46 protein-coding genes and 9 pseudogenes (1 of these 55 running past the window's edge) are annotated in these 40,534 nt (G+C 34.6%); 31 read left to right on the top strand and 24 right to left on the bottom strand.

All coding sequences use genetic code 11. The features are described 5' to 3' along the window. A partial coding sequence (locus BLV40_RS00580) for a collagen-like repeat preface domain-containing protein (RefSeq protein ID WP_139265483.1) occupies positions 1-554 on the bottom strand: 554 nt, incomplete at its 3' end. Positions 555-668: 114 nt separating this feature from the next. Continuing rightward, positions 669-1,631 carry a tyrosine-type recombinase/integrase gene (locus BLV40_RS00575; protein ID WP_026592633.1) on the bottom strand — a complete coding sequence of 321 codons (963 nt, stop codon included), beginning with the start codon at positions 1,629-1,631 and terminating at the stop codon, positions 669-671. Between the two features lie 116 nt (positions 1,632-1,747). Between BLV40_RS00575 and spoVK the strand changes: the two genes are divergently transcribed. After that, positions 1,748-2,704, top strand: coding sequence for a stage V sporulation protein K (spoVK, locus tag BLV40_RS00570; RefSeq protein ID WP_090687002.1), 957 nt, complete (start codon positions 1,748-1,750; stop codon positions 2,702-2,704). Between the two features lie 43 nt (positions 2,705-2,747). Here spoVK and BLV40_RS29565 read toward each other — a convergent pair whose 3' ends face one another. The 3 genes from BLV40_RS29565 to BLV40_RS00565 all read right to left on the bottom strand — a co-directional run bounded on the left by BLV40_RS29565 (position 2,748) and on the right by BLV40_RS00565 (position 3,754). Then, positions 2,748-2,882 carry a hypothetical protein gene (locus BLV40_RS29565; protein ID WP_001051869.1) on the bottom strand — a complete coding sequence of 45 codons (135 nt, stop codon included), beginning with the start codon at positions 2,880-2,882 and terminating at the stop codon, positions 2,748-2,750. A gap of 12 nt (positions 2,883-2,894) precedes the next feature. Beyond that, the gene (locus tag BLV40_RS28310; RefSeq protein ID WP_170833591.1) at positions 2,895-3,032 is read right to left on the bottom strand and encodes a hypothetical protein; all 138 of its coding nucleotides are present in this window, start codon (positions 3,030-3,032) and stop codon (positions 2,895-2,897) included. A 98-nt stretch (positions 3,033-3,130) separates the two neighbouring features. Then, complete coding sequence (locus BLV40_RS00565) at positions 3,131-3,754, bottom strand: trimeric intracellular cation channel family protein (protein ID WP_026592635.1); 624 nt, start codon at positions 3,752-3,754, stop codon at positions 3,131-3,133. 92 nt (positions 3,755-3,846) lie between these two features. Here BLV40_RS00565 and hflX point away from each other — a divergent pair, with 92 nt between their 5' ends. The 4 genes from hflX (at position 3,847) to glnA (ending at position 8,322) form a co-directional block, all read left to right on the top strand. Next, the gene (hflX, locus tag BLV40_RS00560; RefSeq protein ID WP_139265481.1) at positions 3,847-5,124 is read left to right on the top strand and encodes a GTPase HflX; all 1,278 of its coding nucleotides are present in this window, start codon (positions 3,847-3,849) and stop codon (positions 5,122-5,124) included. Beyond that, on the top strand, positions 5,117-6,388 hold the full coding sequence (locus tag BLV40_RS00555) for a methionine gamma-lyase family protein (RefSeq protein ID WP_026592637.1): 1,272 nt from the start codon (positions 5,117-5,119) through the stop codon (positions 6,386-6,388). Before hflX ends, BLV40_RS00555 begins: the two co-directional genes overlap by 8 nt. A 161-nt stretch (positions 6,389-6,549) precedes the next feature. Further along, positions 6,550-6,939, top strand: coding sequence for a transcriptional repressor GlnR (gene glnR, locus BLV40_RS00550; protein WP_000656778.1), 390 nt, complete (start codon positions 6,550-6,552; stop codon positions 6,937-6,939). Positions 6,940-6,987: 48 nt separating this feature from the next. Beyond that, positions 6,988-8,322 (top strand): type I glutamate--ammonia ligase, encoded by a 1,335-nt coding sequence (gene glnA, locus BLV40_RS00545; RefSeq protein ID WP_026592638.1) that lies wholly within the window; start codon positions 6,988-6,990, stop codon positions 8,320-8,322. A 113-nt stretch (positions 8,323-8,435) separates the two neighbouring features. Here glnA and BLV40_RS00540 read toward each other — a convergent pair whose 3' ends face one another. From BLV40_RS00540 to BLV40_RS00525, 4 genes are read right to left on the bottom strand one after another with little or no spacing between them, the layout of a single operon-like run. Then, complete coding sequence (locus BLV40_RS00540; protein WP_090686997.1) at positions 8,436-9,581, bottom strand: tyrosine-type recombinase/integrase; 1,146 nt, start codon at positions 9,579-9,581, stop codon at positions 8,436-8,438. A gap of 41 nt (positions 9,582-9,622) precedes the next feature. Next, the gene (locus BLV40_RS28305; protein WP_090686996.1) at positions 9,623-9,790 is read right to left on the bottom strand and encodes a hypothetical protein; all 168 of its coding nucleotides are present in this window, start codon (positions 9,788-9,790) and stop codon (positions 9,623-9,625) included. 16 nt (positions 9,791-9,806) lie between these two features. Then, on the bottom strand, positions 9,807-10,235 hold the full coding sequence (locus tag BLV40_RS00530; RefSeq protein ID WP_090686994.1) for an ImmA/IrrE family metallo-endopeptidase: 429 nt from the start codon (positions 10,233-10,235) through the stop codon (positions 9,807-9,809). A gap of 22 nt (positions 10,236-10,257) precedes the next feature. Next, complete coding sequence (locus BLV40_RS00525; protein ID WP_090686992.1) at positions 10,258-10,671, bottom strand: helix-turn-helix domain-containing protein; 414 nt, start codon at positions 10,669-10,671, stop codon at positions 10,258-10,260. Positions 10,672-10,940: 269 nt separating this feature from the next. Between BLV40_RS00525 and BLV40_RS00520 the strand changes: the two genes are divergently transcribed. From BLV40_RS00520 to BLV40_RS00470, 11 genes and pseudogenes are all read left to right on the top strand, one after another. Beyond that, positions 10,941-11,153: a helix-turn-helix domain-containing protein gene (locus BLV40_RS00520; RefSeq protein WP_090686990.1), complete on the top strand. Its 213-nt coding sequence runs from the start codon at positions 10,941-10,943 to the stop codon at positions 11,151-11,153. Further along, entirely contained in the window at positions 11,138-11,866 is a 729-nt protein-coding gene (locus BLV40_RS00515; protein WP_139265433.1) for a Rha family transcriptional regulator, read from the top strand. The genes BLV40_RS00520 and BLV40_RS00515 overlap by 16 nt, the downstream gene beginning before the upstream one ends. A gap of 19 nt (positions 11,867-11,885) precedes the next feature. Further along, a complete protein-coding gene (locus BLV40_RS00510; RefSeq protein ID WP_090686988.1) occupies positions 11,886-12,152 on the top strand; it encodes a group-specific protein in 267 nt (88 codons plus the stop codon). A 152-nt stretch (positions 12,153-12,304) separates the two neighbouring features. After that, positions 12,305-12,622, top strand: coding sequence for a hypothetical protein (locus BLV40_RS00500; protein ID WP_090686987.1), 318 nt, complete (start codon positions 12,305-12,307; stop codon positions 12,620-12,622). A gap of 93 nt (positions 12,623-12,715) precedes the next feature. Continuing rightward, positions 12,716-13,612 (top strand): DnaD domain-containing protein, encoded by an 897-nt coding sequence (locus BLV40_RS00495; RefSeq protein WP_090686985.1) that lies wholly within the window; start codon positions 12,716-12,718, stop codon positions 13,610-13,612. 11 nt (positions 13,613-13,623) lie between these two features. Beyond that, positions 13,624-14,093 (top strand): annotated as a pseudogene (locus BLV40_RS00490) (hypothetical protein). Further along, entirely contained in the window at positions 14,086-14,310 is a 225-nt protein-coding gene (locus BLV40_RS00485) for a hypothetical protein (protein ID WP_090686983.1), read from the top strand. Before BLV40_RS00490 ends, BLV40_RS00485 begins: the two are co-directional and overlap by 8 nt. A 105-nt stretch (positions 14,311-14,415) precedes the next feature. Next, positions 14,416-14,802, top strand: coding sequence for a hypothetical protein (locus BLV40_RS00480; RefSeq protein ID WP_090686981.1), 387 nt, complete (start codon positions 14,416-14,418; stop codon positions 14,800-14,802). A gap of 234 nt (positions 14,803-15,036) precedes the next feature. Next, a pseudogene (locus BLV40_RS29010) lies at positions 15,037-15,612 on the top strand (lysozyme family protein); the annotation flags it as partial. 163 nt (positions 15,613-15,775) lie between these two features. Then, the gene (locus BLV40_RS29005) at positions 15,776-15,988 is read left to right on the top strand and encodes a hypothetical protein (RefSeq protein WP_244525323.1); all 213 of its coding nucleotides are present in this window, start codon (positions 15,776-15,778) and stop codon (positions 15,986-15,988) included. 263 nt (positions 15,989-16,251) lie between these two features. Continuing rightward, positions 16,252-17,313: a GH25 family lysozyme gene (locus BLV40_RS00470; RefSeq protein WP_090686979.1), complete on the top strand. Its 1,062-nt coding sequence runs from the start codon at positions 16,252-16,254 to the stop codon at positions 17,311-17,313. A 54-nt stretch (positions 17,314-17,367) separates the two neighbouring features. Here BLV40_RS00470 and BLV40_RS00465 read toward each other — a convergent pair. Next, positions 17,368-17,514 (bottom strand): annotated as a pseudogene (locus tag BLV40_RS00465) (IS3 family transposase); the annotation flags it as partial. Positions 17,515-17,917: 403 nt separating this feature from the next. Here BLV40_RS00465 and BLV40_RS00460 point away from each other — a divergent pair. The 7 genes from BLV40_RS00460 (at position 17,918) to BLV40_RS00430 (ending at position 22,096) form a co-directional block, all read left to right on the top strand. Then, positions 17,918-18,802, top strand: coding sequence for a M23 family metallopeptidase (locus BLV40_RS00460; RefSeq protein ID WP_090686977.1), 885 nt, complete (start codon positions 17,918-17,920; stop codon positions 18,800-18,802). Positions 18,803-19,240: 438 nt separating this feature from the next. Then, positions 19,241-19,399 (top strand): Fur-regulated basic protein FbpA, encoded by a 159-nt coding sequence (fbpA, locus tag BLV40_RS00455; RefSeq protein WP_090688249.1) that lies wholly within the window; start codon positions 19,241-19,243, stop codon positions 19,397-19,399. Positions 19,400-19,509: 110 nt separating this feature from the next. Beyond that, positions 19,510-20,067: a hypothetical protein gene (locus BLV40_RS00450; protein WP_090686975.1), complete on the top strand. Its 558-nt coding sequence runs from the start codon at positions 19,510-19,512 to the stop codon at positions 20,065-20,067. Beyond that, positions 20,064-20,324, top strand: coding sequence for a hypothetical protein (locus tag BLV40_RS00445; RefSeq protein ID WP_090686973.1), 261 nt, complete (start codon positions 20,064-20,066; stop codon positions 20,322-20,324). The genes BLV40_RS00450 and BLV40_RS00445 overlap by 4 nt, the downstream gene beginning before the upstream one ends. A gap of 244 nt (positions 20,325-20,568) precedes the next feature. Next, positions 20,569-20,805 (top strand): hemolysin XhlA family protein, encoded by a 237-nt coding sequence (locus BLV40_RS00440; RefSeq protein WP_090686971.1) that lies wholly within the window; start codon positions 20,569-20,571, stop codon positions 20,803-20,805. Continuing rightward, positions 20,805-21,044 carry a holin gene (locus tag BLV40_RS00435; RefSeq protein ID WP_090686969.1) on the top strand — a complete coding sequence of 80 codons (240 nt, stop codon included), beginning with the start codon at positions 20,805-20,807 and terminating at the stop codon, positions 21,042-21,044. The genes BLV40_RS00440 and BLV40_RS00435 overlap by 1 nt, the downstream gene beginning before the upstream one ends. Continuing rightward, positions 21,041-22,096, top strand: coding sequence for an N-acetylmuramoyl-L-alanine amidase (locus BLV40_RS00430; protein ID WP_090686967.1), 1,056 nt, complete (start codon positions 21,041-21,043; stop codon positions 22,094-22,096). The genes BLV40_RS00435 and BLV40_RS00430 overlap by 4 nt, the downstream gene beginning before the upstream one ends. Before the next feature lie 273 nt (positions 22,097-22,369). On the opposite strand, the gene BLV40_RS29000 is transcribed toward BLV40_RS00430, so the two are convergent. The 3 genes from BLV40_RS29000 to BLV40_RS00415 form a co-directional block, all read right to left on the bottom strand. Continuing rightward, positions 22,370-22,585: a hypothetical protein gene (locus BLV40_RS29000; protein WP_244525322.1), complete on the bottom strand. Its 216-nt coding sequence runs from the start codon at positions 22,583-22,585 to the stop codon at positions 22,370-22,372. 247 nt (positions 22,586-22,832) lie between these two features. Continuing rightward, positions 22,833-23,129, bottom strand: coding sequence for a hypothetical protein (locus BLV40_RS00420; protein ID WP_090686965.1), 297 nt, complete (start codon positions 23,127-23,129; stop codon positions 22,833-22,835). 32 nt (positions 23,130-23,161) lie between these two features. Beyond that, complete coding sequence (locus tag BLV40_RS00415) at positions 23,162-23,863, bottom strand: RNase A-like domain-containing protein (RefSeq protein WP_139265431.1); 702 nt, start codon at positions 23,861-23,863, stop codon at positions 23,162-23,164. Positions 23,864-23,878: 15 nt separating this feature from the next. On the opposite strand from BLV40_RS00415, the gene BLV40_RS00410 reads away from it, so the two are divergent. Beyond that, on the top strand, positions 23,879-24,340 hold the full coding sequence (locus BLV40_RS00410) for a hypothetical protein (RefSeq protein WP_090686960.1): 462 nt from the start codon (positions 23,879-23,881) through the stop codon (positions 24,338-24,340). Beyond that, complete coding sequence (locus BLV40_RS00405; RefSeq protein ID WP_090686958.1) at positions 24,307-25,080, top strand: hypothetical protein; 774 nt, start codon at positions 24,307-24,309, stop codon at positions 25,078-25,080. The genes BLV40_RS00410 and BLV40_RS00405 overlap by 34 nt, the downstream gene beginning before the upstream one ends. Positions 25,081-25,552: 472 nt before the next feature. Here BLV40_RS00405 and BLV40_RS00400 read toward each other — a convergent pair. Further along, positions 25,553-25,774, bottom strand: a pseudogene (locus BLV40_RS00400) (tyrosine-type recombinase/integrase); the annotation flags it as partial. A 144-nt stretch (positions 25,775-25,918) separates the two neighbouring features. On the opposite strand from BLV40_RS00400, the gene BLV40_RS00395 reads away from it, so the two are divergent. Together BLV40_RS00395 and BLV40_RS28995 are read left to right on the top strand one after the other, a co-directional pair. Further along, complete coding sequence (locus BLV40_RS00395; protein WP_090686956.1) at positions 25,919-26,344, top strand: hypothetical protein; 426 nt, start codon at positions 25,919-25,921, stop codon at positions 26,342-26,344. Beyond that, positions 26,337-26,444: pseudogene (locus BLV40_RS28995) on the top strand (N-acetylmuramoyl-L-alanine amidase); the annotation flags it as partial. The gene BLV40_RS00395 and the pseudogene BLV40_RS28995, both read left to right, overlap by 8 nt. Positions 26,445-26,754: 310 nt before the next feature. Here the strand turns inward: BLV40_RS28995 and BLV40_RS00380 are convergent. The 4 genes and pseudogenes from BLV40_RS00380 to BLV40_RS00365 all read right to left on the bottom strand — a co-directional run. Continuing rightward, on the bottom strand, positions 26,755-27,237 hold the full coding sequence (locus BLV40_RS00380) for a hypothetical protein (protein ID WP_090686954.1): 483 nt from the start codon (positions 27,235-27,237) through the stop codon (positions 26,755-26,757). Between the two features lie 38 nt (positions 27,238-27,275). After that, a pseudogene (locus BLV40_RS00375) lies at positions 27,276-27,877 on the bottom strand (hypothetical protein). 37 nt (positions 27,878-27,914) lie between these two features. Next, positions 27,915-28,790, bottom strand: a complete 876-nt coding sequence (locus tag BLV40_RS00370) for a DUF3994 domain-containing protein (RefSeq protein WP_090686952.1) — start codon at positions 28,788-28,790, stop codon at positions 27,915-27,917. Positions 28,791-29,007: 217 nt separating this feature from the next. Further along, positions 29,008-29,319: pseudogene (locus BLV40_RS00365) on the bottom strand (helix-turn-helix domain-containing protein); the annotation flags it as partial. 506 nt (positions 29,320-29,825) lie between these two features. Here BLV40_RS00365 and BLV40_RS29715 point away from each other — a divergent pair. Both BLV40_RS29715 and BLV40_RS00360 read left to right on the top strand, forming a co-directional pair. Then, positions 29,826-29,984, top strand: a pseudogene (locus BLV40_RS29715) (IS4 family transposase); the annotation flags it as partial. 224 nt (positions 29,985-30,208) lie between these two features. Then, a complete protein-coding gene (locus tag BLV40_RS00360; protein ID WP_244525321.1) occupies positions 30,209-31,993 on the top strand; it encodes an exo-alpha-sialidase in 1,785 nt (594 codons plus the stop codon). A 266-nt stretch (positions 31,994-32,259) separates the two neighbouring features. Here BLV40_RS00360 and BLV40_RS00355 read toward each other — a convergent pair. From BLV40_RS00355 to BLV40_RS00330, 6 genes and pseudogenes are all read right to left on the bottom strand, one after another. Beyond that, positions 32,260-32,475: pseudogene (locus tag BLV40_RS00355) on the bottom strand (IS3 family transposase); the annotation flags it as partial. A 24-nt stretch (positions 32,476-32,499) separates the two neighbouring features. After that, a complete protein-coding gene (locus BLV40_RS00350; RefSeq protein WP_090686949.1) occupies positions 32,500-32,748 on the bottom strand; it encodes a contact-dependent growth inhibition system immunity protein in 249 nt (82 codons plus the stop codon). Between the two features lie 67 nt (positions 32,749-32,815). After that, positions 32,816-35,044 (bottom strand): DUF4129 domain-containing transglutaminase family protein, encoded by a 2,229-nt coding sequence (locus tag BLV40_RS00345; RefSeq protein WP_090686947.1) that lies wholly within the window; start codon positions 35,042-35,044, stop codon positions 32,816-32,818. Next, positions 35,041-36,255 carry a DUF58 domain-containing protein gene (locus BLV40_RS00340; protein ID WP_090686946.1) on the bottom strand — a complete coding sequence of 405 codons (1,215 nt, stop codon included), beginning with the start codon at positions 36,253-36,255 and terminating at the stop codon, positions 35,041-35,043. The genes BLV40_RS00345 and BLV40_RS00340 overlap by 4 nt, the downstream gene beginning before the upstream one ends. Further along, positions 36,255-37,217, bottom strand: coding sequence for an AAA family ATPase (locus tag BLV40_RS00335; protein ID WP_090686944.1), 963 nt, complete (start codon positions 37,215-37,217; stop codon positions 36,255-36,257). The genes BLV40_RS00340 and BLV40_RS00335 overlap by 1 nt, the downstream gene beginning before the upstream one ends. Before the next feature lie 584 nt (positions 37,218-37,801). Then, the gene (locus tag BLV40_RS00330) at positions 37,802-37,981 is read right to left on the bottom strand and encodes a small acid-soluble spore protein H (protein WP_026592646.1); all 180 of its coding nucleotides are present in this window, start codon (positions 37,979-37,981) and stop codon (positions 37,802-37,804) included. A 380-nt stretch (positions 37,982-38,361) separates the two neighbouring features. Here BLV40_RS00330 and BLV40_RS00325 point away from each other — a divergent pair, with 380 nt between their 5' ends. Both BLV40_RS00325 and BLV40_RS00320 read left to right on the top strand, forming a co-directional pair. Further along, positions 38,362-39,249, top strand: a complete 888-nt coding sequence (locus BLV40_RS00325; protein WP_090686942.1) for a DUF2935 domain-containing protein — start codon at positions 38,362-38,364, stop codon at positions 39,247-39,249. Between the two features lie 360 nt (positions 39,250-39,609). After that, positions 39,610-40,534 carry the 5' portion of a pyruvate kinase gene (locus BLV40_RS00320; protein WP_139265479.1) on the top strand. 161 nt of this gene lie beyond the right edge of the window, so only the first 925 of its 1,086 coding nucleotides appear in the window; it begins with the start codon at positions 39,610-39,612; its stop codon lies off the right edge, out of view.

The following is a 40,534-nucleotide window of genomic DNA, read 5'->3' as shown; positions in this document are numbered from 1 at the left end:
TGATAACCTTGTTCGCCTTGAGGTCCTTGCTCGCCATGATAACCTTTCTCGCCTTGAGGTCCTTGTTCGCCTTGAGGTCCCGTCATTCTAATTGATGCAATTTGTAGTAAGGTAATTTGTAATTCTTCGATTCGTCCAAGGAGTCCTTTCAGTGCAAGGCGGTTGACTCTAAATAATTTAGTAATGTACAGTAAAAAGTTTAGTAAGTTTTGTAATTCAATATATGTTGCATTTGCTACAAATGGTTGATTATCCAAAATTGTAATTAAATTTTCGACAATTGCAATGCCAGTTTCTCGTTGCGCAAGTGATAAGTTTAAGCGTTTTAGGAACCCATTTATTATTTCTAATAGGTTCATAAGTTCTGTTATGTTAGATGGTGTTGGGTTAGAAAATACAGTTGGAATAATATCAGTTAAGCCATTTAAGGTATCAGAGAAAAGTTTCATGTATAGTTCGGGGATAGGAGTATAATGGACTGCTGGGGTACGACGAGGTTGTGTTGGAAAATAAGGTTTTGAAACTTTTTTCGGATTCTCATTAAAGTAAGACATTAAAATGCTCCTTTCTAAGTAAGGTGGTAAAAACCTATCATAGTAGATGCGAGTTGGGTATAAAAAGGAATAGGAAAACGGGCTGTTTATATAAAAAATAGCAAAAACGCCTATTTATGAGGCGTTTTCTTTTTGTCTTACATATTGATAATACCTTTTTAAGGAAATTTTTGATTTAAAACCAATGCGTTTCATTATTTCTTGTTCTGGAATGTGTTGTTCAATTAATCGTAAAATAAAAGTGTTTCGAAAATGCTGGCTGGAAATTCCTTTGCGTAAATTTGCCCTAGCTACCTCAAGGCGAATCATTTTTTGGACTGCTATTTCTGTTAGTGCTTTTGGTGCATCGTTTTCGTACACCCACCGATATGTGTTGCGATTGAAATCGAATGCCACAAATAGGGGATCATCACTATGGTATTTTGGGCGAACTGGTTCAGGGATTTTTTTATAATAGTTATATAGTTGTTGTTTGTCATCGTGAGTTAAATTAATGGTTCTTTCAATACCTGCTACAGCTGGAATAGAAATTGTATTCGTTTCAAAATGAACGTGATGCATATTTAATGACACCAATTCTTGGAGGGATAAGCCGTAGTCAATGAGTAAGTTAACGATAGAAATATTACGATCCATTAATAATGGTCGGACAGGGCGTTGCTTCTCTGATAACCCTTCTAATGAAGTGAGGGTATGTTTTAAACGTTTTTCGTCTTCTTTTGAAATGAAATCTTCATCACGTAACGCGCGATTCGGTTGGATGATGAGTTCCATATCCTTTAATGGGTTTGGGAGGTTTAAAAACTGATATAGTCTATTTAAGACAATAAATACACGGTGCATTGTTTTTTCAGAGTAATTTCGTTTTTGTTTTAAGTCGGAAAAATAATCTTCGTAGTCTTTTGTACAAAGTGTAGCCCATATATTACTAGAGGGAAGTTTTTTATTTTTTCCTAACCAATGACCGAAATCTTCAATATCATAGACATAACGTTTAATGGTTGAAGGTTTTCGACCTTTATTTAATAAAAAGGCAGAAAAAGCTTGTACTGTATCATGAAGTTCCTTTGTTTCCATATTCCCACCACCCTTTTTTCTTATATTATAGCAAATTTTTCTGAAAATAGTTATTTATTGGGGGAGTGGAAATATTAATAATATTATTTGGTGAGTCGATAAAAAGAGGTGATTGTATGGAACAATCGATGCGAAAAAAAAATAGTAATCAAATTAATATCGTGTTAAATCACCGGAAAAAAATTTCAGTACCTGCTTCAGAAAAAAAAATGGTAATTTCAAGTGAAACGTCTACGAAGCATGAGATGCTACAGCGGATTGATGAGGAAATGGGTAAGCTTGTTGGGATGGAAGATATAAAAAAAATAATAAAAGAAATTTATGCATGGATTTATGTGAATAAAAAAAGGCAAGAAATCGGCTTAAAGTCAGAAAAACAAGTGCTTCATATGTTGTTTAAAGGGAATCCGGGAACGGGGAAAACAACTGTTGCAAGAATGATTGGGAAATTATTATTTGAGATGAACATTTTATCAAAAGGGCATTTAGTCGAAGCGGAACGTGCGGATCTTGTTGGAGAGTATATTGGGCATACAGCACAAAAAACAAGAGATTTAATTAAAAAAGCCATGGGTGGAATATTGTTCATTGATGAAGCGTACTCGCTTGCGCGTGGTGGAGAGAAAGACTTTGGAAAAGAAGCGATTGATACGCTTGTCAAACATATGGAAGATAAGCAACATGGATTTGTTTTAATTCTAGCGGGATATTCAAGAGAGATGAATCATTTTCTTTCTTTAAATCCCGGCTTGCAATCGCGCTTTCCATTTATTATTGAGTTTGCGGATTATACAGTGAATCAGTTGCTCGAAATTGGTAAGAGAATGTATGATGAACGAGAATATCAGTTATCAAAAGAGGCGGAGTGGAAATTCCGTGATCATTTACATGCGGTGAAATATTCATCACAAATTACATCATTTAGTAATGGGCGCTATGTCCGGAATATTGTTGAGAAATCCATTCGTACACAGGCGATGCGATTATTGCAAGAGGATGCATACGATAAGTATGATTTAATGGGAATATCAAGTGGCGATTTAACACTTGAAGAAGAGACGCACAGTTCATAAACTGTGCGTTTGCTTTATGAAGGTAAGTGTAATACGTCAGGTGCTATTTTGTGTTTTTTGTTTTTGCTCGTTGTTCTAGTTTGCTTTTTGGACTTGTATCAGCTACATCTGATGCAAGTCCTTGTGGATTAACGCTACTGCTTTGTCCGCGATTACGGTTATTATTTCCTTTTGCCATTTTTTGTCACCTCTATTCTTCTTTAGCTTTTTGTTGATATGCCCTATGATATCGTTCCATTTTTTCACTTTTTTCATGGGCTGATTTTGGATCGAAGTTAATTTGGTTGACTGAGCTTTTTTGAGCTCCTTTGTTTACGTGATTTGTCATTATGTTCACCTCTCTTTAAAATTTAGTATGGACACTATGAACAGAAAAACACGTCAGAAAAGAAAAAACCCTTTACGATATGTAAAGGGGTGAAGTTGCTATTTATGAAGAGAACGCTCCTTATTATCTAAGCGTTTGTGTGGTAAATGCCATTTGTAATGAATAGAGATCATACGGAAGCAAACAATTAAAATGAATAAAATGTACAATGCCCAATCGCTAACAACGATTTTGGCACCGATTAAAACCCCTGCTAAAATCGTCCAAAATGCATACACTTCGGAGCGAAGAACAAGAGGTTTACGGCGTGCTAGTAAATCACGAATGATACCGCCACCAATTCCTGTTAATACAGATGCAACAATTGTAGCGCTAATAGGTAAGTTGAGCTTTTGCGCATAAAGCGCTCCTTGTACAGCGAATGCCGATAAGCCAATGGCATCTGTAATGTTCTCCCAACGTTTCCAGTGTGTAATTAATTTATTTGGAAATAGAAAGATAATCGTCATTGATAAGAGTGCAATTTGAAATAACATATCTTGTTGCCAAAAAGCGCCGATTGGATAACCAATTAATAAATTACGAAGGGCGCCTCCCCCAAAAGCAGTTGCCATTCCTAAAATATATACCCCGAAAATATCGTAATCTTCTTCCATTGCGACAATAGCTCCGCTGAGTGCGAAGGCAATTGTGCCAATGATGCTAAAAATTTCCCATGCCATGAATTTTCTCCCCCGCTAACTAGATGAAATGTGCTTCCTCTGCTATTATATTAGAAGGTTTAAATTTCGAAAAGGATGAGTGAACATATTTGATGGAAGAAAAAGAAAAAGTCATATTAGTTGGCTGCCAATTGCCTCAAGATGATGATGAACGGTTTATGCATTCCATGAAAGAGCTTGCGTCGCTTGCGAAGACAGCTCGTGCGGAAGTTTTAGTATCTACAACACAAAAACGTCCGAAATTTCATCCTGCAACATACATAGGTAAAGGGAAATTAGAAGAACTTGCAGCGCTGACAGAAGAACTGGAACCAGCTGTTATTATATTTAATAATGAGTTAACACCGAGTCAAATTCGCAATTTATCCTCTGTTTTAGATGCAAGAGTAATTGATCGTACACAACTGATATTGGATATTTTTGCTCAGCGTGCAAAATCAAAAGAAGGTAAGCTTCAAGTAGAATTAGCTCAGTTGCAATATACAATGCCGCGTCTTATGGGGCAGGGACTAGCACTATCGCGTCTTGGGGGCGGGATTGGTACGAGAGGTCCTGGTGAAACGAAGTTAGAAACAGATCGTCGGCATATTCGCTCTCGTATTGATGAAATTAAGAAACAGCTAGCGGTTGTTGTGGAGCACCGAAAAAGGTATCGTGAGCGCCGAAAGGATAATCATGTATTTCAAGTTGCATTGATTGGTTATACAAATGCTGGCAAATCAACGTTGTTTAACAGATTAACAGAAGCTGATACATTTGAAGAAAACCTGCTATTTGCGACGTTAGATCCAACGACAAGAAAGATGCAATTGCCTTGTGGGTATACTGTATTGCTAACTGATACGGTAGGTTTTATTCAGGATTTACCGACGTCATTAGTTGCTGCGTTTCGCTCTACATTGGAAGAAGCAGGTGAAGCGAATGTAATCTTGCATGTCGTTGATTCTGCAGATCCCAATTATGTAGGTCATGAACAGACAGTGAAGCAATTACTACAAGACCTTGAAATTAATCATATTCCAATTATTACGGTTTACAACAAGAAGGATCAATTACATCAAAATTTCATCCCGTTTCCAAAAAGTGAGTTTCTTATGACAAGTGCCTTTGAAAAAACGAATTTATTACACTTGAAAGAATCGGTAGAGATGAAGATGATGGAAGAAATGGAAACGTATAAGGTTATGATTCCTCCAAGCGAGGGTAGATTGCTAACACTTTTAAAAACAGAAACGGTATTAACTGGGATGGAATTCAAAGAGGATGAATTCTTGTATGAGTGTACAGGTTATATATTTGTTCATTCAACATTGAATGGACAATTAAAGAGATTTTTAGTGCAAAAAGGAGAAGAGAATAGAAATGTTTGATCGTCTAAAAAATGGAGAAAGAATTGCTCCTATCGTAAAAGAAGTAGAAAGTCAAATTACAGATATACATAAACGCGTGGATGAGGTAATTGAGAGTAATCAATTCCGTGTATTAGAAAGTTTTCGTGAGCATAAAATTAGTGATTCGCACTTTATCCCAACAACAGGATATGGTTATGATGACATCGGTCGTGATACATTAGAAAAAGTGTATGCTGATGTATTTGGGGCGGAAGCAGGTCTTGTTCGCCCGCAAATTATTTCAGGTACACATGCGATTTCAACAGCTTTATTTGGTATATTACGTCCGGATGATGAGTTATTATATATAACAGGGAAACCGTATGACACGCTTGAAGAAATTGTTGGCGTACGTGGTAAAGGTGTTGGTTCTTTCAAAGAATATAACATTGGTTACAGTGCGATTCCGTTAACAGTTGAGGGGCGTGTTGATTTTAAAGCCGTAGAAGCGGCTATTCATGAAAAGACAAAAATGATTGGGATTCAGCGTTCAAAAGGTTATGCGACTCGTCCTTCATTTACCGTTGCGGAAATTAAAGAGATGATTTCATTTGTAAAGGAAATTAAACCAGATGTTGTTGTGTTTGTAGACAATTGTTATGGAGAGTTTGTGGAAGAGTTAGAGCCGTGTCATGTTGGTGCGGATTTGATGGCGGGATCTCTTATTAAAAATCCGGGCGGTGGAATTGTAAAAACAGGTGGATATATTGTTGGTAAAGAAAAGTATGTAGAAGCTTGTGCATATCGTTTAACATCTCCAGGGATTGGAGCGGAAGCGGGGGCGTCTTTATATAGCTTACAAGAAATGTATCAAGGTTTCTTCTTAGCTCCGCATGTTGCTGGTCAAGCGTTAAAAGGTGCAATTTTTACAGCTGCATTTTTAGAAAAGTTAGGAATGAATACATCACCAACTTGGGATGCTGCAAGAACAGACTTAATTCAGTCTGTTCAATTTGATGACAAAGAGCGTATGATTGCATTTTGCCAAGCGATTCAATATGCATCTCCAATTAATTCACACTTTACACCGTATCCAAACTATATGCCAGGTTATGAAGATGATGTCATCATGGCTGCAGGTACGTTTATTCAAGGTGCAAGTATTGAGTTGTCAGCAGATGGTCCAATTCGTCCTCCGTATGTTGCTTACGTGCAAGGTGGATTAACGTATTCTCATGTGAAGATCGCAATTTGTTCTGCAATTGATGCATTAATTGAAAAAAACCTATTAACAATTTCGTAAGGGAAAGCTGTCGATTTCGACAGCTTTTTTGCATAGAAGAAGGGATGTGTACCATTTTAAAAAAGAATAAAAAAATCATGTAAGAAAAGCTAACATCTATTGACACTAAACATAACATGGTATAAAATGAGAAACAGTTAAGGCGAAGGAGGAACTGAACAATGAAAGAAGATAGACGTTCTGCCCCGCTGTTTCCTATTGGTATTGTAATGGATTTAACACAACTATCTGCACGTCAAATTCGCTATTATGAAGAGCACAATTTAATTTTTCCAACCCGTACAAAGGGAAATCGTAGATTGTTTTCATTTAACGATGTAGATAAGTTGTTAGAAATTAAAGATTTGTTAGATCAAGGCTTAAATATGGCTGGTATTAAACAAGTGTTACAAATGAAAGAAAATCAAACAGAAGCAGTGCAAACAAAAGGAGAGACGAAAGAAATTTCAAAATCCGAGCTTCGTAAAATTCTTCGAGATGAACTGCAACATACAGGCAGATTTAATCGAACTTCATTACGACAAGGTGATATTTCAAGGTTTTTTCACTAGAAATGACTGATTCTGAAGGTGTTTAGAGGGACTAAGGAGGAATTTATAATGGCAAGGTACACTAGAGAAGATATTTTCCGTTTAGCGAAAGAAGAGAATGTAAAGTATATCCGTTTACAATTTACGGATCTTTTAGGAAGTATTAAAAACGTAGAGATTCCAGTTAGTCAGTTAACAAAAGCTCTAGATAACAAAATGATGTTTGATGGATCTTCTATTGAAGGATTTGTTCGTATTGAAGAATCGGATATGTACTTGTATCCTGACTTAGATACTTGGGTAATCTTCCCTTGGACTGCTGAAAAAGGTAAAGTAGCCCGCTTAATTTGCGACATCTACAATGCTGATGGCACTCCATTTGAAGGTGACCCACGTAATAACTTAAAACGTATGTTGAAAGAAATGGAAGCGCTAGGATTTACTGAATTCAACCTTGGACCAGAACCAGAATTCTTCTTATTCAAAGTTGATGAAAAAGGAAATCCAACATTAGAACTAAACGATAATGGTGGATACTTCGACCTTGCGCCGATGGATCTAGGGGAAAACTGTCGTCGTGATATCGTTCTTGAACTTGAAGAAATGGGCTTTGAAATTGAAGCATCTCACCATGAAGTCGCACCAGGACAACACGAAATTGATTTCAAATATGCGAATGCACTTCGTTCATGTGACGATATTCAAACATTTAAACTTGTTGTAAAAACAATCGCACGTAAACATGGTTTACATGCAACGTTTATGCCAAAACCATTATTCGGAGTGAACGGTTCTGGTATGCATTGTAACTTGTCATTATTTAAAAATGGAGAAAACATATTCTACGACCAAAATGGTGACTTACAATTAAGTGATGATGCGCGCCACTTTATCGCAGGTATTTTAAAACACGCGCCAGCATTTACAGCAGTAGCTAACCCAACTGTAAACTCTTACAAACGTTTAGTACCTGGATATGAAGCGCCTTGTTACGTAGCATGGTCTGCACAAAACCGTAGTCCGTTAGTACGTATCCCAGCATCTCGTGGCATAAGTACACGTGTAGAAGTGCGTAGTGTCGATCCAGCTGCAAACCCATATTTAGTAATGGCAACATTATTAGCAGCAGGTCTTGACGGAATTAAAAATAAATTAACTCCGCCAGCTGCAGTAGATCGTAACATCTATGTAATGACTAAAGAAGAACGTGAAGAAGCAGGTATCGTTGATTTACCAGCAACATTAGCACAAGCGTTAGTTAAATTACAATCTAACGAAGTTGTATGTGGTGCATTAGGTGAACATTTACTTGAGCACTTCATTGAAGCGAAAGAAATTGAGTGGGATATGTTCAGAACACAAGTTCACCAATGGGAACGCGATCAATATATGTCTCTTTACTAAGAGGCTCAAACCCTTGACACATAACGTGTTGAGGGTTTTTTATTTTGTGGGTAAAACACTTTTATTTGAAAGAGAAATAATTCACCCACAAAACACCCACAAAAAAATCAAACTTATCCCAACACGTTATTCATATAAGCTTCAAACTCCGAAATAGAATCTTTATTAATTTTGTCGCTAATATGAGAGTAAACGTTAGAAGTGATCTCGATACTCTTATGTCCTAATCGATCTTGAATGTATTTCATACTTGCACCAGATTCTAATAAAAGAACCGCGTGGGTGTGTCGTAATGAATGGATTTCTAATTTAGGTAGATTTGCTTTCTTTAGTATACGTGAGAATGCATTAAACAATGTTGACTTCGGTAAGAACTTTCCATCCATTCTTGAAAATACTAAGTCTAGTTCATATTCATACGCTTCTTGTAAAACGAGCTTATTAGTATTTTGCCATTTTTTATGTGCCAGGAGTTCATCAGCTAACTTTTTCGGAATCATAATTGTACGTTTAGATGTAAATGTTTTTGTATCTCCAAATACTTCTTCTTTTGTTTTAGCTGTAAAATCTAATGTTTTAGAAATAGTTATAGTTTGTTCTTTTAAATTTATGTCTTTCCATTGTAATGCAGCAGCTTCACCTTTACGCATACCTGTATTCAGAAGCATTTTGAAAAAGATGTAGTAAATATAGTTGTATTGATATGAAGTCTTTAAGAAAAGGGATATGTCCTCACTTCGCATATATTTCAATCCTTCTCTTTCTTTATTATTCTTATTTGAAATAATTACCTCCTCACAAGGGTTATTCTCGATTTTTTTTAAACTGACAGCTTTTTTCATGGCATTGTTCATTGTACCGTGAATAATTTGAACAGTTTGCTTGCTATATCCTTGATCAGTTAAGGAGTTAATAAATTTTTGGTACATCATTGGTTTGAGTTCTTTTAGGTTTATATTTTTAAAGTAGGGGATGAGATGTTTTTCGATATTACGGTCATGTAAGATATAAGTGTTTTTCCTTACATTATCTTGCTTAAATAATTTTAGCCAGTCTCTAAGGTAGTACTTTAATGAAGTAGGTGTGATTTCAACCTCTAAGCCATTTAATAATTTCTTTTCTTCTTCAGCAGCCGCAATTTGAGCCTCTTTTTTAGTCTTGAATCCACGTTTTGATTTTTCTTTGTATTTTTGAGTATAAGGGTCTTTATATCTGACTCGGAATTCCCAAACATATCCGAATTTTCTGAAGCTAGCCATTATTTCATTCCCTCTTTCTTTATAATTCTAAAGTGGCTAGATTAAACATCTAACCACTTTACGGGAGTTTCTTTATAACCCGAAACTTCAAATTTTATTTCACCATCAACCTTATAGATTTTTTCAACGATAGGTACCTTTTTAATTTCTTCTTGTTTAATAAAGGTTTTTTTTCGTTTTTCTCGTTCAGCGGTTAAATCAATAATCAAAATGTTTCACCTCCTTTTAGTAAGGCTTATAAAATTCTAATAGTTCAACTGGAATATTATTTTTGTATGCTATACATGCTTTTGTATCACCAGGATGAATGTTTTTTTTGTCAATTAACAAAAGCGCAGCAAACGTATTTGCCTCTATCTCTAATTTATCAACAGAAAAAAATGTGTTCTTACGTAGAAAAGGTGTGTTTGCATGAGTGTGTAGGATTGCATGTCCTAATTCATGGGCACAAACAGTTCTTTGCATGGATGGAGATAAATTATTATTAATAACAATGAAGCGATTTCTTTTTTCATATTTATAAAATCCGTTTATTTCCTCGTGTAAATCCCAGTTTAGTACATTAATCTTTAAGTAATCTGCAAGCTCATAGGGGTTATTCGTGTTGTATTTTTTGCAAAGTTGTTTGACTAGATCTCTTATGACGAATTTCAATGTTTTCCCTCCTAAGCTCGCATCAGTTATCGTCAGTATTACGATATTTCTTAGGAACGTATTTTTTATTGATTACTTTAGTTTGTTTCACGATGTATTCCATTGCATCTAATAATGATTCTACGGCTTCTTCGCTCATGGGCTCACCAGAGAACATTAATCCGTCTTCACCTTGAAGATCTCTTTTTATTTCTTCCATTCTTTTTTCGATATCTTTTTCATCTTTGGTGGTTAAATGCATTTGATTTGTTCTTCCGAGCAAGAAATCAGTAGTGACATTGAAGTGATCAGCTACTTTTTGTAGTCTATCTGCAGAGGGATAGGCTTTATCCCATTTTCTTATTGTTCCATTGCCAAAATCTAATTCTTTTTCTAATGCAGCTATGGATGTATCGTTGCTTTTACATAAATTTTTTATAGTGTTCACTAAGCTCATTCTAATCACCTTTCGTACTTACAAACGGATAGTCTGTAGACTAAAGATATAATTTGACAATTAGTCTGAGAGCTATTATTATTAGTTTGTAAGCTAATTTATTAGCTAAAAAGAGTATAAAAATCGATTCGCATTTTAGAAACTAATATTGAGGGAAATATATAGTTTTGTATTCGTATACCTTTTTATAATTATAATTTAGCATGTAGACTAATTTCGGTCAATAAATCAGCGGAAATATTCGCATTTCGAAAGGTGTGAACATCTAGGTGAAGTATTCAAGCTTTGGAATTGAGGTAAGGAAGGTTTTGTTAGAAAGGAATTTAACACTAACGGTATTAGCTTCAGAACTAAAAATATCAGTTTCATATTTATCTGATATTTTAAGAGGATCTAGAAAAGGTAAGAAACAAAAGAAAGCGATTATTGAATTACTTGATTTGAATATATGTGAGGAGGATTTGAAGTGGCAGAACAAATAATGGTAGTAGAGGAAAAGGAAGAATTAATTGTAGGCGATAGTAAAGAAAGATTTGTGTTCATTAAAAACAATGAAGTCGTGACAGATAGCTTAGCTGTAGCTGAAGTTTTGAAAAAAAAGCACAAACATGTATTAAGGGATATTAAAGTTCAAATGGAAAAGTTGAAAAGTGCAGGAGAAGGGAGATTTACTGAGTCCAACTTTGGGCCTAGCTTTTATAAAGATGTTACAGGACGAACTTTACAAAAGATTGATATGACAGAAGATGCATTCACAATATTGATGTTTTCTTATAGCACACTTGAAACGATGAAAATTAAAGTGAAGTTTATTGAAGAATTTAAAAAAATGAAAAAATACATTGAGAAAAAGTTAATACTACCTGCTGATACATTTGGGCAAATAGAATTATTAGCTGCAGGAACAAGTAACTTAAATAAACGAGTTTCTTCATTAGAACAATTAATTGAAAAACAAGTCACAGTTGATTATGGTCAGCAACGAGTGATTGAAAAAACAAAAGCCAAACGAATCTATTTTTTATGGAAAAACGAACATGTTGATAAAGAAGTACATGACTCTACTCGTAAGTTATTTGGATTATTAGGGCGAAATTTAAAAGATGCATTCAATGTTAATAGTTATCGTGACATTTTGAAGAAGGATTTTGAGGAAGCTTTGAACTTTATAAATGGCTGGAGACCAATGGTTTGAAAATCAGGGGGAAACGATTATGTTCAATGTTCAAATAGACGAGGATGTTGTGAAGGAATTATGTGTGGAAGAAATTCAAAAGAAGGTTAAAGAATATGATGCTGAATTAACGTTTTGGGATACAAAAGAACTTAAAAAGCGTGTATGTATGTCGTGGAATACAATTCAAGATCAGTTCTTCTTTGATCCGCGGTTCCCAAAATTTAAAGTGGGTAAGAAATGGTATTTTCCGGCAAAACAGGTTCAAGCGTTTTTAATAGAGTGGGCAGAAGAAAGGATGGATTAGTTATGTTAATAATCGATTACAACAATGTAAAAGTATCTGATTATCTTAGATTACTAGCTCATTATACGTTACCAAATAAAAAGCAACGTCGTTTAATTGAGAACAGATTTATATGTTTAAACGCTCTGATTAAAAAAAGGAAGGTGAATCTAATGGGAATTGAAAGCTTAGTTTTATCAGAAGATGTAGAGTTAGCAAAATCATTGCGTAACAAGAAGGAGAACTACATAAAGAATCAATTCCTGTTAACTCGCATTGCTAGGCAGAAAAATACAGAAGGTAAAACAAAAGAATTCTATCAAGCTTGTAAAGAGTATGAGGAATGGGGAGAAAAAGCTAAAGAATTTAATGAGCAACTGGCAAAGCTATTCTTCAAAAAGGAAGAGCGTGACCGTGTAGAAATGGTAGCAAATCGAATGCGTGAGGTCGATATACCGGACCATATCATTGAGTACGTGTTAAATGAATAAAAAGAAACCCACGGCAATGGGTTCCTCAAATAAATAGAACTGCATTTATTATAGCAAGTAATTAAAGATTTGAAAACGTGAGAGGTAGATATTATGGGGATTTTTCGAGTTAAAAAGGATAATAATTATTCCGTTATAAATAATACCAGTTTAAAAGATGAAAGGCTTTCTTGGAAAGCAAAAGGTATTTTGGCATATATTCTTACTCTTCCAGATGATTGGGTGTTTTATAGAGAAGAATTAGCTAGCCATGCGAAAGATGGTATTAACAGTTTGAGAGCTGGGATGCAGGAATTAAAAGAACATGGATATGTTAAACGATTCCCTATAAGGAATGAAAAAAACAAAATCATTAGATGGGAGACTGTTATTTACGAAATCCCAGTGGATGAAAACCAACCAGTGGAAAAGCCAGTGGATGCTTTTCCACCGGTGCAAAACCCACCGGTGGAAAATCGCCAGCTACTAAATACTAATATACAAAGTACTAAAGAACTAAGTACTGATATACAAAATACTAATCATCATCATGTTGATAATGACATCTCAACCCAAAAATTAGTTGATGAAGAATTTAAAATAAGTTATAACTTTTTGCTAGGAAAAGGAATCCCTTTAAGTGAAATTGCGATTACAGAATTAGGAGAGTTTTGTAACACTTTAGGAAGCGAACTAATTGTACATGCAGTAAACAAAGCTCTCGATGAAAATGTACCAAAGTGGAGATATATACGTTCCATTCTTAGTAACTGGGAAAAGCAAAAAGTAAAAACATTAAATGATGTTGCTGCATTAGATGCACAGTTTGAGCTTAGTAAGAATAAAAAGAAATCTGGTACAGGATACACACAACGAAATGAAATGGTACCAGAATGGCTACATCAACAAGAAAATGAAGATTCAAGAGAAAAGCATCAACAAAATACTCATTCAAATATAGATGAAGAGCGTAAAAGATTAGAAGCTGTATTGCAAAAATATAAATCCTAGGAGATGTTTACATGTTGGATCCATTTAAGGTAGGAGATTGGTGTGACATTTGCGGAGATAAAATAGAAAGTTTCGAGATGCGTTCCATGTATATTGAAGGCTGTGAAAAAACGCTTTGTCAAAAATGTTGTAATGAAATGAAAAAAATGTAAAAGTTGTAGATTTTTATGTACTGCAGGATGTTATGAAAAAGCTGATTGAGATGTTTGGAAGAAATAAAGTACGGCAATTCAATTTAACTGCAGCCGAACAGTTTGTCAAAGAGAATGACATTTCTATGAAAATAGAAAAACGTGGCGGTAGATTCCACCAAGAACGATTAGGAGAATTTAGTGTATTCTCTACAGCAGAATTAATAACAGTAATTACATTCTTAAAACGAAAGGTTAGTAGCCATTTATGGATGAACGCAGTAATTGGAGCAATCTTAAATCAGCAAATAACAATTACATTATCCCTAGAAGGTAATAGCTATGACTGAACAAATTACGATGGAAGACATGATTTTTGAGCAATTAGATACGTATTTAGTAGACATTGTTACAAATTACGGTTTTAAATTGGAGTTTTGTAAAGCTGAAAATGAAAAAGAAGCACGGCTCTTAATACGTGAGAAATATCGTAAACATTATGATTTTCGAATTCGTAGTGTAGAGGTTTCTAATAGATCTTTAGAAGAAATTGAAGCGTTAGATTAAGAAGGAGAAAAGAAAATGGATTTACAAATAGGTAAAGGTTTTACAAAAGTTCGTGGTATTGAACAAAAACAGAATGCAAATAGAAAAAAGTAGGTGAATCATCATTTGTTTGATTGGATGAAAGACTATCAGAAATTAGAAGAAGACATTGCTTATTTGGACTACAACTTAGATAAAACAAAAGCTGAATTAAAACGCTGGATTAGTGGTGATTTACGGGATGTTCGTCTAACTGCTGAATCGGACGGTGCGAAAGTAGAAGAACATCTTGAAGCGATTGAATATGAATTAGCTCATAAGATGAATGCTATGTACGATTTAAAGTATTTGATTAGTAAGTTTACAGGATTAGAAAATCGAATACTAAAAATGAAATATGTGGACGGAATGACTTTAGAACAAATAGCTTTTGATTTACATTATAGTACAGGCTATATCCGACGTAAGCATGCTGAAATAAGAAAGATTGTCAAGTTCCTAGATGAATTTTAATGTTACCTTTATGTAGGTGGCATGTGGTGTACAGAAACCATTGAAAAAATGATTTATAGTAGTAATATAAGGTTTTGACGAAAGGGCAACTATTTTATGGTTGCTCTTTTTCTTGTGAAAGAAAGTATTATGAATTGATTTTACAGAATAATGAGCATTTAGCAGTTAGATGTACTTAGTAAAGTAGGTTTTTTAGACAGAAAATAATTAGGGAAAGTAAGGAGATGTTTAGTAATGAATAAATTAGTTGCTTCACCTAAAACAGTTAATCTGCCGCAACAGGTTCTACGATGGCAGACAATGGTAGAAAATGAATGTACAGCACAAGCTGTACCTGAGTTAGTGCCTTATGTGCTTGGAATTATTATGGTGGAAAGTGATGGGGATTCCGAAAAGACTCCCGATATTATGCAGTCAAGCGAATCACAAGGAAGGCCCAGGAATTCAATTGACAACCCCAAGGAGTCGATTTATTACGGAGTAATGCATTTAAAAGGAGCTTTTGCAGATGCAAAGAAGTACGGTATTAATGATTTAAGTGCTATTGTTCAAGCATATAATTTTGGACGTGCTTACATCCGTTGGTTAGCTTCTAACAGTAAACAGCATTCACTACAGGTGGCAGAACAGTATTCTAAAACTGTTGTTGCACCATCTCTTGGAAATAACACTGGTGCTATGGTTCGATATAGTCACCCTATCGCTGTGGCATACAATGGTGGCTATAAATATAAAAATGGTGGGAACTTTTTCTACGCTGAAATTGTTAAACAATATGTGGATTTTAATGGAGGAACTGATCCTACAGATGTAGATACACGTCAGAATGTCTCGTTACCTCCTGATTGGCTAACCAATAACTTAGGTTGGCTGCAATGTATGCAACGCCAATCTTGGGTATATAAAGAGCCAAATGAGTTTGCGGAAGTAGTAGGAAAGATTTTTTTTTTATAATTGGGTTCCCGAAACAGCAATGCGTATCGAAAAAGACGGTAAAAGTAAAGGTGTCATTTGGAATGAATGGGATGGATTAGAGTGTTACCATCATGCTAATTATAATAGTGGCATACGTGATCGTGTAGGTGTTGGTCAGTGGGAAATTGAGTTTAGAGATAACAATTGGATTTACATTAAAGATAAAGGCTGGGTAGAATTTGACGAAAAAATCATCCGTTGGATTCGATAAAAAGGAGCGGGCTCTTATGAGTCGGTTCTTCTTTATTTTTACATCAATAATAAACTTAAAAATAGCTTTGTTATAGAAGGTATCTTAATATACAACTTTTATGTTGATAAATACGAAGTGGGTTTCTTCCTAAGGTGTTAACTATAGAGAAAAGGAGAAGTTTCAGCGTATTTCTTTAGCGGTTTTTGTAAATTCATTCAAAGGTAAATTTATTAGCAGAAAGGGAAAATTTCTTCCAGTAATTAAAAAAGGAGTATGTAAGAATGAAGAAAATAGCAGATATATCTTATTATAATGGAACTATTAATTGGGCAGAAGCGAGTAAAGAGTTGGAACTTGCAATTATTCGTGTACAATATGGATCTAATAAAATTGATTCAAAGTACAAGGAATATGTACAAGGTTGTAAAGCATATGGAGTTCCATTTGGTCATTATGCTTATGGATGTTATACAAGCGTTCAGGATGCTATGGTAGAAGCGAATGATTTTATGAACCGTGCTGACAAGGATGCAAAGTTTCTTGTATTGGATGTAGAAGATGATACACTTGCTAGTTGCGGGCCAACTAACTTGGCAAAAGCGTCTCAGGCTTTCATTGATACTTGCCGAGCGGCAGGCTGGAAAGTTGGATTATATGTATCACATCACATGTATACAAGTTATGGATTAAATAGTGTAAGTGCAGATTTCCTATGGATTCCTCGTTATGGTGGCAGTAAACCTGCTTATAGCTGTGATATTTGGCAATATACTGATAGAGGTAGCGTTGCAGGCATAACTGGTAATTCTGGTAATGTAGATTTAAACTACTTAGTTGGAAATAAATCTATTGAATGGTTCATAGGAAATGGTTCTAATCCTAAAGAGCCCGACCCTACAGATGTAGATACTCGAAAGAACGTCTCGTTACCGTCTGATTGGCTAACCAATAACTTAGGTTGGTTGCAATGTATGCAACGCCAATCTTGGGTATATAAAGAGCCAAATGAGTTTGCGGAAGTAGTAGGAAAGATTCCTCTTGGCAGTGGTCATGTTTATTTAGGGAACGCATGGGATGGAAAAAGATTTTGGTTTAAAATTGCAAATGATAATTGGGTTCCCGAAACAGCAATGCGTATCGAAAAAGACGGTAAAAGTAAAGGTGTCATTTGGAATGAATGGGATGGATTAGAGTGTTACCATCATGCTAATTATAATAGTGGCATACGTGATCGTGTAGGTGTTGGTCAGTGGGAAATTGAGTTTAGGGATAACAATTGGATTTACATTAAAGATAAAGGTTGGGTAGAATTTGATGAAAAAATCATCCGTTGGATTCGATAATAAAAGAGACGGCTCTTATTGAAGTGACACCCAAAAGTTAGACAGTTTATTGCATTAGGCAGCTTCTTGGGCATGGGTTCGATATTTTAAAGAGCTTATGCCTTTTAATTTTACCGTAATTCTTTTGTGATTATAATAATGGATATCATTCTTTAATTTTAGTTTAAAATGCTCCAAACTCTCAAATTTCTTAAGATAAAGTGGAATATAATAGGATACTAGTTTCTAAATTGATCCTTCTGAAAAACCTCTGCAATCAATAGGTCGTGGAATTGCTACATCTAAATATCCAATTGGTTGGTGTGTTATTCTATATAGCCAAGCACAAGGTGGATATTTTACGGATAACGTAATTAATGATAAAACACAGTATTTTATTTTAAGTGCAGCTTGATATGAACAACCTATGTTATATATTGGAAACAGTACATGGTTAAAAGAAGAACATTTTGATGTTAGGTAACGACAGAGAGCTTTTCGTTCTGTTCATCTTAAAATTTGAAAAACTATAATATACCCAAAAAATAATAAATATAGACAGTGAACGAAGGTGCTCATGTAAGTACCTTTTTTATATTGTGTAAAAATAGAAAGGAAGATTAATATGGCAAAATTTATTTATCCAACAGATACAACGAGAGTAACAAGCGGTTTTAGAGGTAACAGACCAGATCATCATGGGATAGACCTTGCTGAAGCGGGTGATCATCCGATTTATGCAGCGGCTAGTGGGCAAGTTAGTAGTTCTTATCCTTCATCCAGTTATGGTGAATGTATTATGATTGTACATACTATAGATGGAGTTACATGGGAAACGGTATACGCTCATATGCGTAGTGGTTCTCGAACGGTTAAAGCAGGCGATTATGTTACACAAGGACAAACAATTGGAGTTATGGGGAACACGGGGCAGTCTAGTGGCCAACACTTACATTTTGAATTGCATAAAGGACGCTGGAATATTAATAAGAGTAATGCTGTGAACCCGTTAGACTACTTGGGGAAAGAGGACGGTGGCAACACTGGAAATGGTTCTGATCCTACAGATGTAGATACTCGTAAAAATGTTACACTACCTTCCGATTGGCTAACCAATAACTTAGGTTGGTTGCAATGTATGCAACGCCAATCTTGGGTATATAAAGAGCCAAATGAGTTTGCAGAAGTAGTAGGAAAGATTCCTCTTGGCAGTGGTCATGTTTATTTAGGGAACGCATGGGATGGAAAAAGATTTTGGTTTAAAATTGCAAATGATAATTGGATTCCCGAAACAGCAATGCGTATCGAAAAAGACGGTAAAAGTAAAGGTGTCATTTGGAATGAATGGGATGGATTAGAGTGTTACCATCATGCTAATTATAATAGTGGCATACGTGATCGTGTAGGTGTTGGTCAGTGGGAAATTGAGTTTAGAGATAACAACTGGATTTACATTAAAGATAAAGGCTGGGTAGAATTTGACGAAAAAATCATCCGTTGGATTCGATAATAAAAGAGACGGCTCTTATTGAAGTGACACCCAAAAGTTAGACAGTTTATTTCATTAGGTAGTGGATATTTTACGGGTAATGTAACCAATCATAAAACATCGTATCTTATTTTAAGTGAACAACCTATGTTATGTCTTGGAAACAGTACATGGTTAAAAGAAGAACATTTTGATGTTAGATAAGAATAAAGGATTAGAGTCGCTCGTTTGAGTGGCTCTTTATTTTGGAATCGGGGCATGACCGGAAATGAAAAATGGCAGTGTTGTCCTACACAATAAGTTGTTTTCGTGTCTCGATTCGAGAATGAAAGGAGTGGCTCAGTGATTAGTTTGTTTAAATACTTTATAACCGTTGAGGCTATTCTTTATAAAGATATTAGAAAACACGTAATCAAGTCACCAAAGAAAAAGAGCGAAACAGACAAGCTAGGAGGAAACATGGACAGGAAGCAAATTTTCATCGACGTTTTATTACACAAAGGAATTTACAAGGAAGAAGATACAGGACGTCAGCTTTATGAAATGAGTGAGAAGGAATTATGGAATCTACTAAGAGGAGATGAGGAGAATGAAACCAATCGAAAACGGTGTTTATGAAGTTACTTATTGAATGAATTAAATTACCAAACTTATTTAAATCTACCATATACAAAATTTTCTAATATACTAACAAAATAAAAAGGCATCTTATTACAGTTATTTCTTTTTTGCATAATATACAAATTAAACATAGTAATGTTTTTAAAAAACTTTTTGATTTGTATACTAGAGGATATTGGGGATTTCATGACCGAGGTGATGGTAAATTTGAACCAACTATTGTTCTAGGTTCTGGACTTTCTGACCTTTCGCCAGGCGTCTTAACAGTAAGCAACACTATTAATCCGAATAACGTGAATAACAATCAAGGTTCTATTGGTATGGTTTCTAGTATTGTAAATAATACGTATGATTTTGGGGCTGGATTGACATTTATTCATAAGAACGATAGCGCTGTACTTAGAACGAAAGGTGTTCAAGAATTCAGATCCGGCTTTGGAGCATGGTATTTTTCAGCAAGCACAAATACCAATGTTAATGACATTACTATTAGTGACACTGGAAATGATACAGAATTAAGGCTTGCAAATTGTGCAATACGTAATTCACGTATAACAGGCTATACAACTGACTTGCAAATCATGGCCGTTACAGGAGGATATTATATAAATGTGTTGGCAAAAGATTATAAAACAGCTCCAGTCGAAAATATAAGCAAAATATAAAAGAACTTTCGTTTTCCGCTTTAGATAAAATTCTTAACTTAGGAATTAAAGAATACGTCTTTAAAGGTGACATGTATGAGTTATATCAAAAAAGAATGGATAAACCAGCAGATAGAACTGAGCCGTACATAACAAAAGATGTAGACAAAAAAATCGGATTTATTAGTGAAGATGCTGATCCTATTTTTAAAACTTCTGAAGACGATGAGAGTATCAGCATTTACAATACACTTTCCACTAATATCGCAGCATTATAAGAATTCTATAAAGAATATCAAAGTACAGTAGAAAAAATACAAAATGAAAGTCAGCAACATAATGAAGAAAACAAACAACTTACGGACAAAGTAACATCATTAGAAAACAGAGTAACTGTATTGGAAGAATTAGTTCAAAAATTAATAAATGATAAAGAACCAGAAACACCTACAACTTAAGAGACAACAGGAACGGAGCAGCAATAGCTGGTCTTTTTTATTTTGCCTAAAAGGGGTGATCAAAGTGGAAGGGTTACAAGAAGTTAAACAAGATGTACTAGAAATGAAGCAAGAAATGAAGGAAATAAGGTTTGATATTAAAAGTTTAGAAATGCGTACAACAGGTAATGAAAAAGATATTGATAATATTAATAAACAATTAGATAAAATTAGTGCGAATACTACATGGATTCTACGTCTTATTGTGGGTGGAATTATTGGTACAGCCCTCACTTTCTTCTTGAAAGGAGGTGGTATGTAATGGTTGAGATAAGCATAATGATTGCCGTTGTAGTAGGACTTTCACAAATTGCAAAAACGATTGGATTACAAACAAAATACATTCCGTTGCTTAATTTAACGCTCGGCATTGCGCTAGGCGTTTTATTTTTGCCACAAGATTTGAAAATGAATGTATTTCAAGGAATCATCATCGGACTGTCAGCAAGTGGATTATTTGACCACACAAAAATTTTGAAAAAGGATGCTAATGTGAAATGAAACAAACATTAAAAGGATTCTCCTCAATTTTATTGGCTATTATTTTAGTATTATCCATTGCAACAAGTGCTTTTGCTGATAGAACACTTATTATCGATGGGTTACCTAAAACACCATATCGTGGCGGTATAGGAGCGTATGAGTGCGTTGTAGCACATTCTACAGCAACTCCAGAAGCTCCAGCTATTAATATCCAAAAGTATGAGTCTCGTACATGGCGTTCAGCCTTCGTACATTATGCTGTGGATTGGAACGAAACAATCCAAATTGCTGATACAAAATACATCGCTTATGGTGCAGGACCAGGTGCAAATAAACGTTTTGTACATGTAGAGCTTTGCGAAACACGAGATTATGAAAAATTCAAACGTTCATATGATAAATATGTGAAGTTACTTGCTAAAATCTTACGTGATCGAGGTATCAGTGTAGAAAAAGGATTGTGGACGCATAGCGATGTAACGCATCACCTTGGTGGTACAGATCACGAAGACCCACTTGATTATTTACGTAGTCATGGTGTGTCAGAATCTCAATTCCGTGCAGATGTAAAACGTGCATATAACAATGGTTATGTATCAGTTCCAGAGCAACCATCTAAACCAGGTGAACCAACATCAAATGTTGAAGGGATTGCATATATTGAAGGCTACAATGTAAATCTTCGCAAAGGACCAGATGCAAGTTACTCTGTAATTCGCCAGTTGAATAAACCAGAAGCGTACCAAGTATGGGGCGAAAAAGACGGATGGCTCGGATTAGGTGGAGAGCAATGGGTGAAATATGATCCTTCATATATTAAATTCGAGAAGAAAAGTGCAGTAAATTCATCTATTGTGGGCAAACATGTTGTGCCCAAAGTAGACAACCTACGTTTCTATGATTCTCCATCTTGGCAGGATAAAGATGTTGCTGGTTCTGTGGATACAGGATTAGGATTTACGATTGATGAAAAAGTGATGGTGGATGGATCACCGCAATATAAAGTGCATAACTCACGTAGACAAACGTTCTATATTACAGCCAATGAAGCCTATGTATATGTGAAATAGGAGTTACAAAAGAGCATCCACTTAAAGGATGCTCTTTTGTATAATATATTTTTTATTATTTGTTTAATCATTTTATTAAGATTGTTATGTTTATTTACCCAGAAAGCTTGAAAGGCATCTAGCCCATCAAGGTTATCAAAAAATTATTCAAAGTCTTCAAACCAACAAGTGAAAAATTGTACTTTGTCATTAAAAAACACTGTACCTTCATTATTGATAGTAGAGCTAGCAGAAATTTTCCCCTTATCCCACGACCATTTATTTGATATCTTTTCAAGTATTTTTTTCTGCTTCTTTAATATCAAGAATGCTTCTTGACGTTTCTATATTACACACAATCTTAAACCAACCGTCAAATTTCCAATAAGGTTCATTTGAGCTTACATCATGTGAAGTAATATTGGTGTCTATTTTTTTAAATAACTCATGCAATATTGTCAATGATTCATCCTTATTCTGGCATTCTACAAATAAACTAAGTTGGAACATAATACTCCTCCTAAAATTTTCACAATCTATCCAATTTGAAAAATTCGTGAAAAAGGCGAACAAGTTATTTTTAATGAAGATTGTAAGCTTATTGAACGGATTCCAATCAATCCTGATGATTTTGAAGACTAGTAAAAAAAGTATATCTACTGGACATTAAACATTAGACCAGCAAATATACTTTTTATTAGCCAAATCCTTTTAGCACAGGATTTTAAAGACTCGTTCTTATCTTGAAAAATAGATTCTATAATGAAATCTTCCCTTGAACATCGCTATCCAAAAGTTCTAACATTAAATCAATCATCGCAATTAATTTTTGATGATTTAAAACTCGTTTACCATGCTCATAAACATATTGTGATATAAATTCCCAATCATTTAAGTTTTTTATATCATACAAATCTTTTATTAACCCTTGCTTATATTCTAAGGTTTCTCTTGCTTTGTAATCAAGTGTAAGCATTTCTAAATCACTAAAGTCCCAACTTATATTGAAATAGCCATCTAAGAAATAATAAAACTTTGGAAACTTTATCATCATTTCACCAACCTCTTCTAAAAAAAGTTTACAAATTAATTAATTGTTGGATACCCTGTTACAATTTTATATCCGTTTGGCATAGAGGAGTCCTTTACTAAAACAACCTTTGATGTAGTCAAATCATAAGTAATTTGTTTAGATGCCGAACTTCCTCCATTTTTCACAGCTACACCTTGACCAATTGAATAACCATGATCTGTAGTTATGACTTTAATTCCACTGGAATTCGGATCGTTTAACCAATTAGAAATATCATCTGCATTTCTTCGAATGTTCGCTTGTACCGCTTTAGTTGCAGTAGATTTATCTGAAAAAGTTGTAGCGTCAACCCCTTCTTGTGCAGCTCTTTTTAGTAAATCATCATTCGTTTTTCCAACATGCTTGTCTAGGAGATGTCCATTATTACTCTCCATTATATCTAATATATCATTTTCTACATTGCGTATTGCATTAGGAGTACTTACCCATTTATCTCCACTAAAACCATCGTTACCTTTAGCGAACTGATGGGTCGATAGCTTTTCTTCAGCTTGTCTAAAATCAGGCGTATCAAATCCAGACCGTATATTACCTCCACCAGCAATTGCAAGGTTGTCTCCTTTGTTAAATAACTGTGGAAGTTCCGTCATTCCTTGTGACATTTTTGCCCCTTTTGCTACCTTAACAACTTTACTTACTCCTTTATCTCCCAGGACACCGAAAGCTAATTGAGTCAATCCGTATGTATTGAACATCAGGTGGCTAATTTTTTGACTGCATTACATTTGGATGATTTTTTTAATAAAGAAGAAATTATACTGATACTAAATTTAACTAATTGTATAACAAATAGAGAAAGGTATTTCATTTTTTTATCTGAAAAGTTATTAGCACCACCCATGTACGTATATATAAATGATGATGGACGTTGGACAGCTTGGTTTAGGGTAATTGGAGGGTTCAACATACCAACGATGTCTGAGCTGAAGGGGCTTTTTAATGAGTTTTTAAAAGTTATTAAAAACAGTTATAACGAAATATACGGAATAGAATTTTCGCCAAAACTTATTTACTCTAAACCTATATATGTTACCAATCCGGAAAAGGTATTAGATGTAAATTCTTTGATTAAATCAAATGAATCTTTTCAAAACAATAAGGGAATTGTTTTGAAAAGTTTTGCACGACATCTGGGGTTTTGCTTGCGACTTCTTACAGTGATTCGGGAATAAAAATTGAGAATTTAATTGTAGAATTCAAATTAATTTATACACCCGTTGATATTTTAGATATTATTCCTTTTGATGAATTATTTTTAAGTGAAGTGATGGAGGGTTCTGATGAGAAAGTTATTATCAATATATTAATTAATGATTCTAAAGAAGAAAAGGAAATTGAAAAAATGCTCGACAACTGTAGAGCAGCTTATTATAAATTGAAAGAGGATTTTAATATGGGAAAGGCATTGAGGGAATGTATTTTTGTAAAAGCTTCACCTAATGAATTAGAAGAGTTTATAGAGAAAAATAATGAAGATAATGTTATATTTGCATCTATTGTTGAGTGTCTAAATGATGTAGTTTATGACAGAGCTATGCTTGGGAAAATAAAAGGTACTTATGAAATTCTTGATATATATACTGGTTTTTCCAGATTCGCTCCTTATGCTTTAGCAACTAGGGGATTAGTATATTTTAGAGATACTTCTTTAAAAATAGAGGAGAGTGAACAGAAAGGGATAGAGTATTACCGACAAGCTATGGACTTAGAGCATGGAGAAAAGGAAAAGTATATTAAGCAATTAGAGCAAACATACAATTTTGAGTTAGCAAGGTTTTATATAATCAGGAAAGGAGAATATAAAAGGGGAAGTGAGTGCTTACAAAAAGTTCTTGATTTAGGGGAAGATGGTTATTTTTATGAAGAGGCAATTGAGTTACAAAAGGAACTTCATGTACAAGAAAGTATATAGGCTATATTGAATTCTTATTGAAAAAATTTTTATAAATAATAAGTTAAAATATAGTTAAATCCCTCTTTATAATGAAGGGGTTTAACTATATTGCATATGAAAACAATTGTAAAAGCTATTTTAACAGTTATAGTAAGTGTAAATAAGTTAAATTCTTAAAGTGTAATCCACCTACGAAAACACCCACAATTCACCCACAAAAATAAAAAAAGTGATGAATCATAATGAAACATCACTTTTATAAAACCTTGTTAAATCAACGTTATTACTACAATTTAAAACATGATGAATCCAGAGGATATGTTCAGAACACAAGTTCACCAATGGGAACGCGATCAATATATGTCTCTATACTAAGAGTGAGAGGCCTTGATACTACGGTATCGGGGTCTTTTTTTCTTTCGGGCAATTTTATTGAGCGGTTGCTTGTTTTATCAACTGCCCGATAACTGCCCGGGTTTATTTTAAAAAATTATTCAAGGACGTTTCTCATGTGTTCCTCGAATTTATTCATTGCTTCTTTATCTAATTTTTTACCGATATGTGAATAAACATCAGATGTAATTTGCATACTACCATGTCCAAGACGTTCTTGTAAATATTTCATGCTGACACCAGCTTCAAGTTGAAGTACTGCGTGTGTATGTCTTAATGAATGAATTGGTAAAGGTGGCAGATTCGCTTTCTTTAAAATGATGCTAAGTCAACCATTCAACAGCATTCGGAAGCGCTCGAACTAGCTGTAAATATAAAGCAACTAGAGGGATATGTAAGTGGGGTTGGTTTAAACAATGAACTTCGGAATACTCGTTTCAATCAAGGTACGAAATATTGGGGATTGAGTTCTAAGTTTCCAGCAGTTGTTGATAATAACGTAACACATTTAGGAGATTTTAGTTTAAGATTAGCTGTTACTGGAGAAACCGCACCTGCCTATAACAGCTTTACGTCAAATAGGGTTCCTGTAACACCGGGTGAGGATGTTGTTGTTTCTGCATATTTTTACACTAAAGATATAGCAGAACATGACCGCGGTAAGATTAGAATGGTACCGATTTTTTGGAAGTCTGATGGAACACAATTAAAAGCTGCAACTAACGATTTCGCTATTCCTAATGATACATGGGTTAGACAATCTCACACATTGAAAGCTCCAGCCGATGCAGCTAAAGTCGGTTTAAGAGCATATGTATTACAAAACGGTACTTTCTGGATGGCACATCCTATGCTGCAAAAAGGAGATAAGACAAGTGCATATCATTGATAAGGTCTCTGTGAATGGCTCACAACAATATAAAGTGAAAAATAATCGAGGTAATGTGTATTACATTACTGCTAGTTCTTATTATGTAAAAATTAAATAATTAAGTAAAAAAGTGCACCTCCAATTGTTAAGTGTGTCTAACAATTGGGGTGCACATCAAATTGAGTCGGCTTTTTTACTATGTATTAAATTTAGCATTCATAAGTAACTCTTTTAATTCTTCTGTAGATAATTTGCTTTCTAACTCTTTACTTAAGTCAAGTATAGAAGTTTTATAATCTACTGCTACTTGTAAACTATCAGTCTTCTTTTTTCTGCATTGTCTTTAGAACAAACTACCCCACTAATTAACATAACTGGCAATGCAACTGCTAATAGTTTACGTTTCATAAACATATACCCCGCTGTTATTATTTGTTTTTATTCATTTCTTTTGTTGCCTTGTCTATTAACTCAGCACCCGTTTTTAAGTCTTCCTTAGCGATTTCAACTATGTCTTTATCTTCTTCCTCTAAACCTTTTTGAATGTTTTCTACCGCGTTCTTTATGTAAATCATTGCTTTTCCTACGTTATGTTGTACTTCATAATCATTTGATGATACATAATCTAGTTTTTCTATCTTGTCTACTAATTCAAAATAAGGTTTAGATAATTCTTTTAGCTTAACCGCTTTCTTCTTCATTGACTTTCTACTACCTAGAAGGTCATCTATTTCTTTAGATTGTTCAGAAAAATCTTCAAGTAAGTATGATACGTTCTTTCTATAGTCTTCTTTCTTATTCTGCTCAACTGAAACTTTCATTGCTTCGTCTTCCTTCTTATTCGTTGACTCACAACCAACCCCAGTTAGAATTAACATTGGAATAGCTAAAGATAATAGTTTACGTTTCATTGTTATATACCCCTTTGTTTGGTTTCTTATTATTCGTTTTACGATTTTGTTAAGCTTAAAATAACTCCAAGTGACTCCATAAGACCGTCACTACCTTCATCAATCAGTTCACCTGACTTATTAATCTTTGTTTCATCTAATGTTGTAAACCCCTCTACCATTATGTCTAGACCTTTATCAAAAGTATATAGAGATTGAGATAACTCTGATTGCAAGTTATCGTACTCTACTGGTGGTTTAATTTCTTGTTTGCTGACTTCATTTCACTTACTACTTGCTTTAATTCATCGTGTGTGTTAAGGAATGTAGGGTCTTTCTTTTCTAACTCACTGAATTTATTTTGTGCTTGTACCCAAACCATAGATATGTTTTGTACTTTTAAAACGTAATCTGTTTTACTCGTTAGTCTACCTTCTTCGTCTGTCTCAAATACCCTTTCGCTTACTGCAATGTTGTTAGACTTCTTTTTCTTATTCGTGTATCTCTTTATTATCCATGTTAGTAGAAGAATAGGTACTGCTATGGACATTACTCTAGCCACTACCGATGTTTCCCCAGTTCCTAAACTAGCTATTGCCCCTGCAAGAGCGAAAAAGAGAGCAGGAACTATGATTACGAACACTAGTATTTTTCGTCCCATATGTAAAACTCCTTTGTTTGAATACTGTTATTGACTATTACCTACGTTTTACTTGACGCATCACGCTACCATCGTCTCCTACCATCTTGTATCCCGTATCAGTAAAGTTCTCCATTTTATAGGTCATAGATTGTTTCATTTCACCAGGTTCAGCCTTTTTGCCGTCTTTTACATATTCGTCTATTGTCAATGTCATTTCTCTCGTGTCTCCATTGTAAGACCATTTTCCATCCATATGTGAGTTCTCATAAGGTGTGTTGTCTACATCATCAAATATAGTGTATGTACCATCTTGACGGAACTCTGTTCCTTTAGTGAATTTATCACCAACATAACTACCCCATTCACCTACTATTTCTTTACCGTCTTTTGATAAAGGGATAGCGTCAGGTCTTTTGGTATGTTCTACAGCTTCCTCAATTGGTTTCATACCTTTTTCTAAGTAGTCATTACCTTTGTACATTAAGTCTTTTAATTGCTCCGTCTTATTCTTTGTTACAGAACCACTTTTTGTTAGACTTAATTGTGTGTCAATCGCTTCTTTATAACAGTCTATTGCTTTTAAAACAGATTTGTGTTGTTCTTCAAACTCTTTTGGTGGGTCTATCTTGTAAAACTTAACATATATTTCTTGTAACCCATCTGCACTTTTTAAGATTTTCTTGTTTTGCTCTTTTACATCCTTGTCTTTTCCTTTTGATACTTCAGTTAGTTCTTCCATCTTCAACTTTAACTCATAATGTAAGTTTGACATACGAGAAGGGTATGCTTCGTTCGATAACTTTTCCTTGTCTTCTTCTTTTACTTCTATCTTTGCTACCTTTGTGTCTGCTTTCTTCTCTATATTGTCTGTTCCGCAACCCCCTAGTAACATGATTGGAAGTGCTAAACTTACTAGTTTCTTTGCTTTCATTATGTATCCTCCTTTTAGAAATTATTGTAATTAATTAACATATTGTACCATAACATAAATTATATAAATAAGATATAAAGATTTTCCATCCTTAAGAGAAATTTTGAGTGTTTTAACAATATGAAAAAATGTATTACGGTTGTAGAGAATCCCTCTCTGCATGTTTTTCTTCTTTACCCTTATTCGCCCCCGAACATTTAGTGTTTGGGGGCTTTTTTTATGCTCCCATAAACTCACTATCAAAGTAGAACTTATCCATTAAGTTATTTACAATACCGTTGAAGTAAGCGAATTTACCCTTATTCATTGTTGCTCCGGATTTAATTTTCATAACAAACTCTTTAATAGCTTTTAAGCCTATAGTAAGCTCCTGGTCTTTAGTAAATGCTTTATCACCTGTAGAGAAGTTAGTAGTTTTATTACACTGTCTTACGACCTTCCACAGTTCTTGAATTGTTTTTGATTCAGAATAAAAAGAGCTAGTTAAAGAAACGAAACGTTCTGGAACCCAGTGAGCAACAAAATCAGCCGCACTTTGAACCATAATGTTACCGTGAACCAAAGTTTTTTAGAAACTATTCCCGCGAAATTTGAAGTATAATATTGCCAGCCCCTTTTTATTAACTCATAAACTTTCCGTAAATACGTCATTTTTATACATCGTAACTGGTAAGAACTATTTTATTTCTTTATACTCTAATTCTTTTAACACTTTTTTTATAAAATAACCTTATTTCATCACTGTTAAAAATCCAACCTCTATTTAATTTTCCTGATATTTTATTAATAGATGGATACTTATCATTATTGTGTAATGCAATAGTAGTCCCTCGTATTTCAGAAAAGGTCCTTTCACTACAAGCGACCTTTTAATTATCTTTAAAATGCTTATACCGTTTAGATATTATATTCCACAGTTCAGGAATGTTTTCATATATATTCCTTACTATATCCATACTCATTTGCTAGAGCATTCTGACTTAGTTCTATATACAATTCTTCATCCGAAATTTTAGTGAGAATTTTTTGTTTCTAAAATTAAAAGGAATTTCATTAAGTCTTGAGGGATTTAAACAATGGTTTAGCTTAGTTTATATAGCCTTCTTTCGAAACGTATTTACTACACTTATACAAACTGAAATCGGAGGATTATCTAAGATTTCTCATTCTCTGTTTACTTGCTTTGAGCGAATTTAATAGATAATTGATATTATGTTTCATTAGGATGCTAGAGATATCAGGTGTCATTAATTCCTATTGAAAATGTGCTAAGGACAATGGCTAATAGCCTTGTCCTTTTTTTTTGACTTTCATATTTTATTGTATATTGGTTTTTATATCAAAATGTTTGATACCCAACCAGAGTAAATTCAAACTTGATTTCAGAGCCGATAAATAACTTTAAGAGGTGGAAAACTATGTATTGCGATGACGAGTACGAGATATATAAAAAGAAATATATAAAAAATATAAAAGTAGAATTAGAAGACCTTCAATTTCAACTCCAACAACAAAAACAACAACAAAAACAACTTCAAGCTCAACTTCAGCGCCAAGAACAAAACCAGGCACAGACACAAAATGATACAGATACTATATCAAATGTAGGAAATCCCACTATTAATATTAATGTCGATAATTGTTCTGAGCGCAAGGAAGCTAGGAAAAAGCATTATAGGGAACAGGATGACTGTTGTTCTGATTACACTAAAGATGAGAAAAAACATAATGATTCCTGTTGTAATTATATAAGCTTAGAGAGACAGGTTAATAACTCCGCAAATGATGTAACAAATTTCCCACGAATAACCCAAAGTGAGACAAGCCTTGCTCATTTTAAAAATTTTATACTTTATGGATTTAATGATAGTAATAATAGTCCTCCAAGCTTTTCAGGGTTCGCTTTCTCTAACGATTTAGGTAATACTTGGACTGATGGTGGTTTTATACCAGTAAATCCAGGAGGGATCAATGCTGGTGATCCTGTGATAACTGTAGATAGAAATGGTGTTTTCTATTATGGTCAAATTGGGACAGAAAATATACCCGGTCGCCGACAAGATGTAATCAGCGTTTCAACAGGAACTATTAATCCTAACGGAGCAATAACAATGAATCGACCTCAAATCGTTGGGCGGGGACAAAATCCTCCTGCTATGGATAATCCCAACACATTTTTGCAAGATAAAGAGTGGATTACAGTAGGACCTGATGCGAATAATCCAGGTAATGAAGCACTGTATATTACGTGGACTGATTTTACGACGCCTACACCTAGCATCCTTTTTTCAAAATATACAACAGGAGTCAACTTAGCACCTATCATTACAGACCAAGTTATTATTCCTCCGGCAGCAAATACTTTTGTTAGTGGGTCTTTTGTGCTTGTAGATAATCTCGGTGGTATCTATGTCTTTTACGAAGAAATAACAGACCCTAACCCTGCAGATATGATACGGCCTCAGAATTATTTAAATACGCCTAACAGGACCATTCGTATGGTTAAATCAGTTGACGGTGGGAATACTTTCCCGATTCGCGTGGCAGTTTCAAACCCATTTGCTGCGGCTGCAACTGATACAGCACTTTGTGACCGCCCATCTATCGGTGTTGATAACGTCAGAAGGATTCGTATGAATGAATTCCCTCAGGCAGCGATTGGACCAGATGGCACTTTATATGTCGTATGGAACGCTGGCAGAGTCATTGGAGGTACGACCTTTATCGATATCTTTTTAGCTTATAGTACAGACAAAGGAAATACTTGGAATATAGTAGATATTACTCCAAGTAATAGCACTTTTACGTTTTTCCCATCCGTTGCAGCTAATAAAAATGGAGCCCATATTCAGTATAATCGTTTTAATGACCGGGGAGGCACTCTTGCCGGTATAGGTGATGGGACATTTGCGGTATTTTTGAAAAGCTTTTCTCTTTGTGATGGATTAAGTAAAGAGAAAATGGTAAGTACTGCATTTTCTCCAGTTCCGGTTACACATCCAAGCCCTGATACTGCCGATTGTTATATGGGGGATTACAATCAAATTATTACTGGTCCCGGAAACTGCTTACTTCACTCTTGGGGTGATAATCGCGACGTGATTATTCAAGGCGCTATTCAACGGGATAATCCTAATGTCTTCTTTAACATAACAGTTCCAAAAAAGAAGGACCATAATTGTGGTTGTGATTACGTAAGATAAGTTTGAAATTTGAGGGGATACGCCCCACCTTTGCCCCGCTTTATTTAAAAAGGTTTGGTATATTTTAAAAAGCTAAATTGCGAAAACGTTGATATGATGAGATTTATCGAATCATGTGGAAATGTTTTTAAATGGGAATCATGTTCCGCACGCAAGTTCACCAATGGGAACGCGATCAATATATGTCTCTATACTAAGAGTGAGAGGCCTTGATACTACGTGAATATACCCCTGTCAAGTAGACATTAGAGAAAAGACCTATATGGTTATGCACTTTTTATCACCTGAGTTCGATATTCTATCGGACTCAGGTAATTTAGTTTTTCTTGAAATCGTTCTGTGTTATAAAAATAAATGTACTCTTGTACGGCTTTCATTACTTCTTCTTTTGTCTGGAAGTTGTGTAAGTACAAACATTCTGATTTGAGGTGTCCAAAGAAATTTTCTATGCAAGCATTGTCTAAACAATTTCTTTTATTATTAATTGCTTCTGGCGATAACTCTGATCATACTTCTAGTAACTGACCATCATACATAACTCCAGCTAATCGATCCTCTTTTATAAAGATATAAGCTTGTTCTATAGCTAATTTTAATAAAATATTTTGTCTTAACATTGTGTAAACATCATCTAATGTAAATTCTTGAATTGTTTTATTTAAAAGCTTTTTATGCCATTTATCAAATTTTGAATTGACTTGAAAAGAATCCTCTATATTATATATTTCTTTTAACAATGACTGTTTAACATCCATTATTCGATGCCTCCATATGTTTTGGGAAAACAGGTTTCATTCTAATGATAGAAATCACCATACGCCTTTAAATAAACGTATCAAACTCATTAGATTTGGGCGGAGTGGATGCTTTTTTCATGAGTTTCTCCCATAATTGTACGGATTTGTTCCATTCTGATGTGGCATGATGGTTTCGGTAAATAACATTTTCATAACTAAGAGTGAGCTTTTGCATGTCAGTCGAATTGTAAAGAGTATCTACAAGGATTGCGTATTCTCTCAATGTTTGACTTTCATTACGGGGAATACCGGTTCTTGCCAATTGTTTTAAAAGTGCGCTGTACGCTTTTGAATAAACAGCATCTCCCTTTCGGTATTTATAGAAGAAAATGATAAAAAATACGAACCACTTTATTCTAGTAGTAAAAAGGGTATAGCCAATTATGCTCATTGATATGATACAAAGGAACAAGTACCACCATGAAAATTCTTTTTTTGATTTAATAATTTTTTCGTTAGATGGGATTTCTGTATCTTCTATTAAATTTTTTTGTTTGGCTTCTTGGTTTCGCTGTGGAACCTGTTCGTTGCTTGGTATCGTGGTTACGCTATTTGATGAAGTGGAAGCTGAAGTGTCTTGTGTAAAGTTATAAGGGTTGCTAAAGCCCTTTGTTGGTTCGAATGGGACCCATCCGTATCCTGGAAAGTATACCTCCACCCAAGAGTGTGCGTTGTTATTAGTGATTGTGTACATATTCTCATACCCTGAATGAGTTAATTTGTTTTCAAGAGTGCCTCCTGTATATCCCTTTACCCAGCGTGCAGGAATTCCGATAGAGCGAAGTAAAACGATCATAGATGTTGAAAAGTTATTACAGTATCCGCTTTTTGTATCAAATATAAACTGATCTACATAATCTTGATCTGTTCTTGGAATCTTAACCTGTTCTGTTTCATATACAAAGGAATGATCTGTGAAATAGCTTTCGATAGCCAATACTTGATCATAGCGATTGCTTTTATCTTTTGTAAGATGTATTGCCAAGTCTTTTACCCTCTTTGGTAACGAGTTGGGTAGTTGTGTATACTTTGCTATAAAATAAGGGCTTGCCTCTAAATCCTCAGCCGCTTTTACAGCTTTTAAGTTTTCGATGGAAAAATGAGGAGTCTCATAAGCCACCTTATATTTATTTAAGGTGGTGGAAGATCTTTCTTTTACTATATCAATTTTTTCCGAAAAAAGATCTGCGCTGAATGATACATCAGAAGCAGCCTCAACCGCTATTAACCCTGTGGGATAAATAAGGTGAGGGGAGTCTTTTTGCATAATGATAATCGCTTCGGCAGCTTCTGTTTTTGTATTCCGCTCATACCAAGTCACTACGTTGTTTTTATTCTTAAAAGAAATTTTTTTAGGGCTTTCAGAAATTTCCCAACCTTTACCGGTATAAAAGTCTTTTGTTTCCACTCTCCAATATTGGCTGTTTTGCATTTGCGCCGTGAAAACAATTGTGTCGTCCAATTTAAAAGGACCGCCTAATTGAGAGTCATCTATACCGTAACCGACTTTGCTGATTCCTGCTTCTTTATTCGTTGAAGGTGAATCGAATTTAAAAAAAGTATCGATATTAGGCCATTGAGGGGCAGGTTTTGGAGAAAAATATCCAAAGGTGATCGCAAGTATAATAGATACAGCAGTCGGTACGAGCAATTTCGATGTAAATTTGTTCTGCTTTTGCAAGTTCTCGGATGTTTTTATGCGTTCAGCATGGAGGAGACTGAGCATGAAAAAGCCGATTATAATTGTACGAATGATCGCGTTATTCATGTCGTATAAGCCGAATATATCAAAAATCGTGATATAAATAATGGTTAATGTAAGAAATAAGAGCCCGCGTTTTTGACGAATAATCCAATAGAGGATAAGGAAGCACAAAAACCAGAGAAATAGAAAAAATAAGAAGGTCTGAAAAGCTTTGGAAAGCCCCTGCCAGTTTGCTTGAAAGAGTAGAGTGATATTATGAAAAAAATCAGCCGAAAATTCCATCAACCAGGCAGGATTAATAAAAGCTCCTTTATAATCTACCGAATGAATCATAAATAAGATGATTACAACCTTTACAGAAATTTGGAATCGTACTTGAAAAAAAGAGAGAGCGAAGCAAATTCCTACAAATCCTTTAAAGAGGTTCAGTCTTACCATATCTGTAACCTCTATAAGCGGCTGTAAACATTCTAATAAAATGAGAAAACCGAATATATGCATTAGGAAACTGCTAATATCTCGTTTATTAGTTGAAGGTAATGTGATCATTGGTTCACCTCAAAAAATACATTTGCATAATGATTCTCATAAACCGCTTTCACAAATATTTTTTGTTTTCGCAGTGTTTCGAGTACGTTTAGTTCCCGATTTGAGAGTTGATGTGCTTTTTCCTTGACGACAAATACCATCAGCTTACTGTTTTTCAATGATATACTTTCAGCAATTTTTTGGATATCGGGAGAAAGATTACTTGTTACAAGTACGAATGTTACTGGTTGATAGATTTTCTTTAACTCCATTTCTATAGTTTGAGAGAGCGGGAGCATACTGTCTGCTTGTACTCTTGCTAAATGACAGAAAATTTGCTGTAATTGTGTCTCTCTATGATGTAAAGGGAGTACGGTTTGTTCTTTTCCGGTGGATATGAATGATACTTGTGAATCTTGTTTTAAGATAGATCTCATGAGAGAAGCTGTAAACGTAACGACCAATTCGAACAGGGGAGAGGGCGTTCTGTCCATAACAATCACGACATCATGACTTCGCTGTTGTTCAAACTCTTTCGTCATAATATTATTTTTTCGAGCAGTTGCCTTCCAATCGATCCATGAAAAACGGTCACCGGGTTTATAACCTCTGACACCAGCTGAGACTGTTGTATCTCTTGCTACATTCACATTTGAGGAGAGTGCACCTTGTTCGAAATAGTTTTCCACTTGTCTATAAGCTATGTCTACATATTGAGGGTACACTAAAAAATTATCGGGAACTGAAAAGATTGTCTCTTTTTCAATAATCCCGAATACATCACCAGTTTTTACACGCACATTCGAAAAGGTGTGTTCTCCTCTAGGGATTGCGTCGATTACATATTGGTATGAAATATTTCGTTTGAATCCTGGAAATAATATCACTTTTGCACTTTTTGTTTGTTTGCGATTTTTAAACTCCATGGGGAGCACCTCTTCTATAATTAAATACAGCAAGGGAAAGGGAATTTTTCGTTTTATTGTAATAGTGCCTACGAATTGTTGTCCAGCTGTGTACTCCTTTTGATTTGTTATACGTCTCACCTCAGTGTTCCATAGGGCACAAAAGGGCAACAATAATGAATAAAGACTGAATGGAATAAAGCTGTAAAATAGAAACCAACTTACGAATTCTCCTTGTAACATTGCGTATATAAATGTTAAAGCAACGAATAAAACAATCGACGATATTTTTCCGACATTATGAACTGCTCGTAATAGCTGTTTCATCAGGAGTTTTTTGCCTTTTGAGCCGGAACTGGAGTCCGGGCGAGAATTTTTGTAATGACGCTTTCTGGCGTTAGCCCTTCAAATTTCGCCTCTATTTTTAAAATGATTCTATGGGACAAAACATATGGAGCTAAAAATTTAACATCATCCGGAATGACATGGTCCCTGCCATTTATGAGCGCATACGCCTGTGAAGCTTTCATCAAAGCAATGGAACCACGCGGACTAGCTCCTAATTGAACGGAGTTATAAGAGCGGGTTTGGTTAACGAGTTTTACGATGTAGTGCTTAATGGCCTTGGAAGTATATATTTCTCGTATGTTTTGTTGTAATTGTAGTAATTCTCCTATTGTAATAACGGCTTGTAAATGAGAAATAGGCTTTGTTTTTTCTGTACGATTTAAAACCTCAAACTCTTCTTCCGGTGTGGGATAGCCCATTTTTAGCTTTAGTAAGAAACGGTCAAGCTGAGCTTCTGGTAAAGGATATGTTCCCTCATATTCAATTGGGTTTTGGGTAGCTATTACAAAAAATGGTTTCGGTAAAGGTCTTGTTGTCCCATCTACTGTTATATTGCCTTCCTCCATACTTTCAAGCAAGGCTGATTGCGTTTTCGGTGATGTACGGTTAATTTCATCAGCTAGCACGATATTTCCCATAATAGGTCCTGGCATAAATTTAAATTGAAATTCTTTCGGATTATAAATAGAAACACCTGTTACATCTGATGGCAGTAAATCAGGAGTGAATTGAATTCGTTTGAAATCTGCATCGATGGATTTGGCAAGGGCTTGCACCATCATTGTTTTCCCAACACCTGGAACATCTTCTAATAGTACATGACCTTCAGCTAAGAGAGCCGCTAAGGTAAGGGTGATTTCCTTCCGCTTTCCGACCATCGCTTTCTCAATATTATGGATTATCTTTTCTACAACTGGATGTAAAGAATCGAGTTGCGTCATCGTACTCCTCCCAATTTCATTTTCTTTTTAGTTCATTCAAATTATCCCACTATTTGTGGACGGTAAAATCCCACCTCAAAATTCAGCGAAAACAGAGAAGTTAGGTGGGGGATGAAGAAAACCATCGCTGATTAAAGTTTCACTTTATTGTGATAAGTATGGTCTATGTAAATAACTCGTGTAAAACAAAATTTGTTTTTAGGTATTTGTTGCAGAAAAAAGCCAACCTAAGGAGCAATTGAAGAAACTTTTCCTGAAACGGTTGGTACTGTTGAGGAATTGATTTCTTGTTATTACATAATAAGTTCTATGTCATTTAAAGAAATCCTACTCTACGTTTTTAAATTATATTGTTTTGAATCTAGTCGTATATAAATGAAATTTGGTTCTTCGGTTGTGTGGAAATTAATAAGCGAGGTGCACTAGTGAAATATTTCTCAGCAAATAACGTTGAGCTACCATTTTGTGTCGAGGATAAGGTGAGATAATTGAATTTATAAAAATAGGGAGGGACAAGCAATTGTATGAGCTGTCCCTAACAAACACCACTTTGAGTAGAGTTTGTATTGAAAATTACTGTTTGTTTAATGTTCTATTAAGTTAGATAAAGGAATTTCTTGCTCATTTTGAGGCTCGTTAAGGGGATAAATTCTAGCTGTTTCATTATTTTCATCTACATTTTGAATGTAAATTGCAACTCCATTATAGGTTACATTAGCCATAATCGGTGAAGCTGCAATCTCTTGTGCGCGTTGTTTGTTCATTATAATGACCTCCTTTTGACTTATAACAGTAATAATATTTGCTTTAAACTACTTCATTATTCTTAATTCTCAATAATAAGCAAATAGGTATGAAATTTACTTTTAAGCATATAAGTTTATAAATTCTATCTTTATGGACAAGTGGTGAGTAGGATAGGAAAAGCTGATTTTGTTTCAGGGTTTGTACCTAATCAGCTTCAGGTAATAAATAGAATAAAGGAAAGTTCACATGTTAGCAGAATATGAGCTTTCGCATTTTATATATTGTTTTTGAAAACAGTATATTCGGAATTCAAGTTGTTATTTTTGGGGGTATAGTAAATATTACCGATTAATATACACAATTATAGTAAAGATGCTTTTAAGGGCATTAGGGGGGAATGACTAAAGGGCAACAACCTATTCCTGGTCACTTTGTTATGGATACACAGCGGGCTATGTTACTTCCGCCGGAATTGAAAGCTGCACCTTCTGAATCATTAACAGAACAATTATTTATTGAAAGGTCCTTAACTGAAAATCAATTTTGGTTACAGATTATGAAGGAACATGCGCTTTTTCTTAGTGAAGGATTTAATCGGAAAGATAAAAATCTAATTCAACAAGTAGAGCAGTTTTATCATCTTTTTGATCGACATTTACAAAAAGCATTCTCTATTCCTCAAACTGTTCAAGCAGTTAGGCAATTAAATGAAGAAAGTATTCAACTAGTTTATGCATTTCGTAATTATAAAAGAAACCTTTTAATTTTGATTATTAATTGTAAGGTAAGTGGTTTCAATTTTCCATTATTAGTAGATCATGTTGCGAGAGAAGCAGAATATTTTATACGGACCCTTCAGAAATTTAATGAAGGAAAAATGGATCCAATTCAGGACGCGATAATAAGTGAAAATGTGTTTTGGCTCAGAATTATGATGGAGCACTCTCGTTTTATTGCCTCTTTACTTGATCAATCCGAGCGGAATTTAGTTCATACTGCTTTAAAATTTGGTAATGATTTTGAAGTCCTACTCGGTCAAGCGAGAGATGTTGAATCAATGTTGTATCAAAAACAACCGATATATCCGATTATTGGAAAGATGAATAAAGATAGTGAAAATGCAACAGTTGAGTTGAGGAACTTCAAAAAAGCTGGATTAGAGCTTATCCAGACATGCCAAATTAAAAGTGTAATTAATCCGTTACTAGCTGATCATGTTACAAGGGAAGCTGAACATTTCTTATTTATGATTCATGTGCTAGAAGAAAGATTGAAACAAAAATAATTGCAACAATCGATGGAATGAGTGTTCTGTCATCAAGAGTACTACATGCTAGAACATGTATCTATCAGACACGTTTACTGTAAAGCTCACTTTTTCATCATGCAAAGGGTAGTGATTTCTATGAGAGGAAATTACTACCCTTTTTCGTATACTTATTTTTCTACATAAATTTATCTCGTTATTTGCGGTCAGTAAAACTCTTATCTCAAAAGTCAGCAAGGGAAAAAGTTGGGTAGGAAGATTAACTGCCTGTGAAAGTCCAATTGGTGAAGGGAAATAATCAATAGGTGATGGAGAAAAAAGCTAGCACAGGTATTTAATTTTAAATCATGTATGAGAAATATTATTTTTTCATTTTATATGGGAATCATAGCTAAAAAGGATGGTGGAAATATGACAATCGATCGAATTTGTACAATTGGTCCAGCAAGTAATAATAAAGAGACATTAGCTCAGTTAATAAAACAGGGTATGAAAATTGTTCGGTTAAATTTATCACACGGTTCACATGAAAGTCATCAAGAAATAATTCATTTAGTAAAGTCTTTAGATGATTCCATAAAAATCCTAGGTGATTTACAAGGGCCTAAAATAAGATTGGGTGTAATCAAGGAGGAACAAATTACCCTTCAAGCGGAGGATCCTTTTATTTTATATACTCAATCCGTTACTGGAAGTAAAGAAGGGGCGAGTGTTGATTATTCTGGGATTGCTAATGATGTGGAAGTTGGAAATAGAATCCTTATTAACGATGGACAAGTTGAATTAATTGTTGAAAAGGTTAGTATGGAAAAAATAGAAACGAAAGTGAAAATAGGTGGCGATATCGCTTCGCATAAAGGGGTGAATTTACCAGGAGCAAACGTTAGCTTGCCGGCTATTACGGAGAAGGATCAAAAAGATATTCGGTTTCTTCTAGGTGAGGGTGTGGATTTTATTGCGTGTTCATTTGTTAGAAAACCTTCTCATATAAAGGAAATTCGAAACTTTATACATCAATATAAAGAAACTTCCCCCAATTTAATTGCAAAAATAGAAACGATAGAAGCAATCGAGAATTTTCAAGATATGTGCAAAGAAGCGGATGGAATTATGATTGCAAGGGGGGATTTAGGTGTGGAATTACCGTATCAATTTATTCCGCTTTTGCAAAAAATGATGATTCATGAGTGCAATCGAACAAATACATATGTGATTACAGCGACGCAAATGCTTCAATCTATGGTGGATCATTCTATTCCTACAAGAGCTGAGGTGACTGATGTATTCCAGGCTGTACTGGATG

This window comes from Bacillus sp. 166amftsu, assembly GCF_900107445.1.
Classification (GTDB): Bacteria; Bacillota; Bacilli; order Bacillales; family Bacillaceae_G; genus Bacillus_A; species Bacillus_A arachidis.
This window is presented reverse-complemented; position numbering and strand designations above follow the sequence as displayed.

Excerpts from the sequence above, each read along its gene's own strand:
- BLV40_RS29000 (WP_244525322.1), bottom strand. The coding sequence starts at position 22,585 with ATGTTCCAACTTAGTTTATTTGTAGAATGCCAGAATAAGGATGAATCA.
- BLV40_RS00470 (WP_090686979.1), top strand. The coding sequence starts at position 16,252 with ATGAAGAAAATAGCAGATATATCTTATTATAATGGAACTATTAATTGG.
- hflX (WP_139265481.1), top strand. The coding sequence starts at position 3,847 with ATGGAAGAAAAAGAAAAAGTCATATTAGTTGGCTGCCAATTGCCTCAA.
- glnA (WP_026592638.1), top strand. The coding sequence starts at position 6,988 with ATGGCAAGGTACACTAGAGAAGATATTTTCCGTTTAGCGAAAGAAGAG.
- BLV40_RS00435 (WP_090686969.1), top strand. The coding sequence starts at position 20,805 with ATGGTTGAGATAAGCATAATGATTGCCGTTGTAGTAGGACTTTCACAA.
- BLV40_RS00430 (WP_090686967.1), top strand. The coding sequence starts at position 21,041 with ATGAAACAAACATTAAAAGGATTCTCCTCAATTTTATTGGCTATTATT.
- BLV40_RS00460 (WP_090686977.1), top strand. The coding sequence starts at position 17,918 with ATGGCAAAATTTATTTATCCAACAGATACAACGAGAGTAACAAGCGGT.
- BLV40_RS00495 (WP_090686985.1), top strand. The coding sequence starts at position 12,716 with ATGGGGATTTTTCGAGTTAAAAAGGATAATAATTATTCCGTTATAAAT.
- BLV40_RS00565 (WP_026592635.1), bottom strand. The coding sequence starts at position 3,754 with ATGGCATGGGAAATTTTTAGCATCATTGGCACAATTGCCTTCGCACTC.
- glnR (WP_000656778.1), top strand. The coding sequence starts at position 6,550 with ATGAAAGAAGATAGACGTTCTGCCCCGCTGTTTCCTATTGGTATTGTA.
- BLV40_RS00325 (WP_090686942.1), top strand. The coding sequence starts at position 38,362 with ATGACTAAAGGGCAACAACCTATTCCTGGTCACTTTGTTATGGATACA.
- BLV40_RS00370 (WP_090686952.1), bottom strand. The coding sequence starts at position 28,790 with ATGAAAGCAAAGAAACTAGTAAGTTTAGCACTTCCAATCATGTTACTA.
- BLV40_RS00335 (WP_090686944.1), bottom strand. The coding sequence starts at position 37,217 with ATGACGCAACTCGATTCTTTACATCCAGTTGTAGAAAAGATAATCCAT.
- BLV40_RS29005 (WP_244525323.1), top strand. The coding sequence starts at position 15,776 with ATGCGTATCGAAAAAGACGGTAAAAGTAAAGGTGTCATTTGGAATGAA.
- BLV40_RS00330 (WP_026592646.1), bottom strand. The coding sequence starts at position 37,981 with ATGAACAAACAACGCGCACAAGAGATTGCAGCTTCACCGATTATGGCT.
- fbpA (WP_090688249.1), top strand. The coding sequence starts at position 19,241 with ATGGACAGGAAGCAAATTTTCATCGACGTTTTATTACACAAAGGAATT.
- spoVK (WP_090687002.1), top strand. The coding sequence starts at position 1,748 with ATGGAACAATCGATGCGAAAAAAAAATAGTAATCAAATTAATATCGTG.
- BLV40_RS00485 (WP_090686983.1), top strand. The coding sequence starts at position 14,086 with ATGACTGAACAAATTACGATGGAAGACATGATTTTTGAGCAATTAGAT.
- BLV40_RS00420 (WP_090686965.1), bottom strand. The coding sequence starts at position 23,129 with ATGATGATAAAGTTTCCAAAGTTTTATTATTTCTTAGATGGCTATTTC.
- BLV40_RS28310 (WP_170833591.1), bottom strand. The coding sequence starts at position 3,032 with ATGACAAATCACGTAAACAAAGGAGCTCAAAAAAGCTCAGTCAACCAA.
- BLV40_RS00510 (WP_090686988.1), top strand. The coding sequence starts at position 11,886 with ATGTTCAATGTTCAAATAGACGAGGATGTTGTGAAGGAATTATGTGTG.
- BLV40_RS29565 (WP_001051869.1), bottom strand. The coding sequence starts at position 2,882 with ATGGCAAAAGGAAATAATAACCGTAATCGCGGACAAAGCAGTAGCGTT.
- BLV40_RS00360 (WP_244525321.1), top strand. The coding sequence starts at position 30,209 with ATGTATTGCGATGACGAGTACGAGATATATAAAAAGAAATATATAAAA.
- BLV40_RS00350 (WP_090686949.1), bottom strand. The coding sequence starts at position 32,748 with ATGGATGTTAAACAGTCATTGTTAAAAGAAATATATAATATAGAGGAT.
- BLV40_RS00380 (WP_090686954.1), bottom strand. The coding sequence starts at position 27,237 with ATGAAACGTAAACTATTATCTTTAGCTATTCCAATGTTAATTCTAACT.
- BLV40_RS00415 (WP_139265431.1), bottom strand. The coding sequence starts at position 23,863 with ATGTTCAATACATACGGATTGACTCAATTAGCTTTCGGTGTCCTGGGA.
- BLV40_RS00575 (WP_026592633.1), bottom strand. The coding sequence starts at position 1,631 with ATGGAAACAAAGGAACTTCATGATACAGTACAAGCTTTTTCTGCCTTT.
- BLV40_RS00525 (WP_090686992.1), bottom strand. The coding sequence starts at position 10,671 with ATGAGCTTAGTGAACACTATAAAAAATTTATGTAAAAGCAACGATACA.
- BLV40_RS00345 (WP_090686947.1), bottom strand. The coding sequence starts at position 35,044 with ATGATCACATTACCTTCAACTAATAAACGAGATATTAGCAGTTTCCTA.
- BLV40_RS00500 (WP_090686987.1), top strand. The coding sequence starts at position 12,305 with ATGGGAATTGAAAGCTTAGTTTTATCAGAAGATGTAGAGTTAGCAAAA.
- BLV40_RS00540 (WP_090686997.1), bottom strand. The coding sequence starts at position 9,581 with ATGGCTAGCTTCAGAAAATTCGGATATGTTTGGGAATTCCGAGTCAGA.
- BLV40_RS00555 (WP_026592637.1), top strand. The coding sequence starts at position 5,117 with ATGTTTGATCGTCTAAAAAATGGAGAAAGAATTGCTCCTATCGTAAAA.
- BLV40_RS00340 (WP_090686946.1), bottom strand. The coding sequence starts at position 36,255 with ATGAAACAGCTATTACGAGCAGTTCATAATGTCGGAAAAATATCGTCG.